Origin of the sequence: Marinomonas profundimaris (assembly GCF_000508165.1) — a bacterium.
GTDB lineage: Bacteria > Pseudomonadota > Gammaproteobacteria > Pseudomonadales > Marinomonadaceae > Marinomonas > Marinomonas profundimaris.
Window position 1 is genome coordinate 1 of the sequence record NZ_AYOZ01000004.1, and the last position, 57,671, is coordinate 57,671.

Consider the following 57,671-nt stretch of genomic DNA (forward strand, 5'->3'; position numbering starts at 1 on the left):
GGATGCTAAAGAGTGGATGCTAAAGAGTGAATGCTAAATCATGAAATATGATTGATAAATTGCAACCCATAAGCCTGAGGGTCTACTTCACTCTCAATGACCACCTCCGTTCTCAGATTTGCAGATTTATTCAACTCGATATCAGACGACTCAATGAAAGCTTTATTCGTCACACTGTAAACTTGACGAACTAAAGAGGGTTGAAAAGCCTTATTCAGTGTTAGAACAAAGCCTACACGTCCATTTGACAAAGACACACAAGAACCGACAGGCGTACTACCAATGCTTTTTAGAAAAACAGACAGCAGTTGCTGATCAAAAGCCAATCCAGATTCTTTTAGCATCTGTTGATACGCTTTAATTGGCCCCATTGAAGGCTTATGAGGTTGCTCAGACGTCATCGCATCGTATGCATCAATAATTGCCGCTATTTTCCCATAAACTGAAATTTCCTGATCCTGCTTACCCGCTGGATAACCGGACCCATCAATTTTTTCATGATGATCTGATAACATCTGATAAACCGCTTTCGGAACCCCTTCACACTTATGCAAAATTTGCTCACCAAACTGAATATGCTTACGAAACAAATCAAACTCACTGGACGTCATCTTAGTGGTTTTCGTGACCATTGCCATCGGCAAGCGAAAACGACCTAAATCAAACAACAACGCACCAAGTGCAATAACGTCAACATAACCACTGGACAGCTTCATCGCTTTCGCAAAATGAATCCCAAGCACCGCCATTCCCATGGCATGCTGTTCTAAATAAGTAGACGCTTCTTTTATATGGCGTATTGCCATTAATGAAAAATTATTACGAGTATGAGACTCAACCAGTCGGCGACAAAACTTCATGAGCTCTAACAATTCAAGCTGCTCACCACGCTTAAAGCGTTCTACCTGCGTAGACAGTAATGAATGCCCATCTTTAAACAGCTTAAGTGCAACGACTGTCTCATCATCAAATGAAGTAGGAATCAATTTGCTTTCTAAAGGGGCTTTTTTAACAGATTCAGTCTTTTTGTTTTGCTGCTCTGGCGCTTCCAAGCTACCTTTAGCCGCCTCGTTTTCGCCATTAGCCGATTTATCCATACGAGATTTATACGTTAGGATGTATTCTCTCGTTTGATCATTTAGCTCTTGCCTGAAATAACGAAAAAGACTCACACCTCGGCCATGCTTGCTGCGTAATTCTTTGGTGTTTAAATCCGGGTTTAGCTTTTTAAGGCTTCGTACCGATCTACCGCTCGCAATAGACAAACACAAAATCAGAAATCGTTCTTGTGCGTCATATAGCCTTTCTCTTCGACTATTGAGCAACTTATCGACATTGTAGTAGGGATCGTATGGGAGGAATTCTGAATCTAATATTTTTCGCAGCACATCAAAGGTAACTTGTCGCATCGCAACGCCAACAATACGATCTTTTCGACCGTGCATTTTGATCAGGCTTTGAACACGTTTACTGCCAACCACTTGACTCTTAAGTTCTAAAATATCGAGTATTTCTTCCATATCGAAATACCCGACATTGATATCAGCCCCAAAACAGGACTCTATTTTAAATGCCGACATCTTTTACCTTATACCTCAGAGCTTACATTTTATTAAAGAGAGACAGGTTACTCATGCGAGTAAACACTTTTTGTGAAGCACTCAATGCAGACTCTTTCATTGAAAGTTCTGTTGCCGCAGCCGCAATATCCAATCCACCGACTCGATCTTGAGCAATGGCATTCGACAATTGATTCGCGGAACTAAAATCCGATCTGTCACGAAGAATATTCAACCTTGCACCCACTGAGGAACGCCCCTCACCGACCATACGCTGCGCATTATTAATGCTGGTTGTTGCGTCTAAAAAAGCGGCTTCTCGTTCATCATGACTGGCATTTTCGTTACTCAACACCGCCAAGGTATCATTAATTTCATTCAAAACGTTATCACGCCTTGGCTTATCCAAGGACACATCAATCGTTGAACCAGGCTCGCCTCTTACAAGAAAAGACATACCACCAAAAGAAATAGGCTTACCAGCCGTATAAGAACCAGCCGACACCTCTTCTCCAGCGCTATTAGTAATGCTGTAACCACCAGGAACACCATCAAATGCGCGCCTTCTTGTCTGATCCGCTCTTGTATCCGACCCAACGAAAGTCGCATCAAAAGACTCAGATGAGCTTCCATCCGATGTTATGGGAAATGTCTTCAGATGATACACATTGGACGCTGGATTTTCAGGGTCATAGAAGCTGTCCATGAATTCATGGAAATCACCTTGATGCTGAACCGTCGCAGTAAGTGAAACATCACCGGTGAGTAATTCAGATGAAAAGGATCTGTTGGTCCAAATATCCTGAAAGAGTTTTTTACCGGAATCCGTAACCGGAATTTTCATATCTTCAGATATTTGAGCGTACTTTCGGCCTTCATTACCCGCCCACTGATAACGACCTTCGCTTGTCAAAACAAACGCCGGCGTTAAAGAATCTGTTCCCGCAAAAACATAACTGCCATCGGCGCTTCTTGAATTCATCAATTCAGCCATGGATTCGGTGATTAATGAGATCTCTTGCACTATGGCATCAATATCTTCTTGTGTATTAATGTCGTTTTGCGCCTGAATAAAAAGCGTTCGAACATCGTCCATCGAATCGTTTAAACTTTCTAGCGACACTTCCTGATATTCCAGATTACTGGTTGCCATTTTGATCGAATCATCAAACAGTTTAAGTTGATGATTACTGCCTTCATAAATCAATATTTGACTTGCGCCAACAGGATTATCACTCGGTTTTACGATGTCCGTTTGTGCAGAAATTTTCTCCTGTACATTAAGGATCTTTTCATTCGCTTGACCAATCGCCCTGCTAGACTGACCGTAAATTAAATTATTCGTCACTCGCATAAGCTTACCTCATAATCCCAAGCAGGGTTTCAAACGTCGTACGAGCAGCGGTTACCACTTGAGCGGAAGCTGAGTAAGATTGTTGGTATCGCAAAAGATTCACCGCTTCTTCATCAAGACTCACTGCCGACAACCTGTCGCGACGAGCCACACTGTCATTCATTACGACTTCACTCGACTTAGCATGGCCTGCAATTTCGGCGGTTTTACTGCCCACATAAGAGATAAAGCCCGCAAACGCTTTCGATAGACTAGACTTACCAGCCACTAATGATTGATTCTGAAGATCAACCAAAGCCAAACCGTTAAAGTTATCGGCAGGGCCAATATCCTCTGTTCCCATAGTAAATTCATCGCCCAGTTTTGGCATAGAAGACACAGACACATCAAAGCCTGCGTTATCCGCTAGTCCCGCCTGCTCAAGTAAATTCGTATAATGCTGAACACCTGTCACGCTCGCAATCTCAATTCCAGTCGCATCTTGAACCACATAAGAGCTTGGAGACGTAAAATAAATTTTATGCGGTGCGCTCGGGTAAAGTTCACCCGTTGACGAAAAAGCAGAGCGCTCTGGATGTGTATCCGTAACCGATGAAATGGAGATTCTAGCGTCCGATAAATTACCTGAATTCGTACTGGCTCCAATGGGTGAACTCAACGCAAGCGCCTCCCCATTCTTAGCATGTAATGTAAGGCTAGCTGCCGCACTTTCAGTCGGAGCAAAACGAAAAGCATCGTCATTGTCGATACTGTCCATATCGCTCAATCGAATGTCCATTCCCAACTCTTCAATTTTATAATAACCATCACTGTCTGATGTCATGTTCGATGGATCAAACACTGTTGACGGCCCAACGGAACGACCGTTTAAATCGTATTGTGTAATAGCAAATCGATTATCATCCGTTCGAGTCAGTTCATAAGAGTTTTTGGTGATTTTTGCGCCACCACCCTCAGACACCTTGATAGAAATATCAGACAATTTATGGATGTTATCTTTACTTGAATACACATTCACCTTACCAAGGGCAAATATATCTTTACCAAACGCGCCATTGGCGTCTAGCCCCTTCGCATTTTGCGTATTCATCGCATCCGCAATAGAAATTGCGTGCTGACCAAGCGTTCTGTCTGCATCCACACTGAAATCCGAACGGAAGTCGACCAACCCACCAATACTTCCACCTAAACCATCTGTTTTCAAACCCACGTTATAACCACCAAAATCGACCACTAAATCGATTTTCTTAGGATCCAGAGGGTCCGCTAACACTTTTAATTCTGTTGGATTTTGATCCATAACCAAAGGCTGACCGTTCGCTAATTGAATCGTCATTAAGCCTTTATCATTAAACTGCGCTTTCACATCCAAATAGTTAGATAAGTCTTTTGCGAGCAGTTCTTGCTGATCTCGTAATTCATTGGAAGGTGAAATAGACAAACCTTCCTGACGTAATATCGCGCCGTTCAAGTCGGAGATTTTTGCGGTGATTGAGTTCAAATCGGTCAAAGACGCTGACAATTGTTCGTCTACTAAGCCTTCTTGACGCGTCACAATACCTGAAAGGGTTTTATACTGCTCAACCAAGTTATTCAAACTCGCGTGTGCCAACTGTCGTAAAGACGATGATGTTGGATCATTGTTCGCGGTTTGTAACGCGCCAAACGCGTCGTTTATATAACCAGTAAGAGAAACACTGTCTTCTGCAAGCAAGTTATCGGAAACGGACATCATAGAATGATAAGTATCGTAATAAGCAAACTCTGACGTATCTGTTCTTACTTGAGCACTAACGAAATTATCGACAAGGCGAGAGGTGTCACGAAGCACAACACCGCCAACAGGCGAGCTTGTGGTATCCGTTCTTTGGCGGCTATAGCCTTCTGTATCCACATTGGATGTATTTTGCCCAGTCGTATTAATACGAGCATTACTGGACTGAAGTCCAGACAAACCAATTGAATATAAATTTGAGCTCATAGCTCACACCTCTAGCTGTTTTTACAAAAATAACCTTGGGTTATAGAATCCCTATCGGCTAGTAATGCAAGAACTTTACCAACGCGGCCATTCGTGTGAATTTTATTACTACAGGTGTTGAAACCACTCGCTTGAAAGGATGTTATCAATTTTTTCAGAGTACTTTGGATCTGTTGCGTATCCGCCTTTTTGTAAAGAAGCGGCAAACATTGACGCGTCCTCTCCAGCATCGAGGGCATCTTTATACCGCTCACTTGAAGAGAGAAAATTTGCATAATCATCGAAGCTTTGAGAAAAAGAATCATAAGCACGAAATGCGGCTTTTTCACGCTTTGCCACACCATCACGAAACTCTAACGTGTTAACAACGGCGCGATCACCCTGCCAACGATTATCGGCTTTAATGCCAAACAAATTAAAGCTGGCGGCGCCATCTTCTTTGGCAATCGGATACTTCCCCCACCCTGTTTCCAAAGCGGCTTGAGCCAATATCGCTTTAGGGTTCACTCCTAACTTATCGCCAGCCTGCTGAGCATGAGGCCAAAGGTTTTCGACAAACTCATCAGGGGATTCGAACACAACAGAAAGCGCTGAGGGAGCGGTCGCTACAACACTTTTTGGAGCCACTTGCGACTCTTGCTGAACAGACTGAATAAATTCTCTTGAGGCACGATGTGCCAGCGCTTGAATTCTAACCAAATCCTGTTTCGCAACTTGATTCAAAAAGTCGGTGTCGCCTCGCGCTTTCGCTTCAGGTGAACTAGTACGAGCTTGTTGCTGCGTTTGATATTGACGAATCAGCGCATCAGATAACCCCAATCCACCTGACTTAGACAAGCCCTGAGACATTTGTGAATCCATCATTTCTTGATATTGCTTGGTTTGCGCACTGGAAAACAAACCACTACCAATCGCTTCATTCGTACTGCGCATGTTTTTTAATAACATGTTAATAAAAATAGATTCGAACTGCTGAGCAACGTCTTTTAACGCAGCATCTGGATCTTGTTTTGCTTTGGTTTTTAACGCCGTTAATGTGGAAAAATCAGCAAAGAAATCTTGCTTTGGCGGTACTGAATTCATCGCTATATCACCACTAAGTCTGCATTAATTGCACCGGCCTGCTTCAAACCTTCCAAGATAGCCATTACGTCACCTGGCGCCGCACCAACCTGATTAACCGCACGAACAATATCATTTAAAGAAGCACCTGGATCAAACACAAACATATGGCCACTATTTCGACTGATTTCAATGCCTTCACGAGGCGACACTATGGTCTCACCACCAGTGACCGTACCATCTTGACCAACAACTGGCGGCACTTCTTTTATCGTCACCGTCAAACTGCCATGCGTTATGGCCGCAGGAGAAACCTTCACATGCTGACCAATAATAATCGTTCCGGTTCGCGAGTTGACCACAATACGAGCTCGCTCTTCAGCCACTTCTACTTCTAAATTTTCAAGAATAGACAAAAAAGTCACGCGCTGACTTGGGTCTCGCGGCGCAGAAACACGAATTGAAGTGGCATCTAATGTGGTTGCCACACCAGGCCCCAATAAATTGTTTATTTTATCGGACACTTGTTTTGCGGTGGTGAAGTCAGGGCGATTAAGATTAAAGGTTAAGGTGTCGCCTGTATTAAAACTGCTCGGTACCGTACGCTCTACACTGGCACCATTTGGTATACGGCCAACCGTAGGAACATTACCGGATGTTCGAGAGCCGTCGGCACCGTTCGCCCCCAACCCACCAACAACCAAATTACCTTGGGCGATAGCATAAACCGCACCATCCGCCCCTTTTAACGTTGATAACAACAAGGTTCCGCCACGTAAAGCACTGGCATTCCCAATAGAAGATGCGGTGATATCAATTTTTTGACCGGGCTTAGAAAACGCGGGCAATGTGGCTGTCAGCGAAACTGCCGCCACATTCTTAGAGGTCGCACTCACGCCCGCAGGCAATGTCACACCAAATCGCGACAACATGCTTGAAAAACTTTGGTTCGTAAAAGGCGTACTATCGCCTGTTCCGTTTAATCCAATAACCAACCCATAGCCAAACAACTGGTTATCTCGAACGCCCTGAACACTAGCAATGTCTTTCAGACGTTCCGCCTGAACTGAAAAAGATAAAAAATATAAGACAATTAGCGCTATGTGCTTCATCACATCACCTATTAAAGTGGTTTTACCCACTTATTCATTACGATCAAATTAATAAGGCATATCACTCGTATTAAGCAAACGACTTACCCAACCTTGCTCACTTCCTGCCGCCACATCACCAGTACCAGAATACGTAATTCTCGCGTCGGCGACCCGCTCAGACTCAACCGTGTTATCAGGTGAAATGTCTTGCTTGCGGACCACACCAGAAAAACGAATGTATTCATCACCCTGATTTAAACGCAACCATTTTTCCCCACGAACCGCCAACACCCCATTTGGATATACCTTAAAGACAGTGACGGAGATAGTACCATTTAAGCTGTTGTTTTGATTCGCCGATGCGTTCCCAGAAAAGTCAGTGCCTTGCTGCGGAACAGTGGTGTCCATCTTCAACTCTTGCCCTAATACGGTTGGGTTTTCAATGGTTGCAGAAGAGGATTTTGACACCGTCGCCGCATTGGCTTTTGTCGACGTTGTTGTCTCGTTTAGGTTGATTGTTAATATATCGCCAACCTTACTGGCTTTTTGATCCCCAAAAAATACATCCCCCATACTGGTCTGATAAATGCCGCCCGTTGGTGCTTGGGAAGGGCTCATACCATTAGGGTATACTGGCGTATAAAAAGGGTCGTCAGACTGTATAGACTGGCCTATTTCAGGGCCACTCATTGGGTTATCAGGATCAGGCACAAACCCTTTACGTGGAACATCGGATGAAGCTTCTTCTGGTGGTATTTCTTCCCCTGTGACGGCATCAATCACCGCATCGGTTACCGCACCAGCCACACCAGCGGCAGCAGCATTCGCAACCGCTTGCTGATTAATATCCCAAGAAAGGCAACCAGACAAGCAAGCACTAAACAAAACCAAAAGCGCGCATTTAATCTTCATCATATTCCACACGTTATTATAACTGCTGTATTGCAAAGCTCATCATACCATCCGCGGCAGCAATGACCTTGGAGTTCATTTCATACGCTCTTTGAGTCGTAATCATATTAACCAGCTCTTCAATCGAATTCACGTTTGAGGCTTCTAACATGCCTTGTGCAATCGTCCCCAATGAATCGGTTCCTGGAACACCAACAAGTGGCGGGCCGCTCGCATTGGTCTCTGTAAAAATATTTTGACCTGCCGCATTAAGACCTGTCGGGTTAATAAACCCTGCGATATTAATCGCACCAACTTCTTGTGCATCCGCTTCACCACTCATACGCACAGACACCACACCATCTTCTGCAATCATAATTTCAATGGCATCAGGGTCTATTTGAATACCTGGCTCTACCACTAAGCCACCAGATGTCGAAATCTGCCCCTGACTATTAAGCTGAAGACTTCCATCACGTGTATAGGCAATGGTGCCATCAGGCTGCAGCACCTGCAAAAAACCCTTGCCTTGAATGGCAACATCAAGCTGCCTATCCGTCATATTGTAATCGCCGTTGGAAAAGTCTTTCTGCGTTGCTTCCACTTTTACACCAGTACCTAGCTGCAAACCTGACGGTAACTCTGCATTCTGAGCACTTAGCCCACCGGGCGCACGTACTGTTTTATACATTAGATCTTCAAATACCGCTCGATCTTTCTTAAACGCCGTTGTTGAAACGTTTGCCAAGTTATTGGCAACCACGTTAAGTTGCTTATCCATCGCACTTAAACCGGTTTTACTGACCCACAATGCTGAATTCATAAAAGCCTCTTATTCCAATTCTATTATTCGTTACTTATTGACTAATTTTTAAGATGATCGCTGTAAAATTCGTGCCGAAGAGTCGGCATTATCTCGAATCGTATCCATCATTTTTACATTCATTTCAAAACGTCGAGAGAGGTTCATAATGTGCGTCATTTCTTCAACCGCATTCACATTGCTGCCTTCTATAAAACCGGCCGCCAACTGAACAGTTGGATCGATCTCAAACACCTGACCATCACGAGAGTGGATTAAGCCATCCTCCTCTTTTCGCAAATTCTGGGTATCTGGGTTCACTAGCTTAATCTGGTTTAATACGGCGACTTCATTCCCCGCGCCCCCTTGAGGAACAATAGAAATGGAACCGTCAGCGGTAATGTTAATACTGTCAAGGGGAGGCAAAAAAATGGGGCCTCCCACGCCAGCGACAGGCAACCCCCGGCCTGTTACCAATTGGCCAGCCGCATTAATTTGCAAGTCTCCTGCACGAGTGTAGGCTTCCTGCCCTGCCTCATCATAGACAGCGATAAAGCCTTTACCCGCAACGGCAACATCCAGATTTCGATCCGTTTGAATCATGTCACCTTGCGTATATCGTGTTGCTGGATTTTCGGTCATCGCATACACACGGCTAGGATAATGATCGCCATACACTTGCATCGAACGAGCTTGTTCGAAATCAGATCGAAAGCCCGTTGTACTGACGTTTGCCAAGTTGTTAGCGTGTATTGTTTGAGCATTCATGGTTTGAACACCACCACTCATTGCTAAATATAAGGCCTTATCCACTACAACACTCCTAGAAGAATTCTACGTTATTGAGTTAAGTAGTATCAAAAATCGTACCAACTCGACAAAGCCAATAAAAAGACAAAAAAAAGCCGAAACAGCAAAGCACTGTTCCGGCATTAAATCTTCTCTCTCCAGAAAATTAGCGGAGGTTTATTATCGTCTGAGTAACCGTATTTTCGGTTTCTAATGTTTTACTGTTTGCTTGATAATTACGCTGTGCCTCAATCAGAGCAACGAGTTCAGACGTTAGATCTACGTTAGATTCCTCTAACGCGCCCCCTTGAATTTTTCCTAATGTTCCACTGTTTGGACGACCAATATCAGCAGGACCAGAACCTTTGCTCGCCAACCAAGCGGTATGTCCTGACGGCATAAGACCGTCCGTACTATCGAATGTTGCCAACGCTATCTGGCCAAGTGTTGCCGTTTGTTGGTTGGTATAGTTTGCCACCAACAAACCATCACTATCAAAAGACACACCCTGCAATTCGCCTGCGGAAAAACCGTTTTGTTCGAAGTTGTCTGTATTATCCAACGCAAACTGAGTCGAACCAGTAAGGTCTAGCTCTGTTACACGACCTCGATTTGTCGGATCAATCCCCATCACTTCTAATGTAATTGGCTGAGCCACACCGAAAGGTGGAATACCTCGATAAGCGCCCATCAAATTACCCGCGGCATCAAAAGACACGGCTGTATTTTCTTCTAAAAATCGCGTGTCTTCCCCTGTCAATGGATCGGTATAGCTTTCTTCCCCATCCATTGTCACACGCAACTCATAAGTATTGTCTTCACCTTGCTTAATAAAGTAATAACCCATCGTATGAGATTCACCCAGAGAGTCATAAACAGACCGAGTATTACCGTACGTATAAGTATCTGGATCAAGCGGATCAAATGCTTCTCGAGCGACAGAACTTGAGCTTCGAACTTCTGTCGGTGCCAAAGTGGATGCTATCGCCATTCCAGCCAAAGTACCTGCAACGGCAAGCGGTGTTTTCGTCGCTGCAGCAATATCTGCCACACCAGGCTCTGTCGCACCTAAGTATAAAAGCTCAAATGGCTGCTCTTCTACGCCATCACCGTTGTGATCCACACCGGCTTCGGCGGAGTTATAGGTCGCGTATGTTTCACCCATAAACGCAACACCTGCATCATCTTTAATGTTGCCATCGACAGTCGCATGCACTTTATACGTATTTGGCATTTCACTTTTTGCATAATAATACGTCACAATATGCGTATCACCATTACCATCCGCCACGCCTTGCGTTTGCGTAAAATTGTAGGTATCAGGATCCATCGGATCAAAATCCGCTTTGATAAACGGCGGAAAATCTTCACTCTTTGAGTTTAAATTGACCTTTAAGCTCATGTCTGTAGTGGATTCTGGTGAAATTCTATCGGTTGGTATTTTTAAATCACCAAGGTTACCACCTACGATACCTTCAACCGCATTAAACCCCTGAACATGACTGCCGGTATTGGTTACCAAGAAACCATCTTCATCCAGCTTGAAGTTACCCGCTCTTGTATAGGTTTGAGCGATACCAGCGTCAAGGATAAAAAAGCCACTTCCATCAATGGCAAGATCAAGATTGTTATCTGTATACGATAAGTTGCCCGGTGAAAATTCCTGAGAAACACTACTAACACTCACACCAGAACCAATACTGTTGCCGCTCCCTGCGCCGAGCACACTAGTGTTGTAAAGATCATCAAACTCAATACGTGACTTTTTAAAGCCTGTTGTATCGGCGTTGGCAATGTTATTACCAGTAACGCTTAAATAATCGGCAGAAGCCTTAATGCCAGACAGTGCTGTATTGAATCCCATAATGCTCTCCAATCACCCTAATATTTCTAATTCATTTGTAAGTTTGATTTTGCCGTGATTTTCCACGTTTAAAACCGTACCGTTCTCACCATTAATAGTGACACCCTGGATACGCGTCGGAAGACGAGTACTCATAGTGGAAACTTCACCTTTATCATTTGTCGAAGAAGCGGCAAAACGATATTCACCAGACGGCAAAGGATTTCCGTCATCATCCAGCTTATCCCACTGATACTCACCAGAATTAAGAGCAGCCGTACGAACCAGACGATTATCCGCATCAAATATTTTCAACGACGCGGTCTGAGAATTCTCAGGTATCACCGTTTTTAACTGAACCGCTTCTGAGCCGTCCGTTATTTTTGCCTTACTACCTTCCAACAAAATCGATTTACCGACCAATGTAGAAGCACTCAGCGCTTGATTCGAGGTAAGCGATGTCGCCATGTTCTCCAATTGATCAGAGATACCTGTTAGCCTTTCTAAGGAGCTAAACTGTGACATTTGCGCCACCATATCGTTGGCATCTTGAGGCGCAGTTGGATCTTGCCCTTTAAGTTGCTCAATATAGAGTTTTAAAAATACATTCTGGTCAGCTAACGCCGCCTCATCTTTTGCCACTTCAGGCTTCTCAATACCAGCTTTGGATTTAGCTGCATCGGTTCCATATTGAGAAATCAGCCCGCCAAGGCCTTTAGTGTCAGATATATTTGCCATCTATCCGCTCCTATGACTGTCCAAGCGTGAGCATTTTCTGCATCATACTTTTTGCTGAATTCATAATTTCCACATTCGTCTGAAAGGATCGTGACGCCGACATCATATCGGCCATCTCTTCCATCGGGTTTACATTCGGGTAAAACACATAACCCTCTTCGTTAGCCATTGGGTGATCTGGCTCATATCTTGGTTGCAGAGGTGCATCCGATTCCACAATGCCGTCGACCTTTACACCAATACCAGCACCGCTTTCATCAACACTGGCATTATTCCAACCATAATCACGCATACTGTCATTCATCATCTGCGAAAATATGGGCTTACGGGCACGATATGTTTGATCTGCTGAGCTTGCCGCACTGTCTACGTTCGCCATGTTGCTTGCAATCGTATTCAAACGAACCGTTTGAGCACTCATTGCTGACCCAGAGATGGTAAAAATATTACTCAAAGACATCGTCATTAATTCCCAATAAGCGCTTTTTTCATGCCGCTAATTTTTCGATCCAAGAACATAAAACTCGTATCAAACTGTAATGAGTTTTGCGCGTACTCGGCCTGCTCTCTCTGCATATCAACGGTATTACCATCTAAGGATGGTTGATTGGAATTCCGGTACAATAAATCATCTGATTCACCTGAAAACCCCTCCCCAGAGATATGTCTTGTGTTTGTGCCTGCCAGCTTAAGTTTGCTGCTTTCGTTATTTAAAAGTGAGTCGAATGAAATGTCTCTTGCTTTAAAGTTTGGTGTATCCGCATTGGCAATGTTATTTGCAAGGACAGCGGCTCTCGCACTTCTGAACTCTAGCGTTTTGTCATGTCCTGCCAATGCACTCGCAAAAGATATAGCCATTCATTCCTCAATAAAAACATCACTAATCAATACATGAAACATAAAGCAATATTGATGCCAAAAAATAAAACTCCTATTTATCAATGACATACCAATAAAAAAGGCAGGAACGGCAAAAAGCGGCAATATTGAAGGTTAGGGTAATAAACACAAAAAAGCCCATCTAAAAAATTAGACAGGCTTTCTAAATAATAAAAGTGAGGTTTAACGTAGCGTTACAGCGCTTTGGCCTTATACACGATACCAGGATGGCATTGTACAATCTCAAAATGGTCAGATAGACCACTCAACGCCTCAGATCCACCAAGAAACAAATACCCACCCGGCTTTAGAGAGGAATGCATTCTTTTCAGAATATCTAGCTTGAGATCTACCGTAAAATAAATCAGTACATTTCGACAAAAAATCACATCGAACTTACCCAATACTGTAAAGGGCTCGATCAAGTTCAAATACTTAAAATCAACACGCGAACTCAAATGCGGTTTTATTTTCCAAGTTAAGTCATTCACTTTATCAAAATAACGGTTTTGCAAATCTGCACCAAGACCACGAGCAATAGCCAAACTATCGTACTCACCTTGTTTGGCATGCTGAAGAATATTTGTACAAATATCCGTAGCGACAATTTTTTCACCCGCCTTCAACACGCCCGGTCGAGCAGATTTAAACTCCTCAATCACCATGCTAATGGAATAAGGTTCTTGACCTGTAGAAGAGGCTGCAGACCAAATTTTCAAGGGCGCCGCCGTCATTTCTGGTAGCACTTTACTTTTCAAAATGGCGAACGGGTGGGTATCTCTAAACCAAAGTGTTTCATTGGTCGTCATTGCATTAATGACTTCCTCTTTTAGTTTCGTGCTACCAAACCGCTCTAAAGCATCAACGAGCTGCTCAATTTTAGAGTAGCCTTCTCTTTCCAATACTTTACCTAGACGACTAGCGACCAAGTATTGCTTATTGTCACTCAGCGAAATTCCACATGCTTTCTGTAGATAATCTCTAAATCTGATATAACCATTTGGTGTAATTGCATTTGTACTACTGAGCATTAAAACTCCATTAGCGACAGATCAAATTAATAAGGCAGGATTACCCCCTGCCAACAATCACTCTGATGATGCCTGCACTGTTTCAATCGCCAATCGAGCCAATTCATCTGGCTGGAATTTAGCCAAGAAACCATCCGCCCCAACTTTTTTCACCATTGCCTCGTTGAAAACACCACTCAAAGAGGTATGAAGAAGAATAAACAAATCTTGTAAGCGACTATCATTACGAATGGCTGTAGTCAGTGTGTATCCATCCATTTCCGGCATTTCTATGTCCGAAATGACCATAGAGAATTCCTCTGTAACATCTTTACCTTCGGCAACCATGTTTTGTAGGAAATCAAGCGCTTCTCGTCCATCACACAACACCGTTGTAGCAAAGCCAACCTGTTCCATACAACGCTTAATCTGCTTACGTGCAACAGAAGAGTCATCAACAATAAGAATATGATGTTTCTTCGCGTTCTCTGTTACCGCTTCGTTAACAATACCTTCTGAAATATCCTGACGAGTAGGTGCGACTTCAGATAAAATCTGCTCAACATCAAGGATTTCAACCATCTCTTTTTCCACCTGACAAACGGCGGTGAGGTAATTGTCATTAGACAAACCCTTTGGTGGCGGCTGAATATCACTCCAGTTCATATTCACAATACGCTCAACGCCTCGTACTAGAAATCCCTGTATACGACGGTTGTACTCTGTGATGATGACGAAACACTGGTCAATGTTTTCAATGGGGCTTGATCCTGTCGCCAGCCCTAAATCTAAAATAGGAATCGTACCACCGCGAATATGAGCAACCCCACGCACAACAGGCGAGCTGTGAGGCATGATCGTCAATTTGGGGCACTGTAGAATTTCTTTTACCTTAAAAACGTTGATACCGTAAAGGTGCTTACCATTTAAGCGAAACAACAGTAACTCGAGTCGGTTTTCCCCTACAAGCTGCGTACGTTGGTTAACAGTATCCAAAACTCCAGCCATAAACGCCTCCAAAAATGTGTAAACATTATCCTGAGGTATCACCTCAAAATTGTTAAAATGTATTATCCAATGATAAAGTGATTTCTAATATTTTACTAACTATCTTATTTATAACATGATAATAAACAAAGTGAGCGAATCATGCGAATCCTAAGGCTAAGTGTAGCCTTCATTTACTTTCAAGTTGGTTTAACATTTGCCACATCGACTGAAGAGCACATTAATCACTTCATAAACCAAGTAGAAATCCCAAGACTTTCAGAAACCTACCCTAACGCGGCTATTGGCATTACACTAAATAATGTATCCGCACTCAACTACATACCGGCTTGTGACAATGGCTTTTTTCAGATTATTAACCAAAGGCCAGAAGCAACAAAACGCACAAATTACGAGATCAGCTGCAGTGAGCCTGTATGGAAATCTTACGTTCCGGTCACTCAATCTATAATGATTCCTGCCATAAAAACCATCACCCCAATCAATCGGGGGCAAATCATCAGTAAGTCGAACACAGATGTCGGTGAAGTAGACCTATCTAGCTTAAGAGGGCATATTTTTACCGAAGATAATCCACCTTATGGACAGATAGCATCACGTAATTTGCGTATAAATACCTTTATTACGGATAACCTAACCACACCTCCAATGCTTATAAAGAAAGGTGACGTTGTATTAATCACAGCTCAAAGCGGCAGCATATTAGTCCGGATGAACGGTGTTGCGTTAGAAAATGGCGTTAAAGGACAACAAATACGCGTAAAAAACACAAGTTCTGAGCGAATTATATACGCCAAAGTTGTAACTGACAGTGAGGTTCTTGTAAACTATTGAGTACAGACTGATCGGCGATTTATAAATTCTTTTTTTCTATAGCTTTCATTAAAGTTTCTGTAGGCGTTGCCGACAATATAGACAGGCAAATCATTAAAGGGCGGAAAACCCAATGGCAATACATTTTACAGGTCTATCAAACCAGAGCACGATCAATAAAAGCGAACGTTCGCAAAAAGACGATGCTACTGGTAGTGCGACAGAAAAACAAAGCGCTGTACAAAGTGGCGGTACTTTAGCAGAAGACACCGTGAAATTGAGCGGTACTGCGCAAACATTGCAAAATCAGCAAGCCAAGATTAACAACTTGCCTGATGTTGACATGGATAAAGTAGAACAAATCAAAAACGCTATTGCAGCGGGCGAATACAAAATAGATACGCAGAAGCTAGCAAATAATATGGCTTCTATGGACTCGCTATTCTAGACTGTACAACTTATACAGTCTGTAAACGGTTTGTCTTATGATCCCCATTGCCCCTATATTTATCAAAAGCAAAGAGACACTAGAAAGGCTCTCTTTGCTTCTTGATGAAGAACGTTTGGCTTATGGCGAACTGGACAGCGAAACCATCATCAATTTATCCGAAGAAAAGCAAACCCTCCTAGATGAAATGAATCAACTCAATGAGAAAAGAGTCAATATTCTCATTAAATTTGATGTCGTCGATCGAAAAGAGCCCTCCGAAGAAGATTTTAAAAAGTGGCTTTCCTTACAAGACAGCTCTATGGATGAAGTACGGCTATTAATGAAAGACTGCGAAGCTTTATTGAAAAAGTGTAAAACACAAAACAACACAAACGCTCGCATCCTCAACACCTTACAAAAGCGTAACAAGCACCTATACGAACTCCTGCAAGGCCATAGTAGTAAGAACAAAGTCTATACTGCCAGAGGCTCCACTCGCCCAATCAGTAGCAAACACACGCTAGGACGGGCCTAAAAACCTATAAGAATCAATAGCATGGTTATGTTTGATTTGTAATTCAAACATAACTAATGTATAAAATACGCCTTGCGATCAGTCCCCATAGGTAAACAGGATATACCGGCCGCCTCCTAAGCAGCTATTCCAGGTTCGAGTCCTGGTGGGGACACCATTAAGGCAATTGGTCTCGCAGCTTGTAATACAACATCCCCGCAACCAACCCAGGCCAACGCAATAAAGTCCCACCAGGAAAGTCCGCATTAGGAACACTTGCAAAAATATCAAAACGCTCTGCGGTGCCGCTTACCGCTTCCGAAATTAACTTTCCACCCAAAGTCGCCAATGCGATCCCGTGCCCTGAATACCCTTGCGCTATAAACACATTCTTTTCTTCGTGACCAAAATGAGGCATTCGATTCAGCGTAATAGCCAGCGTCCCTCCCCAACTGTAATCAATTTGCACTTTCTTCAATTCAGGATAAGTGGCAATCATATGTTTTTTAACAAAGCCTGAGATGTCTGAAGGAAAGCGAGATCGATAGTTTTCTCCGCCTCCCCATAGCAGTCGTTTATCTGCAGATAAACGGAAGTAATTCACTACAAATTTTGAGTCAGCCACAGCAAGATCGAGCGGGTTTATTCGATTATAAACAGACGCCGGCAAGGGCTGGGTTGCCAAAATAAAGTTATTGATTGGCATGATTTTTTTTGCAGCTTGAGGGTGTAATTTTCCCAGATACCCATTACATGCGAAGACAACGAATTTTGCTTTCACGGTTGCGAGAGGGGTTGAAACACTAGGATTATTTCCCGAGACATAACCAACAACCGGCGTGTTTTCATAAATATGAACACCATTTTTTTGCGCCGCATGAGCCAATCCTAATGCGTAATTATAAGGATGGAGGTGTCCCCCTTGCTCATAATACTCAGCACCATAGTAATGCTCTGTCCCTAGTCGCTCTGCCACACTTTGATCATTCAAATATGCAATGGAAGCAAAACCCAATACGGTGTTCTTATATTCCACGGCCTGCTTCATATCTTCGACATGAGATGGCTTTGAGGCCACATGTAACACTCCCGCCTTCAAATCACATTCTATTTGATGTTCATGAATAAGAGACTTCACCAACTCAACCGACTCAACCGACATTTTCCATAATGCATCGGCATTTTCTTTACCGACTTTTCGACATAAGACCTCATGATCAACATTCAGCCCCTGACAAAATTGACCACCATTACGCCCAGAAGCACCAGAACCAATCGACTTAGCCTCTAACAAGGTAACGCGATAGCCTTTTTGAGACAGGTGAAGCGCTGCCGACAACCCAGTATATCCAGCACCAATGATACAAACATCGGTTTCATGGCTTTCTTGCAAAGGGGGAAAGTGTAAAGTTTGATTACTGCTATGCGCATAATAAGAACGTTCAAAACCTTGATTCTGCATGTTTATACCCTATAAAAAAACATTACACATTTCGTAGCACTGCACCAATAGATCATTAATTTAGTCAAAATTTAAAAAAAAGTAGCTACCCCTTAGTAGGTATGTGTCGATTCTTATAAAAGTGTTATTACTTAAGAGTCAACAACATAATGAAGGGGGATTCATGGGTGTTCTAGAAGATTTTCTAAAAAAGCATTCAATTATAGAAATCGAGTCTACATTACCAGACATGACAGGCAATGCGCGGGGTAAATTCTACCCTACACGTAAGTTCTTAGCAGAAAATGGTGGACGCTTACCTGAAACGGTTTTAGTACAAAGTGTGACCGGAGATTGGGCTTATAACCATTACGACATAGTCGATGCCCGTGACCGTGACATGATACTTGTACCAGACACCAACACGCTGAGAATTGTTCCTTGGACAGATGAACCCACCGCACAGCTTATTAACGATTGTTACGACACCCAAGGCAACCTTCACCCTTTAGCCAGCCGAACCATTCTACGACGAGTTTTAGCGCTGTTTGAAAAAGAAGGATTACGTCCCGTCGTTGCACCAGAAGTCGAATTTTATCTGGTGCAAAAAAATGACGATCCAGATTATGAATTGAAGGCAGCCAAAGGCCGCTCTGGCCGAAGAGAGACCGCTCGTCGATCTTATAGCATTGACGCGGTTAACGAATTCAATCCTGTCATTGACACTTTATACGCCTATTGCGAAGCACAAGATTTGGATGTGGACACGCTGATCCATGAATCTGGTGCGGCGCAAATGGAGATCAACTTTCTTCACGGCGATGCGCTTGATTTAGCGGATCAGGTTTTTGTATTCAAACGCACCCTACGAGAAGCCGCGTTAAAGCATGATATCTACGCCACTTTTATGGCCAAACCGATGCAAAATGAGCCCGGTAGCGCCATGCATATCCACCAAAGCATTTTAGACATTAAGACCGGAAAAAACATTTTCACTGAAAACGGCGAGTTCAGTGACGCGTTTTATCATTACATGGGCGGTTTGCAAAAATACACGCCAAGTGCCATCAGTTTTTTTGCGCCGAATGTAAATTCCTATCGTCGTTTTGCACCAGAAATCGCCGCGCCAGTGAACATGAAATGGGGCATTGATAACCGCACGACAGGCTTACGCGTTCCCGCATCATCACCTGAAGCCACACGAATTGAAAACCGTTTTCCTGGATCGGACTGCAACCCTTATTTAGCCATTGCGGCAAGCTTGGCTTGTGGTTATTTAGGCTTAAAAGAAAAGCTCAAACCAAGTGCGCCAATCACTGGTGCCGCCGCACTTGAACATGACAATGTGGAACTAGCTCGTACTTTAGAAGAAGCATTACGATTACTAGAAGACTGCCCTGAAATTTGCGAAATCATGGGGCAGCAATTTATCGATGCTTATATTGGCATTAAAAAAACGGAGTTTGAAACCTTTAACAAGGTCATCAGCTCTTGGGAAAGAGAGCACTTATTGCTCAATGTATAACCCCCTTTGAGGTCATCGTTTAATGAATTGATCAACATTTTCCATTGCTAACTAAGAGGTAGAACACTATGAAAAACACCGTATTTCGTTTATGTAAACCCTTAATGCCATTACTTGCCTGCACCGCTGTCGCCATGCCAATTTCTGGGCTTGCAGAAGAAGAACTGAAATTTTACAACTGGTCGGATTATATTGGTGAAGACACCATTGGTAACTTTGAGCAACAAACGGGCATCCATGTCATTGCGGATGTTTTTGACAGTAATGAAGTACTAGAAGCCAAATTGCTCGCCGGCGGTTCAGGTTACGACTTAGTTGTGCCGACAGCCTCTTTTATGGGGCGTCAAATTCAAGCGGGTGTTTTTCAAAAACTGGACAAATCCAAACTATCAAACTACAAAAACATTGACCCTGAATTATTGTCTTATTTAGAAGCCGTTGACCCAGGCAATCAATATGGTGTGCCATATTTGTGGGGCACAACAGGCATCGGCTACAACCCTGCGATGGTCAAAAAAGCATTAGGCGAAGACGCGCCAGTCAACAGCTGGGACCTCGTGTTTAAACCGGAAAATATGGCAAAACTCGAAAAGTGTGGTGTGATGTTCCTCGACTCACCCGACGAACTGTACCCATTGGCTTTGAATTATTTAGGCATGGATCCAAATAGCCGAAAAGCGAAAGACTATGCACTAGATAGCCCAGCAGCCATGTTATTGAAAAAGGTTCGCCCTTACGTCACTCAATTCCATTCTTCGCAATACATTAGCGCGCTGGCCAATGGCGATGCGTGCGTGGCAATTGGCTGGTCTGGTGATGTCATCCAAGCCCAAGACCGTGCAGCAGAAGCAGACAATGGTATCGAAGTGGCATACAGCATTCCGGACGAAGGCACACAAATTTGGTTTGATATGCTCGCCATTCCAAAAGGTGCTAAAAGTGCAGACAACGCCCATGAGTTTATCAACTACTTGATGGAACCAGAGGTCATTGCCGATGTAACAAACTACGTCGCGTACGCTAATCCAAACCTGTTAGCCACGGAGCTTCAAGATCAAGAAATTTCCAACAACCCTGGTATTTACCCATCCGACGAAGTGAAAGAAAGATTCTTCACACAAAAATTGCGCGGTGCAAAAATCGAACGATTAATGACCCGTTTTTGGACCAACCTTAAGACAGGGCAATAACCCGCTATCAGACAAAATAAGCCACAAAAAAGCCAATGATGAAATATCATTGGCTTTTTTACATTCACCTTAAATGAGCAACAACACTAACCTTGAGAAAGGCGGTTTTCATCCCCTGATTTGATAAATTCCACCAACCACGCAATCACTTCTGGCGAATTTAACGCATCCTTTCGAACGCTACTCAAGCCTTGCTCAGCCACTTCAAGCGAAAAGCTGTCGCCTTTTATGTTGTCAATCAATGCCGCTTCATAAGCCGCACTGAACTCTGGATGCCCTTGCAAAGTAACGATGTGTTTGTCATATACCAAACCCGCATTTTCACAGAATGCAGACCGAGCAAATACCTTGGCTCTGGTAGGTTTTAGGACGACTTGATCTTGATGCATCGCACAAATTGAAATATGGCTCGGCGGCTCAGGCAAAACAATGTCCTTCACATTGGGAACCACCTCGTAGTCATGAATCCCAACACCCCAACCACCAGCAAACTTTACTACGCCACCGCCCAATGCTTCGGCAATAATCTGATGCCCAAAACAAATCCCCACTAAAGGCTGCTTTTTCGCATCAATTTCCTGAATCAGCACTTTTAGTTGCTGCATCCAAGAAAGATCTTCATAGACATTTGAGCGAGACCCAGTAATCAACCACGCATCACATACATCAGCATGACTTGGAAAAACGCCATCTCGAACATCAAACACGTCAAATTCAAACGTCGAATCCTGCTCAGCAAACTGCGTAACAAACATATCGGCATAAGAGCCAAAACTCGGTAACAATGTAGGACGAGTAATACCCGCTGCCAGTATTCCAATTCTCATTTACCCTCCTTTAAAGCTATGAATAAACGCTTCAAATCAATCATTGAGATATCTTGTATCGGTTCTGACGATGCATAATAAAAATAGCGGCAATGACCGCAATGGCAACCACTAAAATCATCAGGGTAGCAAGCGCATTCACTTCTGGAGAAACCCCCAAACGCACTTTCGAAAAAATCACCATCGGCAAAGTGCTATTTCCCGGCCCAGACACAAAACTGGCGATCACTAAGTCGTCCAGAGATAAGGTAAAAGACAACAACCAACCGGACACAATTGCAGGCGCAATCAACGGCAAGGTAATGAGAAAGAACAAAGAGGACGGTTTCGCACCTAAATCCATTGCCGCTTCTTCTAAGGTTTCATCCAAAGACGCCAAGCGAGATTGAACAACCACCGCAACGTACGCCAGACAAAACGTAGTGTGCGCAATAATAATGGTGCCGGTTCCTCTTCCTGCCGGCCAACCAAACATAGATTCCAATGCCACAAACAGCAGCAATAATGACAAGCCAGTAATGACATCCGGCATAATTAATGGCGCGGTCACCCAACCCGACAAAATCGTCTTGCCTCTAAATCGCCCCATGCGACTTAAAACAAAACCCGCCATGGTGCCTAAGACAACGGCAAGCGTTGCACTAATGGCGGCGATTTTAAAACTGAGCAACGTCGCATTAATAATTTGCTCATTTTGAAACAAAGCCGCATACCATTTGATTGACCAGCCACCCCACACGGTAACCAATTTAGACTCATTAAAACTGTAAATAATGAGTGAAATAATGGGCGCGTACAAAAAGACGAAACCAAATAACGCCGAACCGTTTAAAAATAAAGAGCCTCGTTTCATGGTGCGTCCTCCTGCTTGTTGCGGCTACGAATAAACATGATCGGCCCCACTAATACGATTAACATCACCGTTGCCACTGCGGAGGCCATTGGCCAATCGCGATTTAAGAAAAATTCGTCCCATAACACACGGCCTATCATCAATGTATCCGACCCACCTAACAACGCGGGAATCACAAATTCTCCCACGGCGGGAATAAACACCAGCAAACAACCCGCAACAATTCCGGGAATCGCCAACGGCAAGGTCACCAAGAAAAAGGCTTGATAGGGTTTTGCACCTAAATCTTTGGCCGCTTCCAACAGCGCTAAGTCCATTTTTTCGAGTGTGGTATAAAGTGGTAAAATCATGAAGGGTAAATAGGTATAAACGATGCCAACATACACTGCGAAATCGGTTTGTAACATAATCAGAGGGTGGTCAGTTATTCCCAGCCCCATTAAAAATTCGTTTACTACACCGTTTTTTTTCAACAACCCCATCCACGCATAAACACGCAATAAGAAGGAGGTCCAAAAAGGTAAAATAACCAAAGAAAGCAATAATGTACGTCGAGTACGTGAACTCTTTGCAATTAAATAGGCAATGGGAAAGGCAATCACCAAAGTAATGAAGGTAGAAATGGCGGCAATCCGAATCGAACTCAAATACGCATCAAGATAAAAGCGGCTTTCAAATAAAAATAAATAATTACCGAAGGTGATTTTAAGCGTCGCGTAGGCTTCTTCTGGATTCCATTCGAACAATGGAGAATAAGGCGGAACAGCGATCGCAGACTCTGCCAAGGAAATTTTGAAAACCACAAGAAATGGAATAAAGAAAAAAACCGCCAACCATAAAGTGGGCGTCAAAATAACCGCCATGCGTCCCCAGTTCATCGCTTTAATACGATGCACTAAACGTACTGCCATGGCACCTTTTCCAACATAAGGGGTTATATTGTTCATGATGTGAGCACCACACCACTCTCGCTATCCCACGAAAGATAAACCGAGTCATCCCATGTCAGCCTGTCACCCATATCCCGAATGGCATTCGGTAACGTGACACGTACTTCTTTGCCGCTATGTAAGCGAACTTTGTAAATGGACTGACTTCCCATGTAGGCGTAATCGGTGACGATGCCTGACGTCGTATTCGTGTTGCCGTCCATAGGATCACGACTGATTCGCATTTTTTCAGGTCGAATGGCAACGCAGACACTTTGAGTAGGAGCGCATCCGGTCGCGTGCTCCTTATCGATTTTTATCAGATTGTCCATATCAGGAGAATGCACGGTAACGCTGTCACTGTCTTCCGACATAACCGTGCCTTCAAACATGTTTACATTCCCAATAAACTCCGCCACAAAACGGCTATTTGGGCACTCATAAACCTGATGGGGTTCCGCTATTTGAGCAATTTGACCTTGGTTCATGACTCCAATCCGAGTCGCCAATGTCATGGCTTCTTCTTGATCGTGCGTTACCACTATGAAGGTAATGCCCAATTCGTCTTGCAAATTGATCAATTCAAATTGTGTTTCTTCGCGAAGTTTTTTATCCAGCGCACCTAATGGCTCATCCAACAATAAAAGCTTTGGGCGTTTAATTAATGCTCTTGCCAAGGCAACACGCTGACGCTGACCACCCGATAACATAAAAGGTTTTCGTTTCGCCAAATGGCCTAATTGCACCATATCCAGCATTTCAGCCACTCGCTGCTTCACCTCTTGCGATCGCACGCCTTCTCGACGCAGACCAAAAGCAACATTCGCCTCCACACTCAGATGTGGAAACAAAGCATAAGACTGAAACATCATATTGACCGGACGCTTCCATGGTTCAATATTAGACATGTCCACGCCATCAATTAAAATCCGTCCGCTGGTTGGTTTATCAAACCCTGCCAACATTCTTAAAAGCGTACTTTTACCTGAGCCAGAGCCACCCAACAAGCAGAACAATTCGTTTTTATAAATATCCAAAGACACAGAATCAACCGCGGTAAACGCACCGAATTTTTTGCTGATTTGTTCAATTTGCACAAAGGGTTTCGCTTCAGGATCTCGCCACGAAGCGGGACTGTTTAGTTTGCTTGGATCTATCTGTGGGCTTGTTGGCATGCTTCACCTTTTTACTGAAAGACAACATAAGAGCGGATTTAATGACAAAGCAAAAAACACACCTTATTCATAGATATTGAAAGTGAACAAAGAATCACTGGAGTCACAGACCCCAGTGAGGAGGTCATTAACGCCCCGTTTTAATATTTGACCAAGCGCGCGTTAATGAGCGGTCAAATTTTTTCGTATGTGCGACTTGAATAAAGAGCTTATCTTTCACCGCTTGCGTTGGGTAAATACCTTTATTCTCAGAAACTTCCGCATCCAACATAGGCTCGGCAGCCGTGTTCGGTACGGCATAAAAAACATAATTGGATAAATCTGCTGCAACATCGCCTCTCAATATATAGTCGATGTATTTTAATGCCGCTTCAGGATGTGGTGCGTCTTTTGGGATCGCCATCACATCAAACCACACCAACGCGCCTTCTTTTGGTATCACATAGCCAACATTCACACCTTGACCTGCTTCCGCTGCGCGATCTTGAGCTTGTAAAATATCGCCGTTGTACCCTAGTGCCACACAAATCTCACCATTGGCCAGGTCCGAAATGTACTGGCTTGAATGGAAGTATTTATACGATGGTCGAACTTTGGCCATCAAATCTGCACTGGCTTTCAACACATCCAGTTTTTCAGAGTTTGGATCTTGCCCCATGTAATTATTGACCGTCGCCATGATTTCCGCAGGAGAATCTAAAACAGCAATACCACAATCCGCTAATTTAGCCGCGACATCGGGTTTCAACAGCATGTCCAGCGAATCAATTTCGACATCACCTAAACGCGCTTTGACCATGTCGACGTTATAGCCAATACCGACTGTTCCCCACGCATAAGGAATATTGTGTTTATTCCCCGTATCGTGCCTCGCCAACTGTCCAGCCAGCTGAGCATCGAGATTACCGATATTAGACAGCTTAGTTTTATCGATTTCTTGGTAGATGCCCGCTTGCACTTGTCGTTCGAAGAAGGAGTTGGATGGCATGACCAAATCGTAACCAGAACCACCAGCCATCAATTTGGCTTCCAGTACCTCATTACTGTCATAAACATCGTAATTTACTTTAATGCCGGTTTCTTTTTCAAAGTTGGCGACAGAATCTGGCGCGATATAATCGGACCAGTTATAAATATTGAGTACTTTATCTTCAGCCGCAACGCTGCCAGACACCAATACAGTACACATGAGAGACAACAATTTTCGCTTCATTTTCATTATCGATTCTCCAGTTCAACATTATTTATGAGTGTGACATTGCCACTATCTTGATCAAACAAATACGGTATTCCACGCCAAAGAATTACGTTAATCGCCTTATAAATAGGCTTCATATTCCACGTCAGAAATTTTGCTATACAACTTCTCTTGCTCTTGTTCTTTCACCGCGCTTAATACACGTATAAACGTGTCACCAAAGTATTCCTGCATGAACGAGCTCTTTTTAAATATTTCTGTGGCTTGCTCCCAACGGTTTGGCAGCAACGGAAAATCTTCGCTCACAGAATAAGCATCACCTTCTATGGGCGCCACCGGCTCTAATTTTCGCTCAATACCATCCAACGCGGCACCTAATACTACCGCCAAGACCAAATACGGATTCGCATCCGCACCAGCAACACGATGCTCAATACGACGAGCAACCGTTGGACTTTCAGGTATGCGTATCGCAACGGTACGATTTTCATAACCCCAACTAGCAAAAGTAGGTGCGTGAGCCCCATTTTGAAAACGACGATAAGAGTTTAAATGTGGGGCAAAAATCAACATACTGTCTGCCATGTTATCCAATAACCCAGCAACCGCATGTCTGAGTAACGGCGTGCCACTGTCGCCACCATCGTCAAACACATTTACACCATTTTCATCCAATAAACTGAAATGAACATGGAAACCATTGCCGCTTTTTTGTGCATAGGGTTTGGCCATAAAAGTTGCGCCATATTCATAATTTCTCGCAACACCTTTCACCAAACGCTTAAACATATTGGCGTGATCTGCCGCTAATAACGCGTCATCCACATGCTTCATGTTTATTTCAAACTGACCCGGACCTAACTCCGAAATAATCGTGTCAGCGGGAATGCCTTGCACTTCGCAGGCCGATCTAACGTCGGCGAAGAAGTTCGACAATCCGTCCATTTCCTCAATCGAATAACAATCTGTGTCTGTTAAACGACGGCCATGACCTTCCGTCATTAACGGTTCTTGTGGTCTGCCCTTTGCTTCGGATTGTCCGTCTAGTAAGTAAAATTCCAATTCTGTGGCGACGACTGGCGTGTAACCAAGCGCTTTAAAACGCGCCACAGTGCTGGCTAATAACTGTCTTGGATCAGGAAGAAAAGGCGTGCCGTCTGGATTAAACATCATGGCCAAGATCTGATCTCTTGGGCTTTCCGACCACGGCACAGGAATGGGCGTATCATGGACAGGTAAGCAGATACCATCACTGTCTCCTGTTTCAAAGACCAAGCCATTTTCTATAACATCGTCTCCCCAGTGATCAAAGCCGATCACTGATTGAGGCAATTTCACACCGTCTTTCATGGCGCCTTCCAAGCCCGAAGCGGGAAGTCTTTTACCGCGTAAATTCCCATTCAAATCGGTTATAAAAAGATCGAACTCTTTGTCACCCACTACTTGTTCTGGCATAACCTGTTCTCACTTAAATATTTAAAATGTTGTTTCGCGCTAAAGGTTAACAATATAATTCTTTATCTTGTGATCACAATACAAAGAATTATATTGTTTCTAGTTTTACTCTTAGGCTTAACTTGAAGCGTTAAGTTACGCATCAAATGTCCGCCATTTTGTTAAAATGAACAACTGTTTTTATACAATAAAATAGTAATAAAGGATAAAAAGTTGAATAAAACGTCACCTCTGAACATTACATTAACCGACAGAAAAGCAGGTGTAACTATCACCGAGTGGGTATATGACGTTTTAAGACACGCCGTGATGTGTGGGCAAATACTGCCGGGCAGAAGCTTAACCTTAAGGGAGCTGGCAAAGGTACTAGAGGTAAGTCCCATGCCCATTCGTGTGGCATTAAAGCGACTCAGTTCTGAACGAGCATTAGAAGTAAAAGAAAACCGCCGCATTATCGTGCCAACCATGACAGCAATGAAGTTCAATGAATTGTGTGAAACACGTATTTCCTTGGAAACGCACGCTGCGATTCGTGCACTGCCCTATGTTGATAGCGTAATTATGGCGCAACTTGAAGCGCTGGATGACAACATAGACTATGGTGGAGAGCTCGCTTCCATGGAGTCAAACATCACCCATAACCACGCTTTTCATCGCATGCTTTATACCGCCAACCCGCACCAAATAAGCCTCCCTTTGATTGAAAGTTTATGGCTTCAACTTGGGCCATTTTTGCGCTTATCCAATGAAAAAATGCAAGGCCACTTTGCCATAGACAGGCACAAAGAAGCCCTAATTGCGATTCGTCAGAAAAACCCTCTCGCACTACAACTTGCCATCGCCGCTGACATCCGTGAAGGATTTGCCTTTGTGGGAACACCTGAGTTATTGCATCAATTTCTAGAAGAATCGGCAGAATCTTCACAATAAAAAACCAAGAAAAACAAAGCTAAAAAGACAATATTGTGATCACAATATTTACTATTAGATTTGATTCCCTTATGGTTAAAAGGCCATTATGTAACCAGCTACTTTTTTATTTCAGTTGAGGATTCAGACAATGTTGCCAAGCAAAGCCACTTCCGATGGCATTTCTGCGGAAACCTTGAAGGAGCTGGTGACATTAGTAAACCACCTACGAGTACCAAGCTTTCCGACTGTATTAGAACGTTTCCTAAGAGGATTATGCCACTTTGACACCATTATCATGGTCACCTACAAAAAGTCGTTTAAACCCATCATCATTCATCCAAAAGACCGCTCTGAACACAGCTCAACACTGAACTTATACCTCAACACCGCTTACATGTTAGACCCATTATTTAACGGCATTTTAATGGGAACCGTGCCTGGTATTAGTCGCCTTATTGATATTGCTCCAGACTCATTCAAAGAAACCGAGTACTACCTAACCTGTTATCGAAAATTTGATTTAGTGGACGAAATTAACCTTACCATTCCATTAGACGATAAAACCACGTGCGCCATTTCATTGGGGCGAAAAACGCACATGGGGTCGATTAAGCGCAGTGAAATGACAAAGCTGAGAGAAATATTTCCGCTACTTGAAGCCCTTATTAAGCAGTTTTGGTTGACTCAATCTCGAGGTTACGTGGATTATCAACCTTCAAATGGCCCAATCAAACATGCTTTAAAAACCTTTGCCAGCGGCGTGCTTACACACAGAGAACAAGAAGTCCTTGGGTTGATCCTACGTGGGCATTCTTCCAAAGCCATCGCCGAGGAACTCGGCATTAGTGCCGGCACAGTAAAGGTTCACAGAAAAAACATTCATGCACGTTTAGACACGTCCACTCAGTCTGAAATTTTCACTTTATTCTTAGATCACCTAGAAGAATTAGATCAAGCCAAGACGGCTGTCGAAGAAGAATCTTAAGCTTAACTAAGCAACGCATTATCCGCCCAATAAAAAAGCCCTTTTGTACAAAAAGGGCTTCCACATCACTCTGACAATTCACTCAGCCGATACTGACATCTAGATTCCAAGTTTATCTCGCAACGCATAATACGCCGCTCCAATTGCAGTATAAGGAATCCTAAAGCGTCGACCACCAGGAAATGGGTACTGTGGCAAGCCGGCAAACACATCAAAACGCGTTGTGTTCCCCTGTATCGCCTCACATAACACCTTCCCCATCAAGTGAGTACTGGTCACGCCATGACCGCTGTAACCTTGTGCGTAATAGACATTTTGACCAATACGCCCAACTTGAGGCAGTCGCATCAGCGTCAGTAAAAAATTGCCCGTCCACGCGTGGTCTATTTTAACGTTACTTAATGCCGGAAATGTTTTCAGCATTTTAGGAACAATCAACGCTTCCACTTTTTCTGGTTCGCGTGCGCCATACGTCGTGCCGCCGCCATAGATCAAGCGACCATCACCAGACAGTCGGAAATAGTCCAATAAATAATTGCAGTCTTCCACGCAAACATCACTCGGAAGAATGGCTTTTTGCTGTTCTTGCGTTAATGGTTCTGTGGCAATGATTTGCGTGCCACAAGGCATCGAGTTTTTCTCAACTTCCGGAATAATTCCCGTGATATATGCATTACCCGCCACAATCACGTGCTTGGCACTTACCGAGCCTTTTTCCGTCGTTACCGTAGCAAGCTCACCTTCCACCTTTGCTTCCTGAACCTTGGTGACAGGAGAGGCTTCATAAATAACGCCACCCAAAGATTCAAATGCAGCCGCTTCACCCAACACCAAATTCAAAGGGTGAACATGGCCGCTCAGACGATCCAACAAACCACCCACATAACGATCTGTACCAATGTGTTTTTGAATGTCCGTCGCAGACAACAACTCTAATTTGTCATTACCGTGAGATTCCCAAAGTGCTTTTTTAGCCTTGAGCTCTTCAAACTGCTTAGCATTACAAGCCGCGAAAATACCGCCTTCTTTCAAGTCACAATCAATGTTGTATTTTGCAACGCGCTCGCGAATCACCGCTTGACCTTCAAATGCCATAGACGCCATTTGCTCGCCAACATATTCACCATAATGCCGCTTAATAAAATCAATATCACGGCTATAGCTGTTTACCAATTGACCGCCATTTCGACCTGACGCACCAAAGCCTATACGGCTCTCTTCCAAGACAATGACCTTATAACCAGCCTCAGCCAGATGAAGTGCAGAAGAGATTCCTGTAAAACCTGCACCCACGATACAAACATCACATTGATGCTCACCAACAAGCTCAGGACGAAGCACAGTATCGTTCGCTGACGCGGCATAATACGAATTAGTATGAGAAGGAAATGACATAAACAACCTCATCTAAGGCACCCAATTTCAAGGGGCATTGTCTAAATGAAACAGGCAGTAAAAGAACTCGCCCAGTTTTTCGAACAGCGCATTGCATTCAATGTCGCCATTCTAAAAACTACCCGCCATACACTGATATACCCTTAAAGGGGTAGGCTCAGCATAAGTCAGTTTTGTGGCTTTATTTCCTTACAAACGAATCCATACATTTTTCAATTCAGTGTATTTTTCCATCGCATGAAGCGATTTATCACGCCCATTTCCAGACGCTTTCACACCGCCAAATGGCACCGTTGTATCGCCGTCGCCCCATGTATTCACCCACACCATGCCGCTCTCTAATTGACGACTAACACGATGCGCCCGTGACAAGTCGCTGGTCCAGATCGACGCTCCTAAGCCGTATTTAGAATCGTTCGCCAGTGCGACACCTTCTTCTTCTGTATCAAAAGTAGAGACCGCCAATACTGGGCCGAATATCTCTTCACGGACAAATTTCATTTGATTTTTTGCGTCCGCGAAAATCGTTGGATTCACAAAGAAGCCTTTCCCTTCTTGATACTCTGGCAAGCCGCCCAATAACAAGGTTGCACCGTCTTGTTGAGCACTATTAATAAATTTCGCCATGGTGTCCATTTGGTTTTTATCGACCAATGGCCCCATATTGGTCGCTGGATTGAGCGGATCACCAGGGACGTACGCCTTTGAGGCTTTAATCAATTCCACCATGAAAGCGTCTTTAATGCTGCTTTGTACATACAAACGAGAGCAAGCAATGCACACCTCGCCCTGATTGGTAAAAATAGCCGCCGCCGCCCCTTGGGCTGCTTTCACAATGTCTTTGTAATCATCAAACACCAAGCAAGGAGACTTACCACCGGCTTCGATCCAAACACGCTTCAGGTTCGATTGCCCAGAATACTCCATCAACATGCCAGCAACTCGAGTTGAACCCGTAAACGCCAACACCTGAACATCATGATGCAATGCCAGCGCTTTGCCCGCCGTATGTCCAAAACCAGGCAATACATTAAACACACCATCTGGCATACCGGCTTGCGTGGCCAATTCAGCCAAACGCAACACACTCAAAGGTGACTTTTCAGAGGGTTTTAGAATAACGCTGTTGCCTGCCGCCAAGGCCGGTGCAATTTTCCATGTCGCCATCATCAATGGGTAATTCCACGGCGTAATCGCCGCAACAACACCAATCGGCTCATGGCTGATTAGCGCTAGATTCTGCCCGTTCGTCGGTGCGATTTCACCGTAGAGTTTGTCAATGCCTTCTGCCGTCCAGCGAATGCAATCGATGGAATCGGGAATATCAATGTCCACCATTTCGCTGATGGACTTCCCCATGTCTAATGTATCCAACACGGCAAACTCATCTTGATGCTGAGCCAATAAATCCGCCCACTTCAGCATGATATTTTTACGATCACGGGGCGCCATTTTTGACCAGACGCCACTCTTGAAGGCCTTTCCTGCCGCTTCAACGGCAACATCGACATCCGCCGAGTCAGTACTCGACACCTTAGCCAAGACCGTTTCTGTTGAAGGGTTCACACAATCAAACGTCTCGCCACTTAATGCAGACACAAATTGACCATTAATATACGCTTGATTTGGAATCGTAATCTCGGCGGCTAATCGCTGCCATTCTTCATACGTTTTCATCTTGCTTCCCTCGGGTGCAACACCCAGTCTGAAAAATTGTTTATACCATACCTTCACGCTAGTAAATCGCCCCTTAAAAAGCCATATCTCCTAAGGGGTATAACGAAACACAAGAGCAGAAAGCAAACGCAACAAACCATGACATTAGGCTTATTCAACACCTTTACTTTCATTGCGACGAAAAAAAAGCCTTAGTAAAAACTAAAGCTTTTTTTAATAAGCGACAGGATCGCAGTTATTCGACGTCAATAACCTCGAAGCTATGAACGATCTTAACACCGCCTCGCTCTAGCATTAATGAAGCTGAGCAATATTCTTCAGCCGACAACTTCACAGCACGAGCCACAACGTTTTCTTTCAGTTTGCGCCCACTGACCACGAAATGAACTCGAATTTCGGTAAAAACAGAAGGCACGGTATCCGCACGATCTGCATCAATTTGCGCCACACAAGACACGACATCTTGGCGTGCTTTTTTAAGAATTCCAACCACGTCATAAGAAGTACAGCCGCCTAACCCTGCAAGCAAAAGCTCCATTGGTCTTGGCCCGGCAACTTGGTTACCATCAATTTCTATCTTAAAACCAGATCCGGTCTCTGCGGTAAAATGCACATCTTCTTGCCAACTAACATTCGTCTTCATAATTCACCTTACTCATTCTTATTATGGCTGAAGCGATTGTTTCTAAGATTGAAACAACTCAGCCAATTTTTCACCTGGATCATCAGCGCGCATAAACGCTTCGCCAACCAAAAATGCATGGATGTCTTTTTCACGCATCAGAGCCACATCGTCACGTGTATGAATGCCACTTTCTGTCACGATCAGACGATCAGACGGCACGCTGCCCATTAATTCAAACGTATGATCTAGACTCAATTCAAACGTATGCAAATCACGGTTATTGATGCCCAATAACTCCGTCTCGGTAAACTCGAGCGCCAATTCCATTTCAGGACGATTATGCACTTCGACCAAAACGTCCATGCCAAGATCACGCGCCATACCATCTAAAGCACGTAATTTTTCGCCGCTTAAGCACGCCGCGATCAACAAAATACAATCTGCTCCAATCGCTCGAGCTTCTAACACTTGATATTCATCGACAATAAAATCTTTACGAATAACAGGAAGTTGACACGCCGCACGCGCCTCTACTAAAAAGTCTTCGTGGCCTTGAAAAAAGTCTTTATCGGTCAGTACGGACAAACACGCCGCACCGCCTTTTTCATAAGATCTGGCAATATCCGCTGGCAAAAAAGGATTACGCAATACGCCTTTACTCGGAGACGCCTGCTTAATTTCAGCAATGACCCCCGCTTGGCCGTTGGCGATTTTATGTCTCAACGCTTGAGCAAAACCACGTGGCGCATTGTGTACATTCGCCACAGACGCCGCCACTTCTAAATTGCCATAAGGCGTATGAGATTTACGCTCAATAATTTCTTCGTATTTTCGAGCGACTATCTTCTTTAAAATCGTCGGTGTTTCTATTTGCATTAGGCTACTGCTCCTATTCATTACAGTGAGTCAGGACTCATAAAACAACGTGTAAAACTGGCCAATTCGGCCATTTTAACCTTGGCCATGCCGCCGCCAATCACATCTTCCGCAATATTCACGCCTTCGGCCAATGTATCGGCAACACCCGATACATAAATCGCCGCACCGGCATTCAAAGCCACAATGTCTCTCGCAGGGTTTATTTTGCCTTTCCCTTCTAAAGCGACTTTGATTAACGCCAAACTCTCGCTGGCATCAAAGGCCTGAATGGCATCGACAGACTGTGTTGGAATACCAAAATCTTCTGGTGAAATTTTGTACTCAACAATGACGCCGTCTTTCAGTTCTGCCACGTAGGTAGATGCCGCAATACTAATTTCATCCAAACCGTCTTCGGAATGCACCACCATCACGTGCTCACTTCCCAAGGCTTTTAATACTTCCGCTATCGGACGAACCCATTTTTGATGGAACACGCCCATAACCTGACGCTTCGCATTGGCTGGATTCGTTAATGGGCCCAGTAAGTTGAAAATTGTACGGGTCGCCATTTCTTTACGAGGACCAACCGCGTATTTCATCGCCGAATGATGATTCGGCGCAAACATGAAACCCAAGCCAATTTCTTCAACGCTTCGACAAACTTGTTCCGCGTCCAACCCTAGATAAATGCCCGCTTGCTCTAAGACATCGGCACTACCAGATTTAGACGACACTGAACGCCCACCATGTTTGGCAACCTTGCCACCCGCCGCCGCCACAACAAACGCCGACGCCGTTGACACATTAAACAGATTACTGCCGTCGCCGCCAGTGCCACAAGTATCCACAACATGTTCAAGATCTAGCTCAACTTTGCTGGATAACTCACGCATGACCTGCGCCGCCGCGGTAATTTCTTCGACGGATTCGCCTTTCATTCTCAAACCGATCAGAAACCCACCAATTTGTGCTGGTGTGGCTTTTCCCGTCATGATGTCATTCATCACAATTCGCATTTCGTCGCCGCTCAAATCTTGGCGCTCAACTACGGCAGCAATTGCCTTTTGAATATCCACCAGCCTCTCCTATCGTGTTAAAACTATCGTGTTAAGAAATTGGCCAATAAAGCATGGCCTTCCTCGGTAAGAATCGACTCTGGGTGAAACTGAACCCCTTCAACGGCCAGCGTTTTGTGTCGAATTCCCATAATTTCTTCTCTTTCACCCGCCGTATTTTTGCTCCAAGCCGTTACCTCAAGACAATCGGGTAACGCATCCTCTGCAACAACCAAAGAATGGTAACGTGTTGCCGTCTGCGGGTTTGGTAAACCGGCAAAGACCGATGTATTTTCGTGGTAAATGAATGATGTCTTACCATGCATCACATTTTTAGCACGAATCACCTTGCCACCAAAGACCTGACCTATACATTGATGACCTAAGCAAATACCCAATATGGGGATTTTTCCGGCAAACGACGTAATCGCAGCCATAGAAATACCCGCTTCATTCGGCGTACAAGGCCCAGGCGAAATAACCAAGTGCGATGGCGCCAGTCGTTCAATCTCTTCAATACTGATGTCATCATTACGATACACCTGAACATTCGCTCCTAACTCACGAAAATATTGCACAAGGTTATAAGTAAAAGAGTCGTAATTATCGATCATCAATAGCATACAGAAAGGAAGCGCCTATAAAACAACATGAAACAAGAGAAAGTCATACTCTTCGATACCTTGCACACTTGTGAACGGTATTTTCTTACAAGAAACACGACCAAAACCAATAAAAAACGCCAAATTCTACACTGTCATAGAGAAGCTGTCTTGCCTTGACCAAGAAACAAACGTGATTGTAAAGCCACCTAAATTCAACGCCGTACGCCCAATAGCAACAAGATTACACAAAGCGTATTTAATATTACATAAAAGTATGAATAATCTGTTTTAAAAACAAACTCTTATATACGATACGAGATAGCATGCTATCTTTACCCTCAACTTTATGTGTTTTAAGGATCCCCTGTGCATAGCCAAGTCGCTGACCTCATCGAAACCCTAATTCACGACGAGCATTCTGCTGAGTCCATCAATAAAGCCATCTCTGAATTGACGCCAGATGATGTGGCTCTGGCGCTTGAGTCCATACCGCTTGCTCAACGTAAACAAGCATGGGCCAATATTAAACAGGCAAACCGCCTCGACATATTGGTTGAAATGCGCGGCGAATCTCGCCAACTTTTACTGCGTGAGCTTGATGACGCCGAAATCGAAGAGCTCTTTACCGATGTAGACGCCGAAGACCTTCTCGAAATAACCGACTCGTTACCAGATCGGTTAGTCGATCTCGCGTTGAACCAAATGGACAACAAGCAACGTGAATATTACCAACAAGGTATTGTTTACGATGACGATGTCGTCGGCCGCTGGATTGATCACGAACTCTTAATTGCGTCTCAATCCATTCGCGTATCCGAAGCATTACGCTTGCTGAAAAAGAGCACGCCAAGCTATACCGACATGGTGTATCTCGTGAACAGAACGGGCCGCTGGGTCGGTTGTGTGAAATTTGACGTGCTTTTTAAAGCACAAGGACACGAACCCATCTCAAACTTGATTGATGAAGAGTGCTCTTTCATCAATTCAGAGACAGAATTGACCAAAGCCGCCGAAATGCTGGAGCGCTCAAGCTTATCAGCGCTTCCTGTTTTGGATGACAACCACATATTATTAGGACGTTTTCATGCCGGATTAGCGATGGAAACATGGCGCCTTGAACATGAAGCACAGCAAATGGCGACAGCAGGTCTTAATGAAGAATCAGATTTGTTCGCGCCCGTAAAACGCAGTGCCGCCACACGAGGTATTTGGCTTGGTATCAATTTGCTTACCGCATTTTTGGCCTCTGCGTTTATCGGTATTTTCGAAGCCACATTACAACAAGTGGTCGCCTTAGCGGTATTAATGCCAGTGGTCGCCTCTATGGGCGGCATTGCAGGAAGCCAGACGTTAACCCTAATTGTACGTGGTTTAGCCCTCGGCCAAATTACTCGAAGCAACTTAAAGTCGTTGTTGTCGAAAGAATTAAAAGTCGGCGGTTTGAACGGTATTTTATGGTCTATCGTGATTGGTGTTGTCACGCTTTGGTGGTTCGAAAGCCCGATGCTCGGTTTGGTTATAGGCCTTGCGATTATTGTGAATATATTAATGGCTGCACTTTCTGGCGTATTAATTCCCGTACTATTGGATAAATTGCGCATCGACCCAGCGTTATCAGGTTCTGTCATTTTAACAACTGTCACCGACATTGCCGGTTTTGTGGCATTCTTAGGACTTGGTACTTTATTACTACTTTAAACCATTCAACATAAACGAACAGAACGGAGTGATCACAGCACAATGACTTGGGAAACAATGCAGTTCTATTTGGGCCTTGGCGACACAAAAATGCACTGGATCGTCAGGGTATTTTTTGCAGTACTTGTCACCCTGATGGTGAATTTTATTATCACGCGAACGCTAACACGCATTGATAATCAGCTAGAACGCACAAGAACCCCTTGGGATAATGTGCTCATTCGTGCCGCGCAAAGGCCCATTGGCGTTTTTATATGGTTAGTTGGCCTCAGTGTCGCAGCGGAAATTTCGGGTACCGAAATAGAACCGCACATTGTTTCTCTGATTGCGAAAATCCGTGAAGTCGGCGTTATTCTAATTTTAACTTGGTTTGTTTTACGCTGTATTTCAGGCAGCGAAAAAGCCCTTACCAGTTCAGAAAAAGTCGAAAACAAGGTGGATTACACCACCGCCAGTGCCATCAGCAAACTGCTAAAAGCGTCCATTATCATCACGGCGGCTTTGGTCGTTTTGCAAACGCTGGGCTTTAGCATTTCTGGTGTTTTGGCCTTTGGTGGTATTGGTGGTATTGCGGTTGGTTTTGCCGCGAAAGACTTACTGGCCAATTTTTTTGGCGGCTTAATGATTTTTCTTGATCGTCCGTTTGCGATTGGGGATTGGGTTCGCTCTCCTGACCAAAATATAGAAGGCACCGTCGAACACATAGGCTGGCGACAAACTCGCATCCGCACGTTTGAAAAGCGCCCTCTTTATGTCCCGAACTCGACCTTTTCCCTTATTTCAGTCGAAAACCCATCTCGAATGACACACCGTCGCATCAATGAAAGCATTGGCGTTCGCTACGATGACTTCAGTCTATTACCAACCATTCTGGCCGATATCAAAGACATGATTTCAAAACATGAAGATCTGGACACCACCCAAACCTACATGGTGAATTTCAATCAGTTTGGCCCTTCGTCCTTGGACTTCTTTATTTACGCCTACACACACACTGTCGATTGGCGAACTTTCCATAATGTAAAAGAAGACATTTTATTTAAAGCCATGCAAATCATTGAATCACATGGTGCTGAAGTCGCCTTCCCAACACACACCGTACACATGGCTGCAAATAGTAAAATGCCACTTCCTACAGAATAAAAGCGTTTCAACGAATAAAAAAAGCCAAGCTATAAATAGCTTGGCTTTTTAGTATTCCATTACCAATCAGGGTTTATTTAAACAAGCAATTCGGCCAAATCATCAATAATGGCATCGGCACCCAATGTCGTAAGGTCCACCCCTTGGTGATAACCGTACGTCACTAAAGCGCATTTAAAACCGGCATTTTTTGCCGCATTGAAATCCGTAATCGAATCGCCAATCATCAAACAATTTTCGGGCAAAGCCTCAATCGACTCACTGCAATGCAACAAAGGCATGGCGGATGGTTTTTTTTCTTCTAAGGTGTCGCCACCTAACAACCAACCAAATTGTTCCGTGAGTTCAAAATGATCCATCAAGGGTTTGACAAAAACACTCGGTTTATTCGTGATCAAGGCAACCGGCACATTGTGATGTTTAAACGCTTTCAAGAGCGCCTTCACATTAGGGTACAGTGCCGTTTTATCTGTCAAATGAGCATGATAATGCATTAAGAAAATACGGTACGCTTCTTCATGTTTGTTTGGGTCGATATCCGCCCACGATAGCGCCTGCTCGATTAACTTCGCAGAGCCAAAACCAACCCAGCTTCGAACTAACGCTTCGCCAGCCAAAGGCGCACCAAGTTCAGATAAAAAAGCATCTACTGCGCCAGCAATATCTGGAACACTGTCGACTAAGGTGCCATCAAGATCCAAACACACTAACTCTGGCCAACCTTCAAACCAGGTTGAAAAGTATTTCGGTGTTTTCATTAACGAACACCCGCTAATTCTTTTCGCATCGTGTCTATCACCTGTTTGTAGTTGTCTTTGCCAAAAATAGCCGAACCCGCCACAAATGTGTCGGCACCCGCTTTGGCAATCTCGGCAATGTTCTTTTCACTGACGCCGCCATCCACTTCAAGGCGAATGTCATAACCACTCGCATCAATCAGGGCGCGCGCTTCACGCAATTTGTCCAAGGTGCCGGGAATAAAAGATTGACCACCAAAGCCTGGGTTTACTGACATCAACAAGATCATGTCTACTTTGTCCATGACATGCTTTAAATAATGCAAAGGCGTGGCTGGATTGAACACCAAGCCTGCTTTACAGCCACCCGCTCGAATCATCTGCAACGATCGATCGATGTGCTCGCTGGCTTCTGGATGGAAGGTAATAATCGACGCGCCCGCTTCAATAAAATCACCAATCATGCGATCTACGGGTTTTACCATTAGGTGCACATCAATGTCCGCCGTCACACCATGCTTGCGCAATGCTTTACACACCATCGGCCCAATCGTTAAATTGGGAACATAATGATTATCCATCACATCAAAGTGTATGATATCGGCTCCGGCTTCCAACACATTGTCCACCTCTTCGCCTAATCGAGCGAAATCGGCAGAAAGGATAGAAGGGGCAATGATAAAATCATTCATATCTGACTCCAGCAGTGACACAATAAAAGACATAGTAAAAATTCAAATCGTATTTTAACAAGGCATCCAAAAGAAGTATTGAAAACAATGAAGAAAAATAATGCGCTGTTGATCATTGTAATGGTTCTTCTTTCTTTGAATGCTCACGCGGAAGAAGCTCAGCCACAAACCAACACGGACAATCCTACGCCTGCAACCTCAGCACAAAACAATGCAGCAGACAGTAAAGACTATATTGTCCCTAGGCCACAAGCGTCACGCATTCGTGCGTTAGAAACCTCTTTAATGGGTCGACGCCTAAATCATCAGATTCAAATATTAGACGCCAATGGCGACGCTTTTCTTACGCTTTATCGACCTTCCATCACCAGCTCAACTCAAGGCTGTATCATCTTGCTGCATTCAGACAATGAACACCCTGATTGGCCTGATGCGATTGCACCATTACGTAACGCATTGCCGGAACACAGCTGGTGTACATTGTCGATCGAAGTACCGGATGTGATTAAACGGGGCGCGCCCGTAAAAGTCGAAGCAGCACCATCAGCACAGGACAATAGTTCGCCGCCAACGACATTGCCCAATCAGGACGTCGTCTTCGCTCGGATACAGGCCGCCATCAATAAGGCTCAAACGGAAGGCGCTGATCAATCCATTTTTCTGGGCTATAAAACAGGTGCCAGTTACGCCCTTAATTTTCTAGCGGACAACCCAAACAGTGGCGAAGCATTAGTCCTTATCGACATTGCCTCCACGACTGGGTTTTCTGACTATGAAACCGCGCAAAAAATCCGCCAAGTCGCGCAACCTATACTGGATTATTATGTGAATGATACGAGTGGAAGCGATCAATTTGCCATGTGGAGAAAGCAAGCCGCAAACCAAAGAACAGAGAAAAGAGGCAATTACATACAGCTCGACGCATTGCCAGACAGAGTCACGGGAAAAGACAGTAAACAGTTATTAATTCAACGTGTGCGTGGTTTTTTAAAACAAAATACCAGCCAAATTAACCAACAAAAAACCTTACCCAGCATCAACAAGGGGCTCTACTATGAAAGCCCCATCAACGGATAAGCCATTCAATTTCCGCTTACTTGCGCGCGTTTTTAATCATTTCGTACGCGGACTGAATTTCTTGAGTTCGCTCGTTCGCCAAATCAATCATTTCGTCTGGTAAGCCCTGTGCGCTCAGTTTGTCAGGATGGTTTTTACTCATCAACCGACGATAAGCCTTTTTAATGTCTGCATCGCTCATCTCAGGCGTCACACCCAACGCCTCATAAGCCGCTTTCAACAAATCTTTCGAACCCATATTATTTGAGGACGACTGATAACCTTGTCTAAAGTGAGCTTGCTGTTTCACCTGAATATGTAAGGCTTCGAATTCCGCCACAGACACACCAAGGTGCGCACAAACCTGAGAAACAAAAGATTTCTCTTCAACACTAAAGTGGCCGTCGGCATACGCGGATACCAACAAGACTTCTAACAAGGTTCTGGTTAAATCGCCAGGCCCTACGGTTTGTTTGAAATGATTGAGTACTGACACAAGGTCAAAATTGGATGACTTGCCTTCATTAAATAACTGTCTAGCTTGATTTTGAGCCTCTGGAGATAACCGAAGGCGTTGCATAACGGATTGTGCTAATTGGATTTCTGCTTCAGACACCTGACCATCAGATTTCGCCAAACGCCCCATTAAAAGAAACAAAGTACGAAAAAAAGTTTCTTGTTGTAGATGCATATCCGCACGACTGCGAATACGACTAAAAGCGCCACCCGTTTGCGCCCTATCGACCACACCACCTACAATGAACCCAAGTAGGCCACCTAAAAAACCCGCCAATATATAACCTAAAATGGCGCAAACAATTTTCCACATAAAGATATTTCTCCAGAATCGGTAGCCCCTATGGGCCTGCTTAGATTATCATTTGTCTCACACGTGGACCCGCTTATGGGCAGCATCCGATTTCGGACAATAATTTTGGTAACAAGTATACCCTGCATGGTTAAGCATTTACGCACCTACGCCTTATTTTTTCAAAGTCTTTTCATATTGCCACTGGCTCAAGCGCAAGTGAATCAATGGGACTGGGCTCCGAAAGCATCCTTGACGGCTGAGCAACAACAACAGCTCGGACGGTATTGTCAGGGCTCCTATCTTAATAGTTGGCAAGCTACCAACGCTGAAGCCACCACGCTTTCAGCCGATCTTATCGTGCGTGACAAAGATGGGGTGATCCACCTAAAAGGGGCGGCAAAAATACAACAACCGCTGTCGACGTTATCTGCAGATTCCATTGAAGGCATTCCTGATCAATACTATCGTGCCAGCGGTAATGTCACCTTACGCAGTGAAGATCAGCTGATTCGCAGTTCAAATAGCTATATTGCAAACAGCGGTGAGACACCAACAGAGTTTAAAGACGCGATGTTCCTTAGCCACCAATCTGGCGCTCGCGGAGAGGCCAAAACACTCTCTAGAGATCAAGACGGCGTGGTGTTCATAGAAGAAGGTTTCTTTACAACTTGTGAACCCAACCAAGAGAGTTGGAAGTTATACGGCAGCTCAATAGAACTAGACCCAAAAAGTGGCTTTGGTACAGCAAAACATGTGCAAATACGAATCGCCGACTTGCCTATTTTTTACTTTCCTTGGCTGCGCTTCCCATTAGATGACCGTCGTCAATCAGGCTTACTATTTCCTAGTTTTAGTTATTCTGGCAGCGACGGACTGAGTTTTTCTGCTCCTTTTTATTGGAACATAGTCGAAAACTACGATGCCACCATCACCCCCCAATACATTCAAAATAAGGGCGAAGGCATCGATTTGGAATTTCGCCACTTAAGCCCTTATGGACAAACAATTTATGAACAGTCAACGTTTTCTGATGACGATGAAGGTGAGCAAACATTAATAAAGCTGACCTCGTCACAAAAATTCAATGACTACTTTAGTGCAGGATTCATTGCCGAAGGCAATCCAACACAAAACAAATACCCTGAAGCAAACAGCACCTCCATTGGCGAAAAAGACCATTACGAACGCAGCGCTTATTTTGGTTTCAATAATGGTAATTTTCTCAACAAAATAACCTATCTGACCTACCAAACGCCCGACGACACCGTCGATCAACCATTTGAATGGCTCCCCCGATTAGACAGCTCTTACCGGATCGCGACGTCCTACCTAGATTACAAAATCGACGTTCAATACACCGATTTCTATGACCCTGCTGAAGACGACTTCGACGGCCAACGAGTTGCCATCAACCAAGACACCAATATTAATTTGAGTAATGGCTGGGGAAAGCTCACACCGGGTGTATTAACGCAATATCGTGACTACTCTCTAAAAAATTATGTCACCGACACTGAGAGTGATGCATCAATCGGACACATCACCAGCTACATTGATTCATCACTCATGTTTGAGCGTAACGTTACTCACAACCAAAATACTTGGAGACAGACACTCGAGCCGCGTCTCAGTTATTTGCATTCGCCTGTTGAAAACCAAGACGCTATACCGGATTTTGATACCAGTGAACCAACCATGACGTATTCACAGGCCTTCAGCCATACACGATTCAATGGTAACGACCGTATTGGCGACACAGAACAAGTGACTCTCGGCTTAGAAAGTCGTCTGTATGATGAAAATAATAATGAAAAGTGGGCATTCAAAGCCGGCCAGATCTTTTATCTGAAAGACCGTTATGTTGATATTGAAGAGAATACCGACCAAAGCAATGCCGTTAACGATGCGAAACGAAGCGACCTATTAACCTCCGCAAGTTATAATGGTAATCGTTACAGTTTGACGGGGAATTTGAATTACAACCTAGATGATAGCGACGTAAACTTAGCGCAGCTGGTTGCCAGTCTAGAACCGCTTGATGACGTCAAAATAAATCTGAGTTATCTATATTCTATCAACAACACAGATTCCGATGACGATGCAAAACAAGCGAGTATAGGTACCGTTTTCCCTCTCAATCAAAACTGGTCCATGTTCACTCAATACACCTACGATTTCTTGAGACAAGATTCCACCAAAGAAATTGCCGGTGTAGGTTACGAAAACTGCTGTATCAAAGTCTCGTTAAGCTATCAAGATTGGCTGAACGATGACGAAGAGTTTGATAGAGGTGTCTTTTTACAATTTACGTTACGTGGTTTAAGTAATGCGGGCAACGCGAACAGCGAATCCAGCATTGCTGACACCTACTGGAACCAAGGAAAAGTTGGATATTAACCATGAAGTTGTTTTCTTTTTTCTCACTTATTTTATTCGCCCTAATACCGTTGCAAACGCTCCACGCAGAACCAATCAAAATTGACGGCATTTCCGCCATCGTGGACTCTAAGCCTATTTTAGAAAGCGATATTCAAAACCGTTTTCAGATTGTAAAAGAGCGCGTACCGGGCGGTGTCATGACAGACAACATTCACCGTCAAATTCAAAACCAAATGATCGACGAAGCGTTACAGATGAATTATGCCCGCAAAGTCGGCATGAGAGCGCCGAGTTCGGATGTGGACAACGCCATTCTTGGTGTTGCCAAAAACATGAATTTAGATCTACAAGGCTTAAAAAACGTCCTCTCGAGCAAAGGCATTAATTACGCGCGATACCGCGAACAAATTGAGCAAGAGATTCTCATCAATAATATCAAGCGCGAAATTGTGAAAAAGCGCATCGTGATTTCAGAGCAAGAAATTGACGATTACCTTAGTTCAGCGACCAGCATCACCAAAGAAAAAGATCAGGTGCATTTGCGCCATCTGCTAATACGCGCGAGCAATTTAGAACAGGCGAAAAGCAAAATGAGCGCCATTGCTCAAAACATCCATACAGAAGATGACTTTGTTCAACAAGCCATTGAAAATTCAGATGGTCAGTTTGCCATTGAAGGCGGCGACTTAGGTTGGCGTCCATTAAACCAATTACCTCCCCTCTTTGTTCGAGCAATTGACGCTGAAAAAGGCCCTCTTATTGGCCCACTGCAAAGCAATGCTGGCTTCCATTTATTGTGGATAATTGAGAAGCGCTCACCTGATGTAACGCTTCAACAACAAACCAAAACCCGACACATACTGGTTCGTGCGAATGAAATTCGAGACATGGCACAAACGGAAGTACTGGCAAATGATCTCTACAGAAAGTTAACCAGCGGTGCAGACTTTGCTCAAGTTGCTAAAGAGCAAAGTGAAGATCAAGGCTCGACCTTACAAGGCGGAGATTTAGGCTGGGTAACACCAGGCACCATGGTGCCTGAGTTTGAAGACATGATGAACAAAACCAACATCGGAGACATCAGTAAGCCTTTCCGTACACAATTTGGTTGGCATATTCTGCAAGTTGAAGGTCGTCGAGAAGCCGACATCAGCGACAAAGTGAAACGCAGCAACGCGGAACGCGCGTTAACCGCACAAAAACAAGACATCATTCTAGGAAACTGGTTGGATGAATTACGCGCCGACGCTTTTATTGATATTAAAAAATAAGAGACTGACTAATGGAAAATGATACAACGGCATCGTGTCCCATTATTGCGATCACCTCTGGCGAACCTGCCGGTATCGGTCCGGATATCATTTTAAGCGCACTAAGCGAGCAGCGTTTTTCTGCTCGCTTAGTGGTTCTTGCCGACCCTGAACTACTCAAGAACAGAGCACGATTACTGGGACTAAACGTCAATATTCAAGTGCTTTCGTCCACCAAAGAAGTCGGCATTCATGAAGCGGGCAAGGTACATGTTTTACCAGTAACGCTTGGCAAAAACAGCACCGCTGGTATTCTCGATATTACCAATTCCCCTTATGTATTAGAAACCCTAAAACAAGCGGGTGAAGGCTGTATTCGCGGTAAATTTGACGCCATTGTAACACCACCAGTTCACAAAGGTATTTTGTGTGAAACCGGTGTGCATTTTTCAGGACACACCGAATTTTTCCAAGCACAATGCCAATCACCTCACGTCGTCATGATGCTGGCAACAGATGCGATGAAAGTCGCATTGGTAACCACTCACTTACCATTAAAAGATGTGTCTGCCGCCATTACAGAAGAAAGCATCAGCCTTGTTGTGAACGCTCTCCACAAAGACCTGAAAGAAAGATTTGGCATTGCTCACCCTAGAATTCTCGTTTGTGGGTTAAACCCACACGCAGGCGAAGATGGGCACCTTGGTAAAGAAGAAATAGACGTTATTATCCCAACGCTTAATAAACTTCGTTTAAATGGGTTGGATTTAATTGGTCCACTGCCTGCCGATACTTTATTTACACCAAAATATTTAGACAATGCGGACTGTGCTTTGGCGATGTATCACGATCAAGGTCTACCTGTGTTAAAATACTCTGGCTTTGGTAACGCCGTGAACATTACATTAGGCTTACCCATCATAAGAACATCTGTCGACCACGGCACAGCGATTGATTTAGCTGGCACAGGCAAAGCAAGCAACGGCAGCCTAAAAGTGGCCATTCAACATGCTATTAACATGGCAAATAACGCGAAAAAGTTTCCTAAATGAGCAAACAGCAACCCCATAAAGCCAGAAAAAGATTTGGACAAAACTTCCTTCATGATCATGGCGTAATACGTCGTATTGTAGCTTGTATTGGCCCGAAAAAAGGCCAACGCCTTGTTGAAATCGGCCCGGGTAAAGGTGCCTTAACAGAAGGCATTATTAGCGTTACAGAACGTATGGACGTGGTAGAGCTTGATCGAGACCTGATCCCAATTCTGAAAGTGAACTTATTCCGCTTCCCTGAATTGACTGTTCACGAAGCCGACGCGATGAAATTTGACTTCACGTCTCTTCGAACAGAAGAACAAGCCATTCGCGTTGTAGGTAACCTCCCCTACAATATTTCGACGCCGCTTATTTTTCACCTATTAAGCCAAGCTAGCGCCATCGAAGACATGCACTTCATGCTGCAAAAAGAAGTCGTTGACCGCCTAGCCGCCCGTCCAGGCGATAGCCTCTATGGTCGCTTGAGTGTCATGGCTCAATATTATTGCGCCGTAGAATCTTTATTCATTGTGGGGCCTGAATCGTTTGATCCAGCACCAAAGGTCGACTCTGCCATCGTCAGAATGACGCCTTACAAGACGCTACCTTTCCCTGTCGATAACATCAAAAAAATGGAAGACATGGTCAGAACCGGCTTCCAGCAGCGTCGTAAAACACTGCGTAACAATTACAAAGGCGTGTTGGATAACGACGATTTTACAGCACTAAACATTGACCCAAGTCTGCGCCCCGAAAGATTGGATGTGGAAGACTTTGTAAGGATTACTAACTACGTCCTCAAGAAGGAAGGGTAAATGCAAAAGTATGACGTCGTCGTTTCCGTTCGTAGCGAGTACTTAGCGAATCAGTCAACACCCGCGGAGTCGCGCTATGTATTTGCTTATCATATTTCCATCACGAACTGCGGAACGGAATCAGCAAAACTACAAACTCGCCACTGGATAATTACCGATGGCAACGAGCAAGTACAAGAAGTAAAAGGCAGCGGCGTCATTGGCGAATACCCTCACTTAGAACCAGGTGAGTCCTTCCATTACAGCAGTGGTACCGTAATGGAAACGGTTGTTGGCAGCATGCAAGGCAGTTATCAATTTCTGGCCGATGACGGTACTGATTTCGAAGCACCGATTCGACCTTTTACACTATTCGTCCCAAACAAGGTGCATTGAGAAACTTATGGCAACCTATGTGATTGGGGATTTACAAGGCTGTTTAACCCCATTAATGCAGCTTTTAGAACAGATCCAATACCAACCAGAACAAGACCAACTCTGGTTTGCTGGTGACCTGATTAATAGAGGATCAGAATCACTTGAGACGCTACGTTTTATCAAGTCGTTAGGCAGTAAAGCGAAAGTCGTTCTTGGCAATCACGACCTACACCTATTGGCGGTTTCCTATGGCCACGGCAAGCTTAAAAAAGGCGATACGCTGGCGGAAATACTCACCGCACAAGACCGAGACGACTTAATGGCTTGGCTACTCCAGCAGCCTTTGTGTCATTACGACTCAACACTCAACACGGTTATGACACATGCAGGCATTCCACCTTGCTGGGATCTAGAAACAACACAATCCCTTGCCAAGGAAGTCGAAAATAAACTTCAGTCTGACACGGTTGATGAATTTTTTGCCACCATGTATGGTAATACGCCGAATAAATGGGACGACCAACTTACAGGCTCCGATCGCCTGCGAACCATTACAAACTATCTAACTCGCATGCGATTTTGCGATGAGAATAGCGCCCTTGATTTGGAATCAAAAGAAGGCATTAGCACCGCATCAAAAGGCTATGCCGCTTGGTTTAATTATCCAAGTAAAATCCCGAATGAGTGTCACATCGTATTTGGGCATTGGGCCGCCCTAGAAGGAATAACTCAGAAAAAACGTATCCATGCATTGGATACGGGCTGCGTATGGGGAGGAAGCTTAACCGCTTTACGCCTAGACGACAGACAACGATTTAGTACACCTTGCACAATTAACCGGAAGAACTCATGACTTACACTTGTATCGACATTTCAGACGCTCTACCGATCATTGAAAATAATGCCGCCATCGTAGACATCCGTGATTTGGTTAGCTTTCAAACGAGTCACATGGCCAATGCCATCAGCCTAACCAATGACAATGTCCAAAATTTCATTGATAGCGCCGAAAAAAGTCAACCTATCATTGTGTGCTGCTATCACGGCAACAGCAGTAAAGGCGCGGCGGAATACCTTGCAACACAAGGTTTCAAGGAAGTGTATTCTTTAAACGGCGGTTTCAGTCAGTGGAGCGCGATGTTCCCAGAGCAATGCGAAACAGGCCAGTAAAAAACCATGGCAACCCCCTACCAAGTTTATCTCGTTGGCGGCGCAGTAAGAGACGCCTTACTTGAACTGCCCGTTACCGATCACGATTGGGTTGTCACAGGCGCAACGCCAGAACAGCTAGAACAACAAGGCTACCAACAAGTTGGTAAACAATTTCCGGTTTTTTTACACCCAAAAAACAAGGAAGAATACGCCCTTGCTCGCAAAGAAAAGAAACAAGGTGAAGGTTACACAGGCTTTATCTGCGACTTTTCTCCTGACATCCGCTTAGAAGAAGACTTAGAGCGTCGAGACCTAACGATCAACGCCATAGCGCAAGATCAAAATGGCCACTTAATAGACCCTTTCAACGGACAGAAAGACCTGCACAATCGAGTCTTTCGTCACGTATCAAATGCCTTCATAGAAGACCCACTGAGGGTGTTAAGAGTCGCCCGCTTTGCTGCTCGATTTCACGACTTTGGCTTTTCTATTGCCTCCGAAACACGGTCAATGATGCAGGCAATCAGTGCGTCAGGGGAACTCTCAGCCTTAAGTGCAGAACGCGTTTGGAAAGAACTTGAAAAGGCACTTAAGACACAACATGCCGATGTGTTTTTCTCCGTTCTACAAGACGCCAATGCACTCGACAAACTTTTTCCCGAACTGATCTGGACAAACAATCCACTTACCATTGAAGCACTCAATGAGCCTAAGCTAACACCAGCACAACGTTGGGCGATTTTGGGGAAAGACACCCCGCTTGTTGAATTAACACAATTACATCAGCACATTCGCTGTCCCAATCAATTCAAAAATACAGCAGAACAAGTCCGTTCTTTTCTGGAAAACCAGCACATCCCAATGAACGCCGTCGACTGGGAAAACTGGCTTATGTCCGTAAATGCCATAAAAAAACCTCAACCATTCATGTTACTGGTTGAGGTTTTAAGCAAGCTGACTAATAGTCAAGCGGAAGACTGGCAAGCGCTTCGCGAAATCATTGCCGCTATCAATGCTTCCAGCTTGATGAAACAAGGCTTTGATGGCGCAGAACTAGGCCAAGCCCTAAAAAAATCCAGAATTGAAGCACTAGAAAAAACACTCTCTCCTCTCGTCTGCTAACAAACCTAAATTGTACTGACGGATTTTCTGTGAATTTTCACACCAACGGCTTGCGCTGCAGCGACAGCACCAGGCTTACGCAACGTTAAGGTCACCGCATTTAGCGTAAATTGCCCAATTAAATCGCCAACCAAATGTTCCGCTAAAGTCTCGATCAACTCAAACTGACGCTCATCACAAAACGCCAGAATAAAGTTTGAAATGGCTTCATAATCCAACGTTTTAGAAAGGTCGTCCGTCGCCGCTGGCAGGCGATTGTCGTGCTCCATTTCCAGATCAAACACTAATTCTTGTTTGATCTGTTTTTCCCAATCGTACACACCAATAACAGCTTGAGCCTTGAGCCCTTCAATAAACACAATGTCTTTCATTTTAAGATTCCTTTAGGGGAGGTAATTCAGACAAAGGCCAACGAGCTCGAATGGACAAGCCCAGTTCAGACGATTGACCATTCACCAGACGCTGCGCACCAGCGTAAGCAATCATGGCACCATTATCGGTACAGAACTCTGGACGAGCATAAAACACATTCGCTTTGATTTTTTTCAACTGCGTTTCTAGTTGATCTCGTAAACGCTGATTCGCACTCACGCCGCCAGCAATAATTAATTGCTTCAGACCTTCTGCTTCGAGCGCTCGGCGACACTTGATCACCAAGGTATCAACCACGGCAGTTTCAAACGCCAGTGCGGCATCAGCCTTGAACTGCTCATCACAACGATCTTCATCTAACGCCAAATGCACAGCCGTTAGAAAGGCGGTTTTTAATCCGCTAAAACTGAAATCCAAACCCGGACGATCGGTCATTGGCCGCGGAAATTTCAACCCTGATTTAGGATTTCCCTGCTTTGCCAAAGCGGCGATTTGCGGACCTCCAGGATAGGGCAAACCGATCATCTTAGCGGCTTTATCAAATGCCTCACCGGCCGCATCATCAAGAGATTGCCCTAATAAGCGATACTCGCCAATGCCATCCACACGGACTAATTGGGTGTGTCCACCAGAAACAAGCAGCGCAATAAAAGGCATTGCGGGCTGAGACTCTTCCAGCATTGGCGCTAAAAGGTGGCCTTCCATATGGTGTACACCTAAGGCAGGAATCCCCAACGCATAAGCCAATGAACGACCAATCGTTGCTCCTGCCATCAAAGCGCCCACCAAACCTGGACCACTGGTATACGCAACGGCATCCAGCTCAGTTTTTTTCATACCGGCTTCTTTTAACACCTCATCAATCAACGGCAAGGTTTTACGCACATGATCACGAGAGGCCAATTCAGGTACCACACCACCGTATTCCGCATGCTGTGCAATTTGAGAATAAATCTTATGAGCTAAAAGACCATTGTCGGTGTCGTAAATAGCAATGCCTGTCTCATCACAAGAAGTTTCTAATCCCAATACTTTCATTAGAACAATCTCATCAATAATTTGAGCGCATTGTACCTTATCTCCCTTATCCATTGCAGAGCTAAGATGAACTTCCTTCGTCAACTCTGTAAAATGCGATTAGACAAGCCGGAATAAAAGAATTATAATGCGCGCGTTTTCAATGTTTAAATTAAAAGGCAGGTGATTTTTCTCGTTTGGCACATAGCTTCCAAAGTAAGTAAATATGGCGACCCAAACACAACTCTTGAAAAAATACATACAGTTACAGACGCGACCACAGTCTGTCCAGAGTAAGAAAAATCGATCTATTACAGATCACACTCTGTTCAACAAAAGCGCGCTTTGAAAGCCCATTAAATACGGGTATGATTCACGCCGTTTTTGTGAATACTTAAACTTAAAAAAACATATTTAAAGGTAATAACATGCCAGCAGTAAAAGTAAAAGATAACGAACCATTTGACATCGCTCTACGTCGCTTCAAACGCTCTTGTGAAAAAGCAGGCGTTTTGGCTGAAGTTCGTCGTCGTGAATGCTACGAAAAACCAACAACTCTTCGCAAACGTGCTGCAGCAGCTGCTGTAAAACGTCACGCTAAGAAAGTTTCTCGTGAGCAGAAAAAATTCCAACGTTTGTACTAGGCCAATCTGCCGTTTGGCAATTTGATCAAAACAAATGTTTTGCCTAGACGCTCCTTGCATTTAGGCTTATAAAAAACGGCTAGTTTACAAACTAGCCGTTTTTTTTGCTTAATTGCCTACCAGAAAGTAAAGAGGATCCTATGTCAGATTTAAAAAAACACATCTCAGACACACTAAAAACAGCCATGCGTGCAAAAGATAAACAACGCGTAACGGTTATTCGTACGATTTTATCTGAATGCAAAAAAATTGAAGTAGACGAGCGAATCGAGCTGGATGACGCACGCGTACTGGCTGTATTAGATAAAATGAACAAGCAACGCAAAGACTCAAACCAGCAGTTTCTTGATGGCGACCGAGAAGACCTAGCCAAAATAGAACAAGAAGAAATGCTCATCATCAGTGAGTTTTTACCAACACCATTGACGGATGACGAAGTTGGTGAGATCGTCAAAGCAGCAATCGCAGAAACAGGCGCCAGCTCAATGCAACAAATGGGCGCAGTGATGGCCATCGTTAAACCCCAAGTGCAAGGTCGTGCCGACATGGCACAAATCAGCAAACAAGTTAAAGCACAACTAGGCTAATACTATGGCGGGGCGCATTCCTGATCAGTTTATTGATGAGCTTCTCGCTCGAACCGACCTAACCGATGTGGTTGCGTCTCGCATTAGCCTAAAAAAAACCGGGCAAAACTACAGCGCCCTCTGCCCTTTCCACAATGAAAAAAGCCCATCTTTCAGCCTAAACCCTAATAAGCAGTTTTATTACTGCTTTGGCTGCGGCGCCGGCGGCAACGCCATTTCATTTGTAATGGAACACGACCATCTGGACTTTGTCGACGCAATTGAAACACTCGCCAAAGACGCTGGCATGGAAGTGCCTAGGGAACAAGGCACACCTGATCGCTATGAGCAAAACGCCGAGCTCTTAAAGCGCCTTTCGGAAAGTGCGCAGTTTTACCAACAACAACTCACACAACATCCAGATAAGAAAAAAGCCACAGACTACCTTTCAAAAGACAGGGGGTTATCTGGCCAAATAGCCAAAGTGTTTGGGTTAGGTTTTGCACCCACAGGCTGGGACAATCTACTCAAAAAAATAGGCACTCGCGCCGAAAGCCAAGAGCAGCTTTTGCTGGGCGGAATGCTGATCGAAAAAAAAGATCAACCAGGGCATTATTACGACCGCTTTCGTGACCGCATCATTTTTCCCATTCGAGACTCTCGCGGCCGCGTCATAGCTTTTGGCGGTCGAGCATTTGGCGACGAAAAGCCCAAATACCTAAACTCACCCGAAACCCCCGTCTTCCAAAAAAGCCAAGAACTCTATGGTTTATTTGAAGCCAAACAAAACACCCCTGTGCTCGACCAAATTATTGTGGTTGAAGGCTACATGGATGTCATCGTTCTGGCTCAACACGGTATTACTAACGCCGTTGCCACACTCGGCACATCCGTAAACAGCCAACATATACGAAAGCTATTTAAACTGGTCAGCAAGGTCATCCTCTGCTTTGATGGCGACAAAGCAGGACGCGCTGCCGCAATTCGCGGCCTAGAAGCCTCCTTGCCCGTCATGCAAGATGAAAAACAAATCCGTTTTTTATTTTTACCGGAAGGTGAAGACCCTGATTCGCTCGTAAGACAAGAAGGCAAAGAAGCTTTTAACAACAGACTAGAAGATGCCTCTTCACTTTCTCACGTACTTTTTGATCATGCGAGAAACCAAGTCACGCTTGGTGACGAAGAAGGCGAAGCACAGTTCACTCGCAACGCCATGAGCATGATCCAACAAATCCCCAAAGAACTGACATTTCGCTCTGTACTGATTCGTCAGCTGAGCGAACAATCTGGGATTGATAGCGACACACTTGGCAATACAGCCATCCCAAAACACAGACCAGCAGCACACAGCCAAAATGATACCCTGAGCAACACCGAAAACGAATACATTCCACACACAAACACTGACGAAGATCATTACCCGCCAGCCTATGATGAGTATGACAACTACTCCAATCATGAACACAGCAGTGCACCAAGTCATTATGAAAACAACAAAAAGCCGACTTACAAAAAAGGCGGTAAATTCAATAATTTCAAAGAAAAGGAAGTGTTTTTTCCTCCCGCTCCCACCAGTCTAAGCCGAATAAAACAAGCGTCCATTTGCTTACTACTTCACCCACATATAGCACAACAAATCGACGTACCTGATCCATTGATCAACCAAGCCAACGAAGAACTACAAATCTTCTGTAAAATATGGAGATATTTCGCAAAATACCCTACAAAAAATACAGGACACTTACTTGGCGAAGCGACAGATCAATTCACGATTTCAAGTATATACGCACTTTTAAACCACCAAGACGCGACAACGAAGCAAAAAATAACTAATGCACAGCAAGAAGTGCAAGATATGGTGCTTACCATGGAAAAAAATCTCGGCTTAAATAGCAGCATCGAACGGTTGAAAAGCAAAGGAAATGAATCCATAAAGGACAGTAGCAGTAAGCAGGAACTACGAAACTTAATGGACTTAATCAGACAAAAAAAACAGTAAATAGCCCTTACTTTTTACTCGAAAAAGATAGGATTAAGTGGATGAAAGTGATTAATTTTGGTATAATCCGCGGCTTGCTAAACTCCCAAATGAATTTCTAACGATAGGTTGTCGAATGCCAGACACTCAACAGTCACGTCTCAAAGAGCTGATCTCCAAGGGTAAAGAACAAGGTTACCTAACTTTTGCGGAAGTTAATGACCACCTCCCTGATGACCTTTCAGACCCGGAGCAAGTAGAAGAAATCATTGCCATGATCAACGACATGGGCATTACGGTTTCTGAAGTTGCACCAGATAAAGATAGCCTCCTTATGGAAGAAGGCGACTCCACAGATGAAGCCGCCGCTGAAGAAGCCGCTGCTGCTTTGGCAGCCGTAGAAGGTGACATTACCAGAACAACCGACCCTGTCCGTATGTACATGCGTGAAATGGGTACTGTTGAACTATTGACTCGTGCGGGCGAAATTGCCATTGCAAAGCGTATCGAAGAAGGTACTCGCGAAGTCATGTCTGCCATTTCCTACTTCCCAGGCGCTGTTGACGTATTGCTAAACGCTTACGCAAAAGTGCAGGAAGAAGAAGGCCGTTTAAGCGATATATTCAGTGGTTTCATTGACGGTGACGGTGAAGAACCCGTTTTCGAAGAGCTATTGGTTGAAGAACCTATCGTCGAAGAAGACACGACCGACAATGACGACGATGACTCAGACGACGATGAAGAAGAAGAAACGGATAACGGCCCTGATCCAGAAGAAACCGCTTTACGTTTCAACGAAATCGCACGCATCTACGGTGAACTAAAGGTCTTGTTAGAAAACAGCAACAGACAAGACCCTGCTGTTCGTAGCAAACAAGAAGAGCTGAGCATTAGCTTTGCTCCTATTAAGTTAGTGCCTAAGATTTTTGACGACTTAGTTGACCGCGTAAGATCCCGCATGGAAAAAGTGCGCGATCAAGAACGCCTTATCATGCAAGTCTGTGTACGCAAATCTGGCATGCCAAGAACCGAATTTTTGAAGCGCTTCCCAAGCAACGAGACAAACCCTGATTGGTTACAAGAGCAAATCGCGTCAGGCGCAGATTACGCCGCTTCTTTAGAAGAAAACGAAGCTGAATTCATGCGCAGCCAACGTAAACTTCGTGCCGTTTCGAAAGACACAGGCTTAACGATTGCCGAACTAAAAGAAATCAACCGTCGCATATCCATCGGTGAAACCCGATCTCGTCGTGCGAAGAAAGAAATGGTTGAAGCCAACTTACGTTTGGTTATCTCGATTGCGAAAAAATACACAAACCGTGGCTTACAATTCTTGGACCTTATCCAAGAAGGTAATATCGGCTTGATGAAAGCAGTCGATAAATTTGAATATCGCCGTGGTTACAAGTTCTCAACCTACGCCACTTGGTGGATTCGTCAGGCAATCACTCGCTCGATTGCCGATCAGGCTCGTACGATCCGTATTCCTGTGCACATGATTGAAACAATCAACAAACTAAACCGAATCTCGCGTCAGATGCTTCAGGAAATGGGTCGTGAGGCGACACCTGAAGAATTGGCTGCCCGCATGGACATGCCTGAAGACAAGATTCGTAAAGTATTGAAGATTGCGAAAGAACCTATTTCAATGGAAACCCCGATTGGTGATGATGAAGATTCGCACCTAGGTGACTTCATTGAAGACGATGGCGCTGAATCACCTATTGATATCGCTACCATTGAAGGCTTACGTGAATCCACGACAACGGTTCTAGCAGGCTTAACCGCTCGTGAAGCCAAAGTACTTCGCATGCGTTTTGGTATTGATATGAATACTGACCACACTCTTGAAGAAGTCGGCAAACAGTTTGACGTTACTCGTGAGCGTATTCGCCAAATAGAAGCCAAAGCACTACGCAAACTTCGCCACCCTAGCCGCTCAGAACACCTGAGAAGCTTCCTGGACGAATAAGCAAATACGCTTAAATATAAAACCGCTACCATAAAAAGTAGCGGTTTTTTTTACCAAAAAAAATAGAGAAAACCAATAAAAAGCAGTATAAGCCACAAAACTGTCATACACTTTAAGGTAGAGTATGGATACAGACAGTGAGGTTAAGCTTGCTAAAAAACCATAATCACGATCACATAACATTTCTCCCCTTTCAAGCGGAACACCACTCCAGCTGGCCCGCTTTTTGCTGTATTAACCATTCATGTTTCTCAACACTTAACAATAACATTTCACGCGCTTATTCATCTTTCAAAAGAAAACTTCATGTTCACTGCAGGAGTATTATTTATGGAAAAAATCTACGTTCTTGATACCAATGTTTTATTACACGACCCTTTAGCCATTTACGCTTTCGCTGAACACAAGGTCGTTATCCCAATGACCGTCCTTGAAGAGCTCGATGTTATTAAAGACCGACGAGACAAAGATGTGAGCCGCGAAGCACGCGTCGCCATAAACACCATAGATAAAATTGTCGGTGACGCTTCACCTCACGAACTTCAAACCGGCGTCCCCATACGAGTCGTCAGCAACGAAGTAGACAAACACTTAAACAAGCGCAATGAAGGCTCTTTAGCCGTTTTTCCCGACCAAAAAATCACCCCCTCCGACAACATTCCATTTTTAAATGGCAACCATGACCACGCCAACGACAATCGTATTATCAACGTTGGATTAAGCCTTCAAGCCACCCACCCTCGCTCTTCTGTGTGTCTCGTAACAAAAGACATCAACATGCGCATCAAAGCCAAAGGGTCTGGACTGGAAAGAGTCGAAGATTACCGAAAAGACAGAGTACTGGATGATCTGGATTTGATGAGCAAAGGTTACATTCAATTTTCCGGCAGCTTTTGGTCTACTTTAGATAGCGTTAAAACGGAAGCTCATGGACGACATACCGTTCATGTCATTAACAAAAGCCATTTGGCCAATATTCACCTAAATATGTTTGTGATTGACGAGGAAGAGTTCATTGGCTTTGTGGTCAACATCGATCAGGGGTTTGTTTACTTACTGGACGTAAATAAGCAGCACCTCATGAATCAGAACTTCTGGGGGATTCTACCTCGCAACCTAGAGCAAGCTATGGCGTTTTACCTATTACGCCACGACAACTCCGACCTCATGGTAATGACGGGACCAGCAGGCTCTGGCAAGACCCTACTCGCCTTAGCGTATGGACTACAGGTAACAATGGAGGAAAAACGTTTCAATAAAATTATTGTGGCTCGGTCAACACCTCCAATGGCAGAAGACATTGGTTTTTTACCGGGAACGGAAGAAGAAAAAATGGCACCTTGGTTGGCCGCCTTTGATGATAACTTAGAAATTCTACATGGCGCGGATGAGCACTCTTTT

At 44.3% G+C, this 57,671-nt stretch carries 55 protein-coding genes and 1 tRNA gene (1 of these 56 running past the window's edge); 24 read left to right on the forward strand and 32 right to left on the reverse strand.

Features of this window, described 5'->3' with window-relative positions; translation table 11 throughout:
* Positions 1-38 precede the first annotated feature (38 nt).
* The 14 genes from D104_RS22620 to D104_RS22685 all read right to left on the reverse strand — a co-directional run bounded on the left by D104_RS22620 (position 39) and on the right by D104_RS22685 (position 15,010).
* Positions 39-1,580, reverse strand: coding sequence for an HD-GYP domain-containing protein (locus tag D104_RS22620; RefSeq protein WP_024022936.1), 1,542 nt, complete (start codon positions 1,578-1,580; stop codon positions 39-41).
* A gap of 22 nt (positions 1,581-1,602) precedes the next feature.
* Positions 1,603-2,913: a flagellar hook-associated protein FlgL gene (gene flgL / locus D104_RS22625; protein ID WP_024022937.1), complete on the reverse strand. Its 1,311-nt coding sequence runs from the start codon at positions 2,911-2,913 to the stop codon at positions 1,603-1,605.
* Between the two features lie 4 nt (positions 2,914-2,917).
* A complete protein-coding gene (gene flgK / locus D104_RS22630) occupies positions 2,918-4,894 on the reverse strand; it encodes a flagellar hook-associated protein FlgK (RefSeq protein WP_024022938.1) in 1,977 nt (658 codons plus the stop codon).
* A 108-nt stretch (positions 4,895-5,002) separates the two neighbouring features.
* Entirely contained in the window at positions 5,003-5,977 is a 975-nt protein-coding gene (gene flgJ, locus D104_RS22635) for a flagellar assembly peptidoglycan hydrolase FlgJ (protein WP_024022939.1), read from the reverse strand.
* Between the two features lie 2 nt (positions 5,978-5,979).
* Positions 5,980-7,068 carry a flagellar basal body P-ring protein FlgI gene (locus D104_RS22640; RefSeq protein WP_024022940.1) on the reverse strand — a complete coding sequence of 363 codons (1,089 nt, stop codon included), beginning with the start codon at positions 7,066-7,068 and terminating at the stop codon, positions 5,980-5,982.
* A gap of 48 nt (positions 7,069-7,116) precedes the next feature.
* On the reverse strand, positions 7,117-7,965 hold the full coding sequence (locus D104_RS22645) for a flagellar basal body L-ring protein FlgH (RefSeq protein ID WP_024022941.1): 849 nt from the start codon (positions 7,963-7,965) through the stop codon (positions 7,117-7,119).
* A gap of 13 nt (positions 7,966-7,978) precedes the next feature.
* Complete coding sequence (flgG, locus tag D104_RS22650; RefSeq protein ID WP_024022942.1) at positions 7,979-8,764, reverse strand: flagellar basal-body rod protein FlgG; 786 nt, start codon at positions 8,762-8,764, stop codon at positions 7,979-7,981.
* Between the two features lie 48 nt (positions 8,765-8,812).
* Positions 8,813-9,556: a flagellar basal-body rod protein FlgF gene (gene flgF / locus D104_RS22655; protein WP_024022943.1), complete on the reverse strand. Its 744-nt coding sequence runs from the start codon at positions 9,554-9,556 to the stop codon at positions 8,813-8,815.
* Positions 9,557-9,698: 142 nt separating this feature from the next.
* Positions 9,699-11,396, reverse strand: a complete 1,698-nt coding sequence (locus D104_RS22660) for a flagellar hook-basal body complex protein (protein WP_024022944.1) — start codon at positions 11,394-11,396, stop codon at positions 9,699-9,701.
* A gap of 12 nt (positions 11,397-11,408) precedes the next feature.
* A complete protein-coding gene (locus D104_RS22665) occupies positions 11,409-12,113 on the reverse strand; it encodes a flagellar hook assembly protein FlgD (protein WP_024022945.1) in 705 nt (234 codons plus the stop codon).
* A 10-nt stretch (positions 12,114-12,123) separates the two neighbouring features.
* Entirely contained in the window at positions 12,124-12,573 is a 450-nt protein-coding gene (gene flgC / locus D104_RS22670; RefSeq protein ID WP_031214478.1) for a flagellar basal body rod protein FlgC, read from the reverse strand.
* 5 nt (positions 12,574-12,578) lie between these two features.
* A complete protein-coding gene (gene flgB, locus D104_RS22675; RefSeq protein ID WP_024022947.1) occupies positions 12,579-12,971 on the reverse strand; it encodes a flagellar basal body rod protein FlgB in 393 nt (130 codons plus the stop codon).
* A gap of 215 nt (positions 12,972-13,186) precedes the next feature.
* Positions 13,187-14,023: a CheR family methyltransferase gene (locus D104_RS22680; RefSeq protein ID WP_024022948.1), complete on the reverse strand. Its 837-nt coding sequence runs from the start codon at positions 14,021-14,023 to the stop codon at positions 13,187-13,189.
* A 57-nt stretch (positions 14,024-14,080) separates the two neighbouring features.
* Positions 14,081-15,010 (reverse strand): chemotaxis protein CheV, encoded by a 930-nt coding sequence (locus D104_RS22685; RefSeq protein ID WP_024022949.1) that lies wholly within the window; start codon positions 15,008-15,010, stop codon positions 14,081-14,083.
* A gap of 141 nt (positions 15,011-15,151) precedes the next feature.
* On the opposite strand from D104_RS22685, the gene flgA reads away from it, so the two are divergent.
* The 4 genes from flgA to D104_RS22705 all read left to right on the forward strand — a co-directional run bounded on the left by flgA (position 15,152) and on the right by D104_RS22705 (position 16,945).
* A complete protein-coding gene (flgA, locus tag D104_RS22690) occupies positions 15,152-15,844 on the forward strand; it encodes a flagellar basal body P-ring formation chaperone FlgA (RefSeq protein ID WP_024022950.1) in 693 nt (230 codons plus the stop codon).
* Between the two features lie 112 nt (positions 15,845-15,956).
* A complete protein-coding gene (flgM, locus tag D104_RS22695; protein ID WP_024022951.1) occupies positions 15,957-16,271 on the forward strand; it encodes a flagellar biosynthesis anti-sigma factor FlgM in 315 nt (104 codons plus the stop codon).
* A 37-nt stretch (positions 16,272-16,308) separates the two neighbouring features.
* Positions 16,309-16,788, forward strand: a complete 480-nt coding sequence (locus D104_RS22700; protein ID WP_024022952.1) for a flagella synthesis protein FlgN — start codon at positions 16,309-16,311, stop codon at positions 16,786-16,788.
* Positions 16,789-16,869: 81 nt separating this feature from the next.
* A tRNA-Arg gene (locus D104_RS22705) sits at positions 16,870-16,945 on the forward strand.
* Here D104_RS22705 and D104_RS22710 read toward each other — a convergent pair.
* Positions 16,946-18,229 carry an NAD(P)/FAD-dependent oxidoreductase gene (locus tag D104_RS22710; RefSeq protein WP_024022953.1) on the reverse strand — a complete coding sequence of 428 codons (1,284 nt, stop codon included), beginning with the start codon at positions 18,227-18,229 and terminating at the stop codon, positions 16,946-16,948.
* Between the two features lie 163 nt (positions 18,230-18,392).
* On the opposite strand from D104_RS22710, the gene D104_RS22715 reads away from it, so the two are divergent.
* Positions 18,393-19,733, forward strand: coding sequence for a glutamine synthetase family protein (locus D104_RS22715; RefSeq protein ID WP_024022954.1), 1,341 nt, complete (start codon positions 18,393-18,395; stop codon positions 19,731-19,733).
* 68 nt (positions 19,734-19,801) lie between these two features.
* A complete protein-coding gene (locus tag D104_RS22720; RefSeq protein ID WP_024022955.1) occupies positions 19,802-20,923 on the forward strand; it encodes a polyamine ABC transporter substrate-binding protein in 1,122 nt (373 codons plus the stop codon).
* A gap of 86 nt (positions 20,924-21,009) precedes the next feature.
* On the opposite strand, the gene D104_RS22725 is transcribed toward D104_RS22720, so the two are convergent.
* The 6 genes from D104_RS22725 to D104_RS22750 form a co-directional block, all read right to left on the reverse strand.
* Entirely contained in the window at positions 21,010-21,750 is a 741-nt protein-coding gene (locus D104_RS22725) for a glutamine amidotransferase-related protein (protein WP_024022956.1), read from the reverse strand.
* A 40-nt stretch (positions 21,751-21,790) separates the two neighbouring features.
* Complete coding sequence (locus D104_RS22730) at positions 21,791-22,603, reverse strand: ABC transporter permease subunit (RefSeq protein ID WP_024022957.1); 813 nt, start codon at positions 22,601-22,603, stop codon at positions 21,791-21,793.
* On the reverse strand, positions 22,600-23,514 hold the full coding sequence (locus D104_RS22735; RefSeq protein ID WP_051997732.1) for an ABC transporter permease subunit: 915 nt from the start codon (positions 23,512-23,514) through the stop codon (positions 22,600-22,602). The genes D104_RS22730 and D104_RS22735 overlap by 4 nt, the downstream gene beginning before the upstream one ends.
* Positions 23,515-23,546: 32 nt before the next feature.
* Complete coding sequence (locus D104_RS22740) at positions 23,547-24,707, reverse strand: ABC transporter ATP-binding protein (RefSeq protein ID WP_024022959.1); 1,161 nt, start codon at positions 24,705-24,707, stop codon at positions 23,547-23,549.
* 127 nt (positions 24,708-24,834) lie between these two features.
* Entirely contained in the window at positions 24,835-25,926 is a 1,092-nt protein-coding gene (locus tag D104_RS22745) for a polyamine ABC transporter substrate-binding protein (RefSeq protein ID WP_024022960.1), read from the reverse strand.
* Between the two features lie 99 nt (positions 25,927-26,025).
* On the reverse strand, positions 26,026-27,360 hold the full coding sequence (locus D104_RS22750) for a glutamine synthetase family protein (protein ID WP_024022961.1): 1,335 nt from the start codon (positions 27,358-27,360) through the stop codon (positions 26,026-26,028).
* A 213-nt stretch (positions 27,361-27,573) separates the two neighbouring features.
* Between D104_RS22750 and D104_RS22755 the strand changes: the two genes are divergently transcribed.
* Together D104_RS22755 and D104_RS22760 are read left to right on the forward strand one after the other, a co-directional pair.
* On the forward strand, positions 27,574-28,290 hold the full coding sequence (locus D104_RS22755; RefSeq protein WP_024022962.1) for a GntR family transcriptional regulator: 717 nt from the start codon (positions 27,574-27,576) through the stop codon (positions 28,288-28,290).
* A gap of 130 nt (positions 28,291-28,420) precedes the next feature.
* On the forward strand, positions 28,421-29,257 hold the full coding sequence (locus D104_RS22760; RefSeq protein WP_024022963.1) for a response regulator transcription factor: 837 nt from the start codon (positions 28,421-28,423) through the stop codon (positions 29,255-29,257).
* 99 nt (positions 29,258-29,356) lie between these two features.
* Here D104_RS22760 and D104_RS22765 read toward each other — a convergent pair whose 3' ends face one another.
* The 6 genes from D104_RS22765 to D104_RS22790 form a co-directional block, all read right to left on the reverse strand.
* Positions 29,357-30,652, reverse strand: a complete 1,296-nt coding sequence (locus D104_RS22765; protein WP_024022964.1) for an NAD(P)/FAD-dependent oxidoreductase — start codon at positions 30,650-30,652, stop codon at positions 29,357-29,359.
* A gap of 189 nt (positions 30,653-30,841) precedes the next feature.
* Entirely contained in the window at positions 30,842-32,329 is a 1,488-nt protein-coding gene (locus D104_RS22770) for an aldehyde dehydrogenase (protein ID WP_024022966.1), read from the reverse strand.
* Between the two features lie 235 nt (positions 32,330-32,564).
* Positions 32,565-32,972 carry an OsmC family protein gene (locus D104_RS22775; RefSeq protein WP_024022967.1) on the reverse strand — a complete coding sequence of 136 codons (408 nt, stop codon included), beginning with the start codon at positions 32,970-32,972 and terminating at the stop codon, positions 32,565-32,567.
* 42 nt (positions 32,973-33,014) lie between these two features.
* The gene (gene trpC / locus D104_RS22780; protein ID WP_024022968.1) at positions 33,015-33,830 is read right to left on the reverse strand and encodes an indole-3-glycerol phosphate synthase TrpC; all 816 of its coding nucleotides are present in this window, start codon (positions 33,828-33,830) and stop codon (positions 33,015-33,017) included.
* A 20-nt stretch (positions 33,831-33,850) separates the two neighbouring features.
* Positions 33,851-34,891, reverse strand: coding sequence for an anthranilate phosphoribosyltransferase (gene trpD / locus D104_RS22785; protein ID WP_024022969.1), 1,041 nt, complete (start codon positions 34,889-34,891; stop codon positions 33,851-33,853).
* Positions 34,892-34,914: 23 nt separating this feature from the next.
* Entirely contained in the window at positions 34,915-35,493 is a 579-nt protein-coding gene (locus tag D104_RS22790) for an anthranilate synthase component II (RefSeq protein WP_024022970.1), read from the reverse strand.
* A 348-nt stretch (positions 35,494-35,841) separates the two neighbouring features.
* On the opposite strand from D104_RS22790, the gene D104_RS22795 reads away from it, so the two are divergent.
* Together D104_RS22795 and D104_RS22800 are read left to right on the forward strand one after the other, a co-directional pair.
* Positions 35,842-37,173, forward strand: a complete 1,332-nt coding sequence (locus D104_RS22795; protein ID WP_024022971.1) for a magnesium transporter — start codon at positions 35,842-35,844, stop codon at positions 37,171-37,173.
* A 42-nt stretch (positions 37,174-37,215) separates the two neighbouring features.
* Positions 37,216-38,316, forward strand: coding sequence for a mechanosensitive ion channel family protein (locus D104_RS22800; protein WP_024022972.1), 1,101 nt, complete (start codon positions 37,216-37,218; stop codon positions 38,314-38,316).
* A 77-nt stretch (positions 38,317-38,393) separates the two neighbouring features.
* Here D104_RS22800 and D104_RS22805 read toward each other — a convergent pair whose 3' ends face one another.
* Both D104_RS22805 and rpe read right to left on the reverse strand, forming a co-directional pair.
* Positions 38,394-39,074 (reverse strand): phosphoglycolate phosphatase, encoded by a 681-nt coding sequence (locus D104_RS22805; RefSeq protein ID WP_024022973.1) that lies wholly within the window; start codon positions 39,072-39,074, stop codon positions 38,394-38,396.
* On the reverse strand, positions 39,074-39,745 hold the full coding sequence (gene rpe, locus D104_RS22810; protein ID WP_024022974.1) for a ribulose-phosphate 3-epimerase: 672 nt from the start codon (positions 39,743-39,745) through the stop codon (positions 39,074-39,076). Before rpe ends, D104_RS22805 begins: the two co-directional genes overlap by 1 nt.
* 87 nt (positions 39,746-39,832) lie before the next feature.
* Between rpe and D104_RS22815 the strand changes: the two genes are divergently transcribed.
* Positions 39,833-40,822 (forward strand): DUF3530 family protein, encoded by a 990-nt coding sequence (locus tag D104_RS22815; protein WP_024022975.1) that lies wholly within the window; start codon positions 39,833-39,835, stop codon positions 40,820-40,822.
* Positions 40,823-40,838: 16 nt separating this feature from the next.
* Here D104_RS22815 and djlA read toward each other — a convergent pair whose 3' ends face one another.
* Positions 40,839-41,630 (reverse strand): co-chaperone DjlA, encoded by a 792-nt coding sequence (gene djlA / locus D104_RS22820; protein WP_024022976.1) that lies wholly within the window; start codon positions 41,628-41,630, stop codon positions 40,839-40,841.
* A 126-nt stretch (positions 41,631-41,756) separates the two neighbouring features.
* Between djlA and D104_RS22825 the strand changes: the two genes are divergently transcribed.
* From D104_RS22825 to D104_RS22860, 8 genes are read left to right on the forward strand one after another with little or no spacing between them, the layout of a single operon-like run.
* The gene (locus D104_RS22825) at positions 41,757-44,009 is read left to right on the forward strand and encodes an LPS-assembly protein LptD (protein WP_024022977.1); all 2,253 of its coding nucleotides are present in this window, start codon (positions 41,757-41,759) and stop codon (positions 44,007-44,009) included.
* Positions 44,010-44,011: 2 nt separating this feature from the next.
* Entirely contained in the window at positions 44,012-45,262 is a 1,251-nt protein-coding gene (locus D104_RS22830) for a peptidylprolyl isomerase (RefSeq protein ID WP_024022978.1), read from the forward strand.
* An 11-nt stretch (positions 45,263-45,273) separates the two neighbouring features.
* Positions 45,274-46,293: a 4-hydroxythreonine-4-phosphate dehydrogenase PdxA gene (pdxA, locus tag D104_RS22835; RefSeq protein ID WP_024022979.1), complete on the forward strand. Its 1,020-nt coding sequence runs from the start codon at positions 45,274-45,276 to the stop codon at positions 46,291-46,293.
* A complete protein-coding gene (rsmA, locus tag D104_RS22840; protein WP_024022980.1) occupies positions 46,290-47,090 on the forward strand; it encodes a 16S rRNA (adenine(1518)-N(6)/adenine(1519)-N(6))-dimethyltransferase RsmA in 801 nt (266 codons plus the stop codon). Before pdxA ends, rsmA begins: the two co-directional genes overlap by 4 nt.
* A complete protein-coding gene (apaG, locus tag D104_RS22845; RefSeq protein WP_024022981.1) occupies positions 47,091-47,465 on the forward strand; it encodes a Co2+/Mg2+ efflux protein ApaG in 375 nt (124 codons plus the stop codon).
* 7 nt (positions 47,466-47,472) lie between these two features.
* Complete coding sequence (locus D104_RS22850; RefSeq protein WP_024022982.1) at positions 47,473-48,300, forward strand: symmetrical bis(5'-nucleosyl)-tetraphosphatase; 828 nt, start codon at positions 47,473-47,475, stop codon at positions 48,298-48,300.
* On the forward strand, positions 48,297-48,617 hold the full coding sequence (glpE, locus tag D104_RS22855; RefSeq protein ID WP_024022983.1) for a thiosulfate sulfurtransferase GlpE: 321 nt from the start codon (positions 48,297-48,299) through the stop codon (positions 48,615-48,617). Before D104_RS22850 ends, glpE begins: the two co-directional genes overlap by 4 nt.
* Before the next feature lie 6 nt (positions 48,618-48,623).
* Complete coding sequence (locus tag D104_RS22860) at positions 48,624-49,721, forward strand: tRNA nucleotidyltransferase (protein ID WP_024022984.1); 1,098 nt, start codon at positions 48,624-48,626, stop codon at positions 49,719-49,721.
* Positions 49,722-49,726: 5 nt separating this feature from the next.
* Here D104_RS22860 and folB read toward each other — a convergent pair whose 3' ends face one another.
* Both folB and tsaD read right to left on the reverse strand, forming a co-directional pair.
* Positions 49,727-50,092, reverse strand: coding sequence for a dihydroneopterin aldolase (folB, locus tag D104_RS22865; RefSeq protein WP_024022985.1), 366 nt, complete (start codon positions 50,090-50,092; stop codon positions 49,727-49,729).
* Position 50,093: 1 nt separating this feature from the next.
* The gene (gene tsaD / locus D104_RS22870) at positions 50,094-51,131 is read right to left on the reverse strand and encodes a tRNA (adenosine(37)-N6)-threonylcarbamoyltransferase complex transferase subunit TsaD (protein WP_031214483.1); all 1,038 of its coding nucleotides are present in this window, start codon (positions 51,129-51,131) and stop codon (positions 50,094-50,096) included.
* 407 nt (positions 51,132-51,538) lie between these two features.
* Between tsaD and rpsU the strand changes: the two genes are divergently transcribed.
* From rpsU to D104_RS22890, 5 genes are all read left to right on the forward strand, one after another.
* Positions 51,539-51,754, forward strand: a complete 216-nt coding sequence (gene rpsU / locus D104_RS0118670) for a 30S ribosomal protein S21 (RefSeq protein WP_009835737.1) — start codon at positions 51,539-51,541, stop codon at positions 51,752-51,754.
* Positions 51,755-51,894: 140 nt separating this feature from the next.
* On the forward strand, positions 51,895-52,341 hold the full coding sequence (locus D104_RS22875) for a GatB/YqeY domain-containing protein (RefSeq protein ID WP_024022987.1): 447 nt from the start codon (positions 51,895-51,897) through the stop codon (positions 52,339-52,341).
* 4 nt (positions 52,342-52,345) lie between these two features.
* Positions 52,346-54,319, forward strand: coding sequence for a DNA primase (dnaG, locus tag D104_RS22880; protein ID WP_024022988.1), 1,974 nt, complete (start codon positions 52,346-52,348; stop codon positions 54,317-54,319).
* A gap of 115 nt (positions 54,320-54,434) precedes the next feature.
* Complete coding sequence (rpoD, locus tag D104_RS22885) at positions 54,435-56,270, forward strand: RNA polymerase sigma factor RpoD (protein WP_024022989.1); 1,836 nt, start codon at positions 54,435-54,437, stop codon at positions 56,268-56,270.
* Between the two features lie 330 nt (positions 56,271-56,600).
* Positions 56,601-57,671, forward strand: the 5' portion of a protein-coding gene (locus D104_RS22890; protein ID WP_024022990.1) for a PhoH family protein. The gene runs 336 nt beyond the window's last position; only the first 1,071 of its 1,407 coding nucleotides appear in the window; its start codon is at positions 56,601-56,603; the stop codon falls past the right edge of the window.

What these genes read in the sequence shown, in the direction of transcription:
- rpe (WP_024022974.1), bottom strand. Translation starts at nt 39,745, where the DNA reads ATGAATGATTTTATCATTGCCCCTTCTATCCTTTCTGCCGATTTCGCT.
- flgG (WP_024022942.1), bottom strand. Translation starts at nt 8,764, where the DNA reads ATGAATTCAGCATTGTGGGTCAGTAAAACCGGTTTAAGTGCGATGGAT.
- D104_RS22775 (WP_024022967.1), bottom strand. Translation starts at nt 32,972, where the DNA reads ATGAAGACGAATGTTAGTTGGCAAGAAGATGTGCATTTTACCGCAGAG.
- D104_RS22765 (WP_024022964.1), bottom strand. Translation starts at nt 30,652, where the DNA reads ATGTCATTTCCTTCTCATACTAATTCGTATTATGCCGCGTCAGCGAAC.
- flgB (WP_024022947.1), bottom strand. Translation starts at nt 12,971, where the DNA reads ATGGCTATATCTTTTGCGAGTGCATTGGCAGGACATGACAAAACGCTA.
- D104_RS22725 (WP_024022956.1), bottom strand. Translation starts at nt 21,750, where the DNA reads ATGAGAATTGGAATACTGGCAGCGGGTATTACTCGTCCTACATTGTTA.
- D104_RS22860 (WP_024022984.1), top strand. Translation starts at nt 48,624, where the DNA reads ATGGCAACCCCCTACCAAGTTTATCTCGTTGGCGGCGCAGTAAGAGAC.
- D104_RS22735 (WP_051997732.1), bottom strand. Translation starts at nt 23,514, where the DNA reads ATGGCAGTACGTTTAGTGCATCGTATTAAAGCGATGAACTGGGGACGC.
- D104_RS22805 (WP_024022973.1), bottom strand. Translation starts at nt 39,074, where the DNA reads ATGAAAACACCGAAATACTTTTCAACCTGGTTTGAAGGTTGGCCAGAG.
- D104_RS22720 (WP_024022955.1), top strand. Translation starts at nt 19,802, where the DNA reads ATGAAAAACACCGTATTTCGTTTATGTAAACCCTTAATGCCATTACTT.
- D104_RS22750 (WP_024022961.1), bottom strand. Translation starts at nt 27,360, where the DNA reads ATGCCAGAACAAGTAGTGGGTGACAAAGAGTTCGATCTTTTTATAACC.
- D104_RS22760 (WP_024022963.1), top strand. Translation starts at nt 28,421, where the DNA reads ATGTTGCCAAGCAAAGCCACTTCCGATGGCATTTCTGCGGAAACCTTG.
- D104_RS22660 (WP_024022944.1), bottom strand. Translation starts at nt 11,396, where the DNA reads ATGGGATTCAATACAGCACTGTCTGGCATTAAGGCTTCTGCCGATTAT.
- D104_RS22740 (WP_024022959.1), bottom strand. Translation starts at nt 24,707, where the DNA reads ATGCCAACAAGCCCACAGATAGATCCAAGCAAACTAAACAGTCCCGCT.
- D104_RS22640 (WP_024022940.1), bottom strand. Translation starts at nt 7,068, where the DNA reads ATGAAGCACATAGCGCTAATTGTCTTATATTTTTTATCTTTTTCAGTT.
- D104_RS22710 (WP_024022953.1), bottom strand. Translation starts at nt 18,229, where the DNA reads ATGCAGAATCAAGGTTTTGAACGTTCTTATTATGCGCATAGCAGTAAT.
- D104_RS22730 (WP_024022957.1), bottom strand. Translation starts at nt 22,603, where the DNA reads ATGAAACGAGGCTCTTTATTTTTAAACGGTTCGGCGTTATTTGGTTTC.
- D104_RS22790 (WP_024022970.1), bottom strand. Translation starts at nt 35,493, where the DNA reads ATGCTATTGATGATCGATAATTACGACTCTTTTACTTATAACCTTGTG.
- D104_RS22770 (WP_024022966.1), bottom strand. Translation starts at nt 32,329, where the DNA reads ATGAAAACGTATGAAGAATGGCAGCGATTAGCCGCCGAGATTACGATT.
- D104_RS22745 (WP_024022960.1), bottom strand. Translation starts at nt 25,926, where the DNA reads ATGAAAATGAAGCGAAAATTGTTGTCTCTCATGTGTACTGTATTGGTG.
- rpoD (WP_024022989.1), top strand. Translation starts at nt 54,435, where the DNA reads ATGCCAGACACTCAACAGTCACGTCTCAAAGAGCTGATCTCCAAGGGT.
- D104_RS22680 (WP_024022948.1), bottom strand. Translation starts at nt 14,023, where the DNA reads ATGCTCAGTAGTACAAATGCAATTACACCAAATGGTTATATCAGATTT.
- D104_RS22815 (WP_024022975.1), top strand. Translation starts at nt 39,833, where the DNA reads ATGAAGAAAAATAATGCGCTGTTGATCATTGTAATGGTTCTTCTTTCT.
- D104_RS22700 (WP_024022952.1), top strand. Translation starts at nt 16,309, where the DNA reads ATGATCCCCATTGCCCCTATATTTATCAAAAGCAAAGAGACACTAGAA.
- rsmA (WP_024022980.1), top strand. Translation starts at nt 46,290, where the DNA reads ATGAGCAAACAGCAACCCCATAAAGCCAGAAAAAGATTTGGACAAAAC.
- pdxA (WP_024022979.1), top strand. Translation starts at nt 45,274, where the DNA reads ATGGAAAATGATACAACGGCATCGTGTCCCATTATTGCGATCACCTCT.
- flgL (WP_024022937.1), bottom strand. Translation starts at nt 2,913, where the DNA reads ATGCGAGTGACGAATAATTTAATTTACGGTCAGTCTAGCAGGGCGATT.
- glpE (WP_024022983.1), top strand. Translation starts at nt 48,297, where the DNA reads ATGACTTACACTTGTATCGACATTTCAGACGCTCTACCGATCATTGAA.
- D104_RS22685 (WP_024022949.1), bottom strand. Translation starts at nt 15,010, where the DNA reads ATGGCTGGAGTTTTGGATACTGTTAACCAACGTACGCAGCTTGTAGGG.
- D104_RS22665 (WP_024022945.1), bottom strand. Translation starts at nt 12,113, where the DNA reads ATGGCAAATATATCTGACACTAAAGGCCTTGGCGGGCTGATTTCTCAA.
- flgM (WP_024022951.1), top strand. Translation starts at nt 15,957, where the DNA reads ATGGCAATACATTTTACAGGTCTATCAAACCAGAGCACGATCAATAAA.
- D104_RS22825 (WP_024022977.1), top strand. Translation starts at nt 41,757, where the DNA reads ATGGTTAAGCATTTACGCACCTACGCCTTATTTTTTCAAAGTCTTTTC.
- D104_RS22645 (WP_024022941.1), bottom strand. Translation starts at nt 7,965, where the DNA reads ATGATGAAGATTAAATGCGCGCTTTTGGTTTTGTTTAGTGCTTGCTTG.
- trpC (WP_024022968.1), bottom strand. Translation starts at nt 33,830, where the DNA reads ATGCAAATAGAAACACCGACGATTTTAAAGAAGATAGTCGCTCGAAAA.
- D104_RS22715 (WP_024022954.1), top strand. Translation starts at nt 18,393, where the DNA reads ATGGGTGTTCTAGAAGATTTTCTAAAAAAGCATTCAATTATAGAAATC.
- apaG (WP_024022981.1), top strand. Translation starts at nt 47,091, where the DNA reads ATGCAAAAGTATGACGTCGTCGTTTCCGTTCGTAGCGAGTACTTAGCG.
- rpsU (WP_009835737.1), top strand. Translation starts at nt 51,539, where the DNA reads ATGCCAGCAGTAAAAGTAAAAGATAACGAACCATTTGACATCGCTCTA.
- D104_RS22875 (WP_024022987.1), top strand. Translation starts at nt 51,895, where the DNA reads ATGTCAGATTTAAAAAAACACATCTCAGACACACTAAAAACAGCCATG.
- tsaD (WP_031214483.1), bottom strand. Translation starts at nt 51,131, where the DNA reads ATGAAAGTATTGGGATTAGAAACTTCTTGTGATGAGACAGGCATTGCT.
- D104_RS22800 (WP_024022972.1), top strand. Translation starts at nt 37,216, where the DNA reads ATGACTTGGGAAACAATGCAGTTCTATTTGGGCCTTGGCGACACAAAA.
- D104_RS22850 (WP_024022982.1), top strand. Translation starts at nt 47,473, where the DNA reads ATGGCAACCTATGTGATTGGGGATTTACAAGGCTGTTTAACCCCATTA.
- djlA (WP_024022976.1), bottom strand. Translation starts at nt 41,630, where the DNA reads ATGTGGAAAATTGTTTGCGCCATTTTAGGTTATATATTGGCGGGTTTT.
- flgA (WP_024022950.1), top strand. Translation starts at nt 15,152, where the DNA reads ATGCGAATCCTAAGGCTAAGTGTAGCCTTCATTTACTTTCAAGTTGGT.
- flgC (WP_031214478.1), bottom strand. Translation starts at nt 12,573, where the DNA reads ATGTCTTTGAGTAATATTTTTACCATCTCTGGGTCAGCAATGAGTGCT.
- flgJ (WP_024022939.1), bottom strand. Translation starts at nt 5,977, where the DNA reads ATGAATTCAGTACCGCCAAAGCAAGATTTCTTTGCTGATTTTTCCACA.
- D104_RS22620 (WP_024022936.1), bottom strand. Translation starts at nt 1,580, where the DNA reads ATGTCGGCATTTAAAATAGAGTCCTGTTTTGGGGCTGATATCAATGTC.
- dnaG (WP_024022988.1), top strand. Translation starts at nt 52,346, where the DNA reads ATGGCGGGGCGCATTCCTGATCAGTTTATTGATGAGCTTCTCGCTCGA.
- D104_RS22830 (WP_024022978.1), top strand. Translation starts at nt 44,012, where the DNA reads ATGAAGTTGTTTTCTTTTTTCTCACTTATTTTATTCGCCCTAATACCG.
- folB (WP_024022985.1), bottom strand. Translation starts at nt 50,092, where the DNA reads ATGAAAGACATTGTGTTTATTGAAGGGCTCAAGGCTCAAGCTGTTATT.
- flgK (WP_024022938.1), bottom strand. Translation starts at nt 4,894, where the DNA reads ATGAGCTCAAATTTATATTCAATTGGTTTGTCTGGACTTCAGTCCAGT.